Source organism: Kitasatospora sp. NPDC043950, from assembly GCF_056435345.1.
The window spans coordinates 1-56,263 of the sequence record NZ_JBWKER010000012.1; the positions used below are offsets into that span (position 1 = coordinate 1).

The 56,263-nt window shown below is 70.6% G+C and carries 60 protein-coding genes and 2 pseudogenes (1 of these 62 cut by a window edge); 37 read left to right on the top strand and 25 right to left on the bottom strand.

Features of this window, described 5'->3' with window-relative positions; translation table 11 throughout:
• From AC07BF_RS10505 to AC07BF_RS10595, 19 genes and pseudogenes are all read right to left on the bottom strand, one after another.
• Positions 1-204: pseudogene (locus AC07BF_RS10505) on the bottom strand (2-oxoacid:acceptor oxidoreductase subunit alpha); the annotation flags it as partial.
• Between the two features lie 280 nt (positions 205-484).
• Positions 485-1,147 (bottom strand): response regulator transcription factor, encoded by a 663-nt coding sequence (locus AC07BF_RS10510; RefSeq protein WP_363585065.1) that lies wholly within the window; start codon positions 1,145-1,147, stop codon positions 485-487.
• Between the two features lie 115 nt (positions 1,148-1,262).
• Positions 1,263-2,273, bottom strand: a complete 1,011-nt coding sequence (locus AC07BF_RS10515; protein WP_363585063.1) for a polyprenyl synthetase family protein — start codon at positions 2,271-2,273, stop codon at positions 1,263-1,265.
• A gap of 303 nt (positions 2,274-2,576) precedes the next feature.
• Complete coding sequence (gene nuoN / locus AC07BF_RS10520) at positions 2,577-4,199, bottom strand: NADH-quinone oxidoreductase subunit NuoN (RefSeq protein ID WP_400988844.1); 1,623 nt, start codon at positions 4,197-4,199, stop codon at positions 2,577-2,579.
• Positions 4,200-4,210: 11 nt separating this feature from the next.
• The gene (locus AC07BF_RS10525) at positions 4,211-5,830 is read right to left on the bottom strand and encodes an NADH-quinone oxidoreductase subunit M (RefSeq protein ID WP_363585062.1); all 1,620 of its coding nucleotides are present in this window, start codon (positions 5,828-5,830) and stop codon (positions 4,211-4,213) included.
• Between the two features lie 34 nt (positions 5,831-5,864).
• The gene (nuoL, locus tag AC07BF_RS10530) at positions 5,865-7,760 is read right to left on the bottom strand and encodes an NADH-quinone oxidoreductase subunit L (protein WP_363585060.1); all 1,896 of its coding nucleotides are present in this window, start codon (positions 7,758-7,760) and stop codon (positions 5,865-5,867) included.
• A 13-nt stretch (positions 7,761-7,773) separates the two neighbouring features.
• Positions 7,774-8,073, bottom strand: coding sequence for an NADH-quinone oxidoreductase subunit NuoK (gene nuoK, locus AC07BF_RS10535; protein WP_363585058.1), 300 nt, complete (start codon positions 8,071-8,073; stop codon positions 7,774-7,776).
• 247 nt (positions 8,074-8,320) lie between these two features.
• Positions 8,321-9,122, bottom strand: a pseudogene (locus tag AC07BF_RS10540) (NADH-quinone oxidoreductase subunit J); the annotation flags it as partial.
• Complete coding sequence (gene nuoI, locus AC07BF_RS10545) at positions 9,119-9,721, bottom strand: NADH-quinone oxidoreductase subunit NuoI (RefSeq protein WP_363585056.1); 603 nt, start codon at positions 9,719-9,721, stop codon at positions 9,119-9,121. The gene nuoI and the pseudogene AC07BF_RS10540, both read right to left, overlap by 4 nt.
• Before the next feature lie 6 nt (positions 9,722-9,727).
• The gene (nuoH, locus tag AC07BF_RS10550) at positions 9,728-11,056 is read right to left on the bottom strand and encodes an NADH-quinone oxidoreductase subunit NuoH (protein ID WP_363632139.1); all 1,329 of its coding nucleotides are present in this window, start codon (positions 11,054-11,056) and stop codon (positions 9,728-9,730) included.
• A complete protein-coding gene (locus AC07BF_RS10555; RefSeq protein ID WP_363585052.1) occupies positions 11,053-13,596 on the bottom strand; it encodes an NADH-quinone oxidoreductase subunit G in 2,544 nt (847 codons plus the stop codon). Before AC07BF_RS10555 ends, nuoH begins: the two co-directional genes overlap by 4 nt.
• A complete protein-coding gene (gene nuoF, locus AC07BF_RS10560; RefSeq protein WP_363585050.1) occupies positions 13,593-14,954 on the bottom strand; it encodes an NADH-quinone oxidoreductase subunit NuoF in 1,362 nt (453 codons plus the stop codon). The genes AC07BF_RS10555 and nuoF overlap by 4 nt, the downstream gene beginning before the upstream one ends.
• Positions 14,954-15,709: an NADH-quinone oxidoreductase subunit NuoE gene (nuoE, locus tag AC07BF_RS10565; RefSeq protein ID WP_363585048.1), complete on the bottom strand. Its 756-nt coding sequence runs from the start codon at positions 15,707-15,709 to the stop codon at positions 14,954-14,956. The genes nuoF and nuoE overlap by 1 nt, the downstream gene beginning before the upstream one ends.
• The gene (locus tag AC07BF_RS10570; protein WP_363585047.1) at positions 15,706-17,082 is read right to left on the bottom strand and encodes an NADH-quinone oxidoreductase subunit D; all 1,377 of its coding nucleotides are present in this window, start codon (positions 17,080-17,082) and stop codon (positions 15,706-15,708) included. Before AC07BF_RS10570 ends, nuoE begins: the two co-directional genes overlap by 4 nt.
• Positions 17,082-17,795 (bottom strand): NADH-quinone oxidoreductase subunit C, encoded by a 714-nt coding sequence (locus tag AC07BF_RS10575; protein ID WP_478333225.1) that lies wholly within the window; start codon positions 17,793-17,795, stop codon positions 17,082-17,084. Before AC07BF_RS10575 ends, AC07BF_RS10570 begins: the two co-directional genes overlap by 1 nt.
• Complete coding sequence (locus AC07BF_RS10580) at positions 17,792-18,346, bottom strand: NuoB/complex I 20 kDa subunit family protein (protein WP_063348147.1); 555 nt, start codon at positions 18,344-18,346, stop codon at positions 17,792-17,794. Before AC07BF_RS10580 ends, AC07BF_RS10575 begins: the two co-directional genes overlap by 4 nt.
• Before the next feature lie 100 nt (positions 18,347-18,446).
• Positions 18,447-18,806 (bottom strand): NADH-quinone oxidoreductase subunit A, encoded by a 360-nt coding sequence (locus AC07BF_RS10585; protein WP_030060100.1) that lies wholly within the window; start codon positions 18,804-18,806, stop codon positions 18,447-18,449.
• A 549-nt stretch (positions 18,807-19,355) separates the two neighbouring features.
• On the bottom strand, positions 19,356-20,411 hold the full coding sequence (locus tag AC07BF_RS10590; RefSeq protein WP_478333226.1) for a DMT family transporter: 1,056 nt from the start codon (positions 20,409-20,411) through the stop codon (positions 19,356-19,358).
• Positions 20,412-20,641: 230 nt separating this feature from the next.
• Positions 20,642-21,307, bottom strand: a complete 666-nt coding sequence (locus AC07BF_RS10595) for a CatB-related O-acetyltransferase (protein WP_363585041.1) — start codon at positions 21,305-21,307, stop codon at positions 20,642-20,644.
• Between the two features lie 94 nt (positions 21,308-21,401).
• On the opposite strand from AC07BF_RS10595, the gene AC07BF_RS10600 reads away from it, so the two are divergent.
• From AC07BF_RS10600 to AC07BF_RS10615, 4 genes are all read left to right on the top strand, one after another.
• Positions 21,402-22,085 (top strand): TetR/AcrR family transcriptional regulator, encoded by a 684-nt coding sequence (locus AC07BF_RS10600; protein WP_478333227.1) that lies wholly within the window; start codon positions 21,402-21,404, stop codon positions 22,083-22,085.
• An 85-nt stretch (positions 22,086-22,170) separates the two neighbouring features.
• Positions 22,171-22,869, top strand: coding sequence for a peptidylprolyl isomerase (locus AC07BF_RS10605; protein WP_363619149.1), 699 nt, complete (start codon positions 22,171-22,173; stop codon positions 22,867-22,869).
• A gap of 97 nt (positions 22,870-22,966) precedes the next feature.
• Positions 22,967-23,329 (top strand): MazG-like family protein, encoded by a 363-nt coding sequence (locus tag AC07BF_RS10610; protein ID WP_363585035.1) that lies wholly within the window; start codon positions 22,967-22,969, stop codon positions 23,327-23,329.
• A 123-nt stretch (positions 23,330-23,452) separates the two neighbouring features.
• Complete coding sequence (locus AC07BF_RS10615) at positions 23,453-25,168, top strand: recombinase family protein (protein WP_478333228.1); 1,716 nt, start codon at positions 23,453-23,455, stop codon at positions 25,166-25,168.
• 62 nt (positions 25,169-25,230) lie between these two features.
• Here the strand turns inward: AC07BF_RS10615 and AC07BF_RS10620 are convergent, their stop codons facing one another.
• Complete coding sequence (locus AC07BF_RS10620) at positions 25,231-25,413, bottom strand: hypothetical protein (protein WP_478333229.1); 183 nt, start codon at positions 25,411-25,413, stop codon at positions 25,231-25,233.
• A gap of 119 nt (positions 25,414-25,532) precedes the next feature.
• Positions 25,533-25,928 carry a hypothetical protein gene (locus AC07BF_RS10625; protein ID WP_478333230.1) on the bottom strand — a complete coding sequence of 132 codons (396 nt, stop codon included), beginning with the start codon at positions 25,926-25,928 and terminating at the stop codon, positions 25,533-25,535.
• A 390-nt stretch (positions 25,929-26,318) separates the two neighbouring features.
• Here AC07BF_RS10625 and AC07BF_RS10630 point away from each other — a divergent pair, with 390 nt between their 5' ends.
• From AC07BF_RS10630 to AC07BF_RS10665, 8 genes are all read left to right on the top strand, one after another.
• Entirely contained in the window at positions 26,319-26,621 is a 303-nt protein-coding gene (locus tag AC07BF_RS10630; protein WP_478333231.1) for a hypothetical protein, read from the top strand.
• Positions 26,618-26,797 (top strand): hypothetical protein, encoded by a 180-nt coding sequence (locus tag AC07BF_RS10635; protein WP_478333232.1) that lies wholly within the window; start codon positions 26,618-26,620, stop codon positions 26,795-26,797. Before AC07BF_RS10630 ends, AC07BF_RS10635 begins: the two co-directional genes overlap by 4 nt.
• A complete protein-coding gene (locus AC07BF_RS10640; protein ID WP_478333233.1) occupies positions 26,794-26,979 on the top strand; it encodes a hypothetical protein in 186 nt (61 codons plus the stop codon). The genes AC07BF_RS10635 and AC07BF_RS10640 overlap by 4 nt, the downstream gene beginning before the upstream one ends.
• 972 nt (positions 26,980-27,951) lie before the next feature.
• Positions 27,952-28,629, top strand: a complete 678-nt coding sequence (locus AC07BF_RS10645; protein WP_478333234.1) for a zinc finger domain-containing protein — start codon at positions 27,952-27,954, stop codon at positions 28,627-28,629.
• Entirely contained in the window at positions 28,626-29,051 is a 426-nt protein-coding gene (locus AC07BF_RS10650) for a hypothetical protein (RefSeq protein ID WP_478333235.1), read from the top strand. The genes AC07BF_RS10645 and AC07BF_RS10650 overlap by 4 nt, the downstream gene beginning before the upstream one ends.
• Before the next feature lie 77 nt (positions 29,052-29,128).
• Positions 29,129-29,347 (top strand): hypothetical protein, encoded by a 219-nt coding sequence (locus tag AC07BF_RS10655; RefSeq protein WP_478333236.1) that lies wholly within the window; start codon positions 29,129-29,131, stop codon positions 29,345-29,347.
• Positions 29,344-29,820, top strand: a complete 477-nt coding sequence (locus AC07BF_RS10660) for a hypothetical protein (RefSeq protein ID WP_478333237.1) — start codon at positions 29,344-29,346, stop codon at positions 29,818-29,820. The genes AC07BF_RS10655 and AC07BF_RS10660 overlap by 4 nt, the downstream gene beginning before the upstream one ends.
• Positions 29,821-29,906: 86 nt before the next feature.
• Positions 29,907-30,743, top strand: a complete 837-nt coding sequence (locus AC07BF_RS10665) for a hypothetical protein (protein ID WP_478333238.1) — start codon at positions 29,907-29,909, stop codon at positions 30,741-30,743.
• Positions 30,744-30,779: 36 nt separating this feature from the next.
• Here the strand turns inward: AC07BF_RS10665 and AC07BF_RS10670 are convergent, their stop codons facing one another.
• On the bottom strand, positions 30,780-31,580 hold the full coding sequence (locus AC07BF_RS10670; protein ID WP_478333239.1) for a hypothetical protein: 801 nt from the start codon (positions 31,578-31,580) through the stop codon (positions 30,780-30,782).
• Between the two features lie 266 nt (positions 31,581-31,846).
• On the opposite strand from AC07BF_RS10670, the gene AC07BF_RS10675 reads away from it, so the two are divergent.
• From AC07BF_RS10675 to AC07BF_RS10695, 5 genes are all read left to right on the top strand, one after another.
• Complete coding sequence (locus tag AC07BF_RS10675) at positions 31,847-32,266, top strand: hypothetical protein (protein WP_478333240.1); 420 nt, start codon at positions 31,847-31,849, stop codon at positions 32,264-32,266.
• 889 nt (positions 32,267-33,155) lie between these two features.
• The gene (locus tag AC07BF_RS10680; RefSeq protein ID WP_478333241.1) at positions 33,156-33,317 is read left to right on the top strand and encodes a hypothetical protein; all 162 of its coding nucleotides are present in this window, start codon (positions 33,156-33,158) and stop codon (positions 33,315-33,317) included.
• A 685-nt stretch (positions 33,318-34,002) separates the two neighbouring features.
• Positions 34,003-34,518, top strand: coding sequence for a helix-turn-helix domain-containing protein (locus AC07BF_RS10685; RefSeq protein WP_478333242.1), 516 nt, complete (start codon positions 34,003-34,005; stop codon positions 34,516-34,518).
• 3 nt (positions 34,519-34,521) lie between these two features.
• On the top strand, positions 34,522-35,787 hold the full coding sequence (locus tag AC07BF_RS10690) for a PBSX family phage terminase large subunit (RefSeq protein ID WP_478333243.1): 1,266 nt from the start codon (positions 34,522-34,524) through the stop codon (positions 35,785-35,787).
• A 49-nt stretch (positions 35,788-35,836) separates the two neighbouring features.
• Complete coding sequence (locus AC07BF_RS10695) at positions 35,837-37,237, top strand: phage capsid protein (protein WP_478333244.1); 1,401 nt, start codon at positions 35,837-35,839, stop codon at positions 37,235-37,237.
• Here the strand turns inward: AC07BF_RS10695 and AC07BF_RS10700 are convergent.
• Positions 37,230-38,234, bottom strand: a complete 1,005-nt coding sequence (locus tag AC07BF_RS10700) for an SRA domain-containing endonuclease (protein ID WP_478333245.1) — start codon at positions 38,232-38,234, stop codon at positions 37,230-37,232. The genes AC07BF_RS10695 and AC07BF_RS10700 overlap by 8 nt on opposite strands.
• Before the next feature lie 58 nt (positions 38,235-38,292).
• Between AC07BF_RS10700 and AC07BF_RS10705 the strand changes: the two genes are divergently transcribed.
• From AC07BF_RS10705 to AC07BF_RS10775, 15 genes are all read left to right on the top strand, one after another.
• Complete coding sequence (locus AC07BF_RS10705) at positions 38,293-40,524, top strand: phage minor capsid protein (RefSeq protein ID WP_478333246.1); 2,232 nt, start codon at positions 38,293-38,295, stop codon at positions 40,522-40,524.
• Positions 40,525-40,556: 32 nt separating this feature from the next.
• Positions 40,557-40,700, top strand: a complete 144-nt coding sequence (locus AC07BF_RS10710; protein WP_478333288.1) for an Rmf/CrpP fold protein — start codon at positions 40,557-40,559, stop codon at positions 40,698-40,700.
• Between the two features lie 146 nt (positions 40,701-40,846).
• The gene (locus tag AC07BF_RS10715; RefSeq protein ID WP_478333289.1) at positions 40,847-41,302 is read left to right on the top strand and encodes an endonuclease domain-containing protein; all 456 of its coding nucleotides are present in this window, start codon (positions 40,847-40,849) and stop codon (positions 41,300-41,302) included.
• Positions 41,303-41,382: 80 nt separating this feature from the next.
• Positions 41,383-42,093, top strand: coding sequence for a hypothetical protein (locus AC07BF_RS10720; RefSeq protein ID WP_478333247.1), 711 nt, complete (start codon positions 41,383-41,385; stop codon positions 42,091-42,093).
• Positions 42,094-42,108: 15 nt separating this feature from the next.
• On the top strand, positions 42,109-43,119 hold the full coding sequence (locus AC07BF_RS10725; protein WP_478333248.1) for a major capsid protein: 1,011 nt from the start codon (positions 42,109-42,111) through the stop codon (positions 43,117-43,119).
• Positions 43,119-43,331 carry a hypothetical protein gene (locus tag AC07BF_RS10730; protein ID WP_478333249.1) on the top strand — a complete coding sequence of 71 codons (213 nt, stop codon included), beginning with the start codon at positions 43,119-43,121 and terminating at the stop codon, positions 43,329-43,331. Before AC07BF_RS10725 ends, AC07BF_RS10730 begins: the two co-directional genes overlap by 1 nt.
• A 10-nt stretch (positions 43,332-43,341) precedes the next feature.
• On the top strand, positions 43,342-43,725 hold the full coding sequence (locus tag AC07BF_RS10735) for a hypothetical protein (RefSeq protein ID WP_478333250.1): 384 nt from the start codon (positions 43,342-43,344) through the stop codon (positions 43,723-43,725).
• A complete protein-coding gene (locus AC07BF_RS10740; RefSeq protein ID WP_478333251.1) occupies positions 43,719-44,042 on the top strand; it encodes a hypothetical protein in 324 nt (107 codons plus the stop codon). Before AC07BF_RS10735 ends, AC07BF_RS10740 begins: the two co-directional genes overlap by 7 nt.
• Entirely contained in the window at positions 44,039-44,395 is a 357-nt protein-coding gene (locus tag AC07BF_RS10745; protein WP_478333252.1) for a hypothetical protein, read from the top strand. Before AC07BF_RS10740 ends, AC07BF_RS10745 begins: the two co-directional genes overlap by 4 nt.
• Positions 44,388-44,807, top strand: coding sequence for a minor capsid protein (locus AC07BF_RS10750; RefSeq protein WP_478333253.1), 420 nt, complete (start codon positions 44,388-44,390; stop codon positions 44,805-44,807). The genes AC07BF_RS10745 and AC07BF_RS10750 overlap by 8 nt, the downstream gene beginning before the upstream one ends.
• A 9-nt stretch (positions 44,808-44,816) precedes the next feature.
• Positions 44,817-45,311 carry a phage tail tube protein gene (locus AC07BF_RS10755; RefSeq protein ID WP_478333254.1) on the top strand — a complete coding sequence of 165 codons (495 nt, stop codon included), beginning with the start codon at positions 44,817-44,819 and terminating at the stop codon, positions 45,309-45,311.
• Positions 45,308-45,775 carry a hypothetical protein gene (locus tag AC07BF_RS10760; RefSeq protein ID WP_478333255.1) on the top strand — a complete coding sequence of 156 codons (468 nt, stop codon included), beginning with the start codon at positions 45,308-45,310 and terminating at the stop codon, positions 45,773-45,775. Before AC07BF_RS10755 ends, AC07BF_RS10760 begins: the two co-directional genes overlap by 4 nt.
• A gap of 296 nt (positions 45,776-46,071) precedes the next feature.
• Positions 46,072-48,513: a phage tail tape measure protein gene (locus AC07BF_RS10765; protein ID WP_478333256.1), complete on the top strand. Its 2,442-nt coding sequence runs from the start codon at positions 46,072-46,074 to the stop codon at positions 48,511-48,513.
• A 4-nt stretch (positions 48,514-48,517) separates the two neighbouring features.
• Positions 48,518-49,471, top strand: a complete 954-nt coding sequence (locus AC07BF_RS10770; protein ID WP_478333257.1) for a phage tail family protein — start codon at positions 48,518-48,520, stop codon at positions 49,469-49,471.
• Positions 49,472-49,482: 11 nt separating this feature from the next.
• The gene (locus tag AC07BF_RS10775) at positions 49,483-50,634 is read left to right on the top strand and encodes a hypothetical protein (protein ID WP_478333258.1); all 1,152 of its coding nucleotides are present in this window, start codon (positions 49,483-49,485) and stop codon (positions 50,632-50,634) included.
• Between the two features lie 180 nt (positions 50,635-50,814).
• On the opposite strand, the gene AC07BF_RS10780 is transcribed toward AC07BF_RS10775, so the two are convergent.
• Positions 50,815-51,516, bottom strand: coding sequence for a hypothetical protein (locus AC07BF_RS10780; RefSeq protein WP_478333259.1), 702 nt, complete (start codon positions 51,514-51,516; stop codon positions 50,815-50,817).
• A gap of 274 nt (positions 51,517-51,790) precedes the next feature.
• Here AC07BF_RS10780 and AC07BF_RS10785 point away from each other — a divergent pair, with 274 nt between their 5' ends.
• The 5 genes from AC07BF_RS10785 (at position 51,791) to AC07BF_RS10805 (ending at position 55,391) form a co-directional block, all read left to right on the top strand.
• Positions 51,791-52,840, top strand: a complete 1,050-nt coding sequence (locus AC07BF_RS10785) for a hypothetical protein (protein ID WP_478333260.1) — start codon at positions 51,791-51,793, stop codon at positions 52,838-52,840.
• Positions 52,841-53,572 (top strand): hypothetical protein, encoded by a 732-nt coding sequence (locus AC07BF_RS10790; RefSeq protein ID WP_478333261.1) that lies wholly within the window; start codon positions 52,841-52,843, stop codon positions 53,570-53,572.
• 71 nt (positions 53,573-53,643) lie between these two features.
• Positions 53,644-54,777 (top strand): peptidoglycan-binding protein, encoded by a 1,134-nt coding sequence (locus AC07BF_RS10795; protein ID WP_478333262.1) that lies wholly within the window; start codon positions 53,644-53,646, stop codon positions 54,775-54,777.
• Positions 54,778-54,834: 57 nt separating this feature from the next.
• Complete coding sequence (locus tag AC07BF_RS10800) at positions 54,835-55,062, top strand: hypothetical protein (protein WP_478333263.1); 228 nt, start codon at positions 54,835-54,837, stop codon at positions 55,060-55,062.
• Positions 55,059-55,391 carry a hypothetical protein gene (locus AC07BF_RS10805; protein WP_478333264.1) on the top strand — a complete coding sequence of 111 codons (333 nt, stop codon included), beginning with the start codon at positions 55,059-55,061 and terminating at the stop codon, positions 55,389-55,391. Before AC07BF_RS10800 ends, AC07BF_RS10805 begins: the two co-directional genes overlap by 4 nt.
• Before the next feature lie 63 nt (positions 55,392-55,454).
• On the opposite strand, the gene AC07BF_RS10810 is transcribed toward AC07BF_RS10805, so the two are convergent.
• Positions 55,455-56,263 carry the 3' portion of a helix-turn-helix domain-containing protein gene (locus AC07BF_RS10810; RefSeq protein ID WP_478333265.1) on the bottom strand. 250 nt of this gene lie beyond the right edge of the window, so the window shows 809 of its 1,059 coding nt (coding positions 251-1,059); the start codon falls outside the window, past its right edge; its stop codon occupies positions 55,455-55,457.

Genomic DNA, 56,263 nt, shown 5'->3' on the forward strand with positions numbered 1-56,263 from the left:
CTCCGAGGTGAACCGGTCACCGGTGAGCTGCATGCCGTCACCCGAGTCACCGGCGAAACGGATGATCACCCGGTCCAGTCGGCGGATCGGCTTGCCGTGCCTCGGCGGCGAACCTCCCGGGGCCGTTGGATCGGCGGGCACGGCCGCACCGGGGCGTCCGTCACCGTTCCCGGAACGACCACCGTCGCCGTCCGAGCCGTCCACTGCCTCTGACTGATCGACCTGACTGGTCACTGCCGCGGACCTCCTCGAGGGCACACCACCGCGGGCGCGGCCCCGTGCCCCGTCCGCTTGGTGCACCTCCCGCATCCTATGCGCGGGCACTTGATCCCGGACGGAACTCCCACGTGCGGCGGGAAAACACCGGCCCGCGCCCGAACCGCAAACCGCACACGGGGTACAACGTCCGGCCGCCGGAGATCATTCCGCGTCCGACGGCCGCTCCCCCGCCCCCTACCCCCGAGCTGCCCGGCCGCCGGGACGGCTACGAGTTGAGGTAGGTGAGCACCGCCAGCACCCGGCGGTGGTCCTCCGGGCTCTGCGCCAGGCCCAGCTTCAGGAAGATGTTGCTGACGTGCTTCTCCACCGCGCCGTCCGAGACCACCAGCTGCTTGGCCACCGCGCTGTTGGTGCGGCCCTCCGCCATCAGCCCGAGCACCTCCCGCTCGCGCGGGGTGAGGTTGGCCAGCACGTCGCCCTTGCGGCTGCGGCTGAGGAGTTGCTGCACCACCTCCGGGTCCAGCGCGGTGCCGCCCTCGGCGACCCGGACCACCGCGTCCGCGAACTCGCGCACCTCCGCGACCCGGTCCTTCAGCAGGTAGCCGACGCCCCGGGTCGAACCGGCCAGCAGCTCGGAGGCGTACCGCTCCTCCACGAACTGCGACAGCACCAGCACGTTCAGCTCCGGGTAGCGCCCGCGCAGCTCGACGCAGGCGCGCAGGCCCTCGTCGGTGTGGCTCGGCGGCATCCGCACGTCGGAGACCACGACGTCCGGCAGTTGCCCGGCCGCGGCCAGGTCGTGGATGGTCTTCACCAGCGCGGCGCCGTCCCCGACACCCGCCACGACCTCCAGGCCCCGGTCGGTGAGCAGCCGGGTCAGGCCCTCCCGCAGCAGTACGGAGTCCTCGGCTATGACGACGCGGCGCATGGTGACCTTCCCGGCAGGGCAGAGCTGACAGGGGCCAGTCTCCCCCATCCGGGTGAACACCCGGCCCGCCGTCCGCGGATCCGCCGGTCAGGGGCTGCCGCCCGCCGCGCCCCGGTCACATGGTCCGGATCGCCACCGCGTCGCAGAGCCCCTCCAGGGCCGCCTTCGCCGCGCAGTCCGGCAGCGGGGCGAGCAGCGCCCGGGCGTCCTCGGCCTGGCGCAGCGTCTCCCGGCGGGCGCGCTCCAGCGCGGGGTGGCGGCGCAGCAGCCGCAGCGCCTCGGCGTGCAGCTCGTCGTCGGCGAGGTCCAGGGTGAGCAGTTCGCGCAGCCGGGTGTCGGCCGGGTCGGCGGGGTCAGCCGGCATCTGCTCCAGCAGCAGGGTCGGCAGGGTCGGCACGCCCTCGCGCAGGTCGGTGCCGGGGGTCTTGCCGGACTCCTGGCCGTCGCTGGCGATGTCCAGCACGTCGTCGGCCAGCTGGAAGGCGATGCCGATCCGCTCGCCGAACTCGCTGAGGGTGTCCACCATCCACGGCTCGGCGCCGGCCATCAGCGCTCCTATCCGGCAGGAGACCGCGATCAGCGAACCGGTCTTGCCGGCCAGCACGTCGAGGTAGTGCAGCAGCGGGTCGCCGTCCGGGCCGGGGCCGCGGGTCTCCAGGATCTGGCCGGTGACCAGCCGCTCGAAGGCGTCGGCCTGCATCCGCACCGCCTCGGGGCCGAGGTCGGCGAGCACCTGGGAGGCGCGGGAGAACAGGAAGTCGCCGGTGAGGATGGCCACCGAGTTGTCCCAGCGGGAGTTGGCGCTGGGGGCGCCGCGGCGCACCGGGGCCTCGTCCATGACGTCGTCGTGGTACAGGGTCGCCAGGTGGGTGAGTTCGACGACGACGGCCGCCGGCACCACACCGGGCGCCCCCGGGTCGCCGAACTGCGCCGCCAGCAGCAGCAGCAGCGGACGGAAGCGCTTGCCGCCGGCCTCGATGAGGTGACTGGCGGTGATGGTGATGAACGGGACGTCGCTCTTGACGGCCTCGGCGAGCGCCGTCTCCACCGCGTCCAGTCCGGCCTGAACGTCCCGGGTCAGGTCGCGGTCCTGCACGCTGAGCCCGAAGGGTCCCACGACGGTCACGAAGACCACTCCTCTGTCCCTGGTCGATCTAGCGGCCTGGTCCCTGAGTGCCGCCGCTGGCCATACAGGCAGGGTATCCGGTCACGAGTGGATCACTGCACGGGCGTGCGGATCCTGTCATGATCGGGCCGGATGCCCTGGTCAGGGCGGCTGTGGGGGCAGTACTGCGGTGGGGGCGAATTCAGCTGGAAAACACGGGCCGGAGCCCCTCCGCCGGCGGGCCGGCGGCAAACGCGCGTCCGGACCGCGCGCCGAGGGCGCGGCCCGGACGGGCCCGGGGCGGCGGCGCCGCCCCGGCGGCGGTCAGCGGACGAACAGCGCGGCCTTCGACGCCAGGTCCAGGAAGTACTGCGGCAGCAGGCCGAGACCCAGCGTGACCAGCACCCCCACCCCGATCGCGGTCGCCGTGAAGGCGCTCGGGATCGCCACCGTCGGGCCGCCCGGCTTCGGGTCGGAGAAGAACATCAGCACGATGACCCGGATGTAGAAGAACGCGGCCACCGCCGAACTCAGCACACCGACGATCACCAGCGGCGTCGCCCCGCCGGCCGCCGCCGCCTGGAACACCGCGAACTTCCCGGTGAACCCGGAGGTCAGCGGGATCCCGGCGAAGGCCAGCAGGAACAGTGCGAACACCGCCGCCACCAGCGGCGAGCGCCGGCCCAGCCCGGCCCAGCTGGACAGGTGGGTCGCCTCGCCCTTGGAGTCGCGCACCAGGGTGACCACGGCGAACGCGCCGAGCGTCACGAAGGAGTACGACAGCAGGTAGAACAGCACCGAGGACAGGCCCTGCTTGTTGGTGGCGATCACGCCCGTGAGGATGAACCCGGCGTGCGCGATCGAGGAGTACGCCAGCAGCCGCTTGACGTCCTGCTGGGTGACCGCCAGCACCGCGCCCACCACCATGGTGAGGATCGCCACCCCCCACAGCACCGGCCGCCAGTCCAGCCGCAGGCCCGGGAAGGCCACGTAGAACAGCCGCAGGAACGCCCCGAAGGCCGCGACCTTCGTCGCCGCCGCCATGAAGCCGGTCACCGGGGTCGGCGCGCCCTGGTACACGTCCGGGGTCCAGGAGTGGAACGGCACCGCGCCGACCTTGAACAGCAGGCCGACCGCGAGCATCGCCAGGCCGATCAGCAGCAGCGCGTCACTCTGGGTGCTGCTCAGCTGCGCCGGGGTGGTCATCGCCTTGCCGGAGATCACGTCCGAGATGTCGCCGAGCTTCACGCTGCCCGCGTAGCCGTACAGCAGCGCGGTGCCGAACAGGAAGAACGCCGAGGCGAAGGCGCCCAGCAGGAAGTACTTGACGGCCGCCTCCTGGGAGAGCAGCCGGCGGCGCCGGGCCAGCGCGCAGAGCAGGTACAGCGGGAGGGAGAAGACCTCCAGCGCCACGAACATCGTCAGCAGGTCGTTGGCCGCGGGGAACAGCAGCATCCCGCCGACCGCGAACATGGTGAGCGGGAAGACCTCGCTGGTGGCGAAGCCGGCCCGGACCGCGGCCCGCTCCTGCTCGCCGCCGGGGGTGGCGGCGGCCTGGGCCGCGAAGGCGTCGGCGGGCAGGCCGCCCGCCTTGGGCTCCAGCTTCCGTTCGGCGTAGGTGAGCACCGCGACGACGGCGGCCAGCAGGATCACGCCCTGCAGGAACAGCGCCGGGCCGTCCAGCGCGACGGACTCCATGGCCAGCAGGTCGACCCGGGTGGAGCCGAAGCCCTGGGAGGCCAGCACCACCACGGCGACGAAGGAGCCGATCAGCCCGGCCAGGGCGAGCGACACCTGCGTCCAGTGCCGGTGCCGGCGGGGCACGAAGGCCTCCACCAGGATGCCGGCCACGGCGGCGCCGAACACCACCAGCATCGGGGAGAGCTGGCCGTACTCCAGGTGCGGCGCCGGGATGCTGGCGGTGTTGCCGCCGGCGGCGGCGAGCATGCCGGTGGTGCTCACTTCTGCTCACCTCCTGAGGTGGCGGCGACCGGGTGGGCCGGCGCCGGGTCGGTCTCGTGGACCTGCGAGAGCGTCGCGTTCACCGAGGGGTTGACCAGGTCGGTGAGCGGCTTGGGGTAGACGCCGAGCAGGATGGTCAGCGCCACCAGCGGGGCGACCACGGCCAGTTCGCGGACCTTGAGGTCGGGCATCCCGCCGACGCCGGCCTTCACCGGGCCGGTCATGGTGCGCTGGTACAGCAGCAGGGCGTACAGCGCGGCCAGCACGATGCCGAAGGTCGCCACGATGCCGATCGCCGGGTAGCGGGTGAACGTGCCCACCAGCACCAGGAACTCGCTGACGAACGGGGCCAGCCCGGGCAGCGACAGGGTGGCCAGACCGCCGATCAGGAACGTCCCGGCGAGCACCGGGGCGACCTTCTGCACCCCGCCGTAGTCGGCGATCAGCCGCGAGCCGCGGCGGGAGATCAGGAAGCCCGCCACCAGCATCCACGCGGCGGTGGAGATGCCGTGGTTGACCATGTAGAGGGTGGCGCCGCTCTGGCCCTGGCTGGTCAGCGCGAAGATGCCCATGATGATGAAGCCGAAGTGCGAGATCGACGCGTAGGCGACCAGCCGCTTGATGTCCTTCTGGCCGACCGCCAGCAGCGCGCCGTAGATGATCCCGATCACCGACAGGACCAGGATCACCGGGGCGAAGGTCTTCGAGGCGTGCGGGAACAGCCCGAGGCAGAAGCGCAGCATCGCGAAGGTGCCGACCTTGTCCACCACGGCGGTGATCAGCACGGCGGTGCCGGCGGTGGCCTCGCCCATCGCGTTCGGCAGCCAGGTGTGCAGCGGCCACAGCGGGGCCTTCACCGCGAAGGCGAAGAAGAAGCCCAGGAACAGCGCCTTCTCGGCGGTGCCGGACAGCTGGAGCTTGCCGTCGGCGATCGCCGAGGTGAGGGTCCGGAGGTCGAAGGTGCCGAAGCCCTGGTCCTGCGCGATCACGTACAGGCCGATCACGGCGGCCAGCATCACCAGGCCGCCGAGCAGGTTGTAGAGCAGGAACTTCACGGCCGCGTACGAGCGCTGGCGCGCCGCGTCGGGGCCGCCGGCCCGGTCGCCGAAGCCGCCGATCAGGAAGTACATCGGGATCAGCATGGCTTCGAAGAACACGTAGAAGAGGAAGACGTCGGTGGCGTAGAAGGAGACGACCACCATCGCCTCCACCGCCAGGATCAGGGCGAAGAAGCCCTGGGTGCGGCGCCTGCCCTCAAAGGTGCCGTCGGGAGAGGCAGGCCCCGGGTCGGCGTCGTGCCAGGAGGCCAGCATCACCACCGGCACCAGGACGGCGGTGAGCAGGGCAAGGACGGCGCCGATGCCGTCCACGCCGAGCGAGAAGGTGATGCCGAAGGAGCGGATCCAGCTGTACGACTCGGTCAGCTGGTAGCGATCGCCGTGCGGGTCGAAGCGGGTCGCCACCACGGCGGCCAGCACCAGGGTGACGACCGAGACGCCCAGGGCGACGGCCTTGGTGGTCGAGCGGCGGCGCTCGGTCGACCCGGCGGGCAGGGCGGCGGTCAGCACCGCGCCGGCCGCCGGGACGGCACAGGTGGCGGTCAGCAACGCGCTCATGGCCGCACCCCCCACGTGGAATCTGCGCGAGTCATCAGACGGACCTCATCAGGAGAGTCGTGGCGACCAGCACCAGCGTGCCGCCGAACATGGAGAGCGCGTACGAGCGGACGAAGCCGTTCTGGACCCGCCGCAGCCGACTGGACACGCCGCCGATGGTGGCGGCCAGGCCGTTGACGAAGCCGTCCAGACCGCGGCTGTCGAAGTAGACCAGCGTCGCGGTGAGCGCCGAGCCCGGGCGGACCAGGACGGCGTGGTTGAAGTCGTCCTGGAGCAGGTCGCGGCGGGCGGCCCGGGTGAGCGGGGAGCCGACCGGCGGCACCACGGGGACGGCGGAGCGCCCGTACATCAGGTACGAGACGAGGACGCCGGCCAGCATGCAGGCCGTGGTGAGCACGGTGACCACCAGCGGGGCGAGCGGCGAGTTGCCCTCGGAGTGTCCGGTGACCGGCTCCAGCCAGGTCAGGAACGAGTCGTTGAAGGCGAACAGCCCGCCCGCGAAGACCGAGCCGAAGGCCAGCAGGACCATCGGGATGGTCATGGTCTTCGGCGACTCGTGCGGGTGCGGGGCGTTGCCCTCCGCGTCCGGCTGCCAGCGCTTCTCGCCGAAGAAGGTCAGCAGCATCACCCGGGTCATGTAGAACGCGGTGACGGCGGCACCGGTCAGCGCGCACAGGCCGAGGATCCAGCCCTCGGTGCCGCCCTTGGCGAAGGCCGCCTCGATGATCTTGTCCTTGGAGAAGAAGCCGGACAGGCCGGGGAAGCCGATGATCGCCAGGTAGCCGAGGCCGAAGGTGACGAAGGTGACCGGCATGTACTTGCGCAGGCCGCCGTAGTGACGCATGTTCACCTCGTCGTTCATGCCGTGCATGACCGACCCGGCGCCGAGGAACAGCCCGGCCTTGAAGAAGCCGTGCGTCACCAGGTGCATGATCGCGAAGGCGTAGCCGATCGGGCCGAGCCCGGCCGCCAGCACCATGTAGCCGATCTGCGACATCGTCGACCCGGCCAGCGCCTTCTTGATGTCGTCCTTCGCGCAACCGACGATCGCACCGAACAGCAGCGTGACCGCGCCGACCACCACCACGGCGGTCTGCGCGTCCGGCGCCAGGTCGAAGATCGCCGACGAGCGGGTGATCAGGTAGACGCCGGCGGTCACCATGGTGGCCGCGTGGATCAGCGCCGACACCGGGGTCGGGCCCTCCATCGCGTCGCCCAGCCAGGACTGCAGCGGCACCTGCGCCGACTTGCCGCAGGCCGCCAGCAGCAGCATCAGGCCGATCGCCGTCAGCTTGCCCTCGCTCGCCTGCGCCGCCCCACCGAAGACCGGTTCGAAGGCGAAGGAGCCGAACTCGGTGAACATCAGCATGATCGCGATCGACAGGCCCAGGTCACCGACCCGGTTGACGATGAACGCCTTCTTCGCCGCCGTCGCCGCGCTCGGCTTGTGCTGCCAGAAACCGATCAGCAGGTACGAGGCGAGGCCCACGCCCTCCCAACCGAAGTACAGCAGCAGGTAGTTGTCGGCGACCACCAGCAGCAGCATGGCGGCCAGGAACAGGTTCAGGTACGCGAAGAAGCGGCGCCGGCGCTCGTCGTGCGCCATGTAGCCCACCGAGTACAGGTGGATCAGCGTGCCGACGCCGGTGATCAGCAGGACGAAGGTCATCGACAACTGGTCGAGCCGGAACGACATGTCGGCCTGGAACCCGTTCACCGGGATCCAGCTGAACAGGTGCTCGGTGACGGCCCGGTGCTCGGCCTCGCGGCCCAGCATGTCCCAGAACAGCGCCAGGCCGAAGCCGAACGAGAGCGCCGCGAGGGCGGTGGCCAGCCAGTGGCCGAAGCGGTCCAGCGCGCGGCCGCCGAGCAGGAGCAGGGCGGCGCCGGCCAGCGGGGCCGCCACCAGCAGCGGAATGAGAGAGTTCACCGAGGCCCTCCGCCTACAGCTTCATCAGATTGCTGTCGTCGACCGAAGCGGAGTGCCTGGTCCGGAAGATGGAGACGATGATGGCGAGGCCGACCACGACCTCGGCCGCCGCGACCACCATCGTGAAGAACGCGATGATCTGGCCGTCCAGGGTGCCGTGCAGCCGGGAGAAGGTCACCAGGGCGAGGTTCGAGGCGTTCAGCATCAGCTCCACGCACATGAACAGCACGATCGCGTTGCGCCGGATCAGCACTCCGGCCGCGCCGATGGTGAACAACAGGGCCGCGAGGTACAGGTAGTTGGCCGGGTTCACTCCGCTCCCTCCTCGTCGGCGCGGCCGTTCAGGCCGTCCTTGCCGTTCAGGCCGTCCCTGCCGTTCAAGCCGTCCTTGCCGTTCGAACCGCCGTTGCCGTTCAGACCGCCGTTGCCGTTCAGACCGCCGTTGCCGTTCAGACCGTTCGGACCGCCGTTGCCGTCCTTGCCGTTCACCGACGCCGGCACCGACGCCGGCACCGGCTCCAGGGACTTGCGCGGTCCGGCGACCGCCGGCCGCTCGGACGACGGCCGGCCCAGCCAGTCCGCCGTGGTGTTCTCCAGCTCGGCCATCCGCCGCAGCATCTCCTGGCTGACGTCCCGGACCTGGCCGCGCTCGCGCAGCGTCGCCATCACCGAGTCCTCGGCGATCGTGCCGTCCGGCAGCAGCGCCGGAACGTCCACCGCGTTGTGCCGCGCGTACACGCCCGGCGCCGGCAGCGGCGGCAGCTGGAGGTTGTCCACGACCCGCTGGGCGGCCAGCTCGCGCTGCGTCTTCGGCGCCTTCACGTGCTCGCGGTGGGTCAGCACCATCGCACCGATCGCCGCGGTGATCAGCAGCGCGCCGGTGACCTCGAACGCCCACACGTACCGGGTGAAGATCAGCCGGGCCAGGCCCGGCACGTTGCCCTCGGCGTTCGCCTCGGACAGGCCGGTGAAGTGGTCCAGCCGCGCGTTGGCGATCCCGGCGATCAGCAGCACGCCGAAGCCCAGCCCGCACAGCACCGCGGCGAACCGCTGGCCCTTCAGCTGCTCCTTCAGGGAGTCCTCGCTGGTGACGCCGACCAGCATCACCACGAACAGGAACAGCATCATGATCGCGCCGGTGTAGACGACGATCTGCACCACGCCCAGGAACACCGCGCCCTGCGCCATGTAACAGACCGCCAGCGCCATCATCGTGGCCGCCAGGCACAGCGCGCTGTGCACGGCCTTGCGCATCAGCACCATGCCGAGCGCGCCGCCGACCGCGATCACCGCGAGCACCCAGAACTGGACGGCCTCCCCGACGGAGGTCGTCCCGGTCGCGGCCAGGTTGAGGGAGGTCACTGCTGGACCTCCCGCTCCCGGTCGGTGCGCTCCTGCTGGACCGTCCCGGGCGCCGCCGCGGTGATCTCGCCCCGGTAGTACGCGCCCTCGTCGGCGCCCGGGAAGATCGCGTGCGGGGCGTCCACCATGCCCTCGGACAGGCCGACCAGCAGCTGCTCCTTGGTGAAGATCAGGTCCCGGCGCGAGGAGTCGGCCAGCTCGTACTCGTTGGTCATGGTGAGCGCGCGGGTCGGGCAGGCCTCGATGCACAGCCCGCACAGGATGCAGCGGGCGTAGTTGATCTGGTAGACCGCGCCGTAGCGCTCGCCCGGCGAGTAGCGCTCCTCCTCCCGGTTGTCCGCGCCCTCCACGTAGATGGCGTCGGCCGGACAGGCCCACGCGCACAGCTCGCAGCCGACGCACTTCTCCAGGCCGTCCGGGTGCCGGTTCAGCTGGTGGCGGCCGTGGAAGCGCGGAGCGGTGGGCTTCTTCTGCTCCGGGTACTGCTCGGTGAGCCGCTTCTTGAACATGGCCTTGAAGGTCACGCCGAAGCCGGCGGCCGGGCCGAGGATCGACGGCTTGTCGGGCCGCTCGGCCCGCTCCGTCTGGTCGGACGACATCTCGGTTCAGCTCCCTTCGGTATGGTCGGCCCCGTTGAGGGCGTCCTGGAGTTGCTTCGGGGCCCGGCTGCGCCGGCGCGGCACCGGCGGGAGCTCCTGTCCGGGCAGCGGGGGCACCGGGTATCCGCCCGCCATCGGGTCGAACTCCCCCTTCGGCAGGGCGGGTTCGGGCTCGGGCTCCTTCTTCAGGAAGTCCCGCAGCAGGGCGAGCAGCAGGATCGCCCCGACCGGCGCGCCGACGTACAGCACCACCTCGCCGAAGCCATAGCCCTCGTTGCGCAGCGCCCGCACGCTCGCGATCAGCACCAGCCACACCAGCGAGACCGGGATCAGCACCTTCCAGCCCAGCTTCATGAACTGGTCGTAGCGGAACCGGGGCAGCGTGCCGCGCAGCCAGATGAAGAAGAACAGCAGCAGCTGGATCTTCAGCGTGATCCACAGCATCGGCCACCAGCCGTGGTTGGCGCCCTCCCAGAAGGTCGACACCGGCCACGGGGCCCGCCAGCCGCCCAGGAACAGGGTGGAGGCCACCGCCGAGACGGTCACCATGTTGACGTACTCGGCCAGCATGAACATCGCGAACTTCAGCGAGGAGTACTCGGTGTTGAAACCGCCGACCAGCTCGCCCTCGGCCTCCGGGAGGTCGAACGGCGCCCGGTTGGTCTCACCCACCATCGCGATGATGTACACGATGAACGACACCGGCAGCAGCGCCGCGAACCAGGTCGGCTGCTGGTGCGCCACGATCTCCGAGGTCGACATCGACCCCGAGTAGATGAACACCGCCGCGAAGGACAGGCCCATCGCGATCTCGTAGCTAACCATCTGCGCGGCCGAGCGCAGCCCGCCCAGCAGCGGGTACGTCGAACCGGACGACCAGCCGGCCAGCACGATGCCGTAGATGCCGATCGAGGCCGTCGCCAGGATGTACAGCAGCGCCACCGGGAAGTCGGTCAGCTGCATCGCCGTCCGGGTGCCGAAGATCGACACCTCGTTGCCGGCCGGCCCGAACGGGATCACCGCGAAGGCCATGAACGCCGGGACGGCGCAGACGATCGGGGCCAGGATGTAGACCACCTTGTCCGCGCCCTTGACCACCAGGTCTTCCTTGAGCGCGAGCTTCACGCCGTCCGCCAGGGACTGCAGCATCCCCCACGGCCCGTGCCGGTTCGGCCCGATGCGCAGCTGCATCCAGGCCACCACCTTGCGCTCCCAGACGATCGCGATCAGCACCGTCAGGACCAGGAAGCCGAAGCAGAACACCGCCTTCAGCAGCACCAGCCACCACGGGTCCTGCCCGAAGAAGTGGAGCGTCTCGTACGGCTGCGGAGTCATCGCTCCTCCCCTTCGCTGCCCGCGTCGCCCGCCGCGGCCTCGGCCCTCGCGGCCGGCTCGGGGGCGGCCACGGCGATCGTGACCAGATGGCCGACGGTGGTGCCGAGCGCGCGGTGGGCGCCGCCCGGCGTGGAGTTGAGCGGGATCCAGACCGTGCGGTCCGGGATCGAGTCGGTGACCTCCAGCGGCAGGGTCAGCGAGCCGGCCGGGCCGGTCAGCCGCAGCGCCCCGCCCGCCCCACCCGCCTCGGCGCCGGCCTCCGGCGCACCGACCTCCTTCGCGGTGGCCGGCGAGACCCGGGCCACCGCCCGGTGCCGGGTCCCCGCCAGGTGCGGATCACCCTGCTGCAACGTGCCGTTGTCCAGCAGCTGGCGCCAACCCGCCAGCACCGCCTGGCCGGTGGCCGGGCGGGGCAGCACGCCGGGGTGCGCGGCCGGGTCCGCGGACCGGTCACCCGTCCACGGGGTGAAGTGGTCCAGCTCCAGCCGGGCCGCCCGGACATCCGGCAGACCCAGCCGGTGGCCCAGCGCCTCCGCCAGCATGGTCAGCACCCGCAGGTCCGGGTACAGGTGGCGGCCCATCTGCTGATCGGGCTTGAGCGCCGCCTCGAACATCCGCAGCCGGCCCTCCCAGTCCAGGAAGGCGCCGGCCTTCTCCGCCACCGCCGCCACCGGCAGCACCACGTCCGCGCGCGCCGTCACCGCGGAGGGCCGCAGCTCCAGCGACACCACGAACGGCACCGCCGCCAGCGCCGCGTCGGCCAGCGCCGGATCCGGCAGGTCGTCCGGGTCGACGCCGCCGACCAGCAGCGCGTCCAGCTCGCCGTGCGCCGCGGCCGTCAGGATCTGCTCGGTGTCCCGGCCCGGCCGGGACGGCAGCTCCGCCACCCCCCACACCCCGGCGGCCTCCGCCCGGGCGGCCGGAGCCGCCACCGGACGGCCGCCGGGCAGCAGCCCCGGCAGCAGGCCCGCCTCGACCGCACCGCGCTCACCCGCCCGGCGCGGCACCCACGCCAGCCGGGCGCCGGTCGCGTGCGCCAGGCGCAGCACCGCCGTCAGCGCGCCCGGGGCGGCGGCCAGCCGCTCGCCCACCAGGATCACCGCGCCCGGGCCGCGCAGCAGCTCGGCGGCCCGCCCGGCCTCGTCGTTCAGCGGCTCGTCGGCGGCCAGCGCGGCGAACCACTCCGCCTCCGTGCCCGGGGCGGCCGGCAGCAGCGCGCCGCGCAGCTTGGCCAGACCCCGGGAGGCGAACGCCGCCACCGAGTACACCTTCAGGCCCCGGTCGCGGCTGGCCTTGCGCAGCCGCAGGAAGACGATCGGCGACTCCTCCTCCGGCTCGAAACCCGCCAGCAGCACCGCCGGCGCCTGCTCCAGCTGCTCGTAGGTCAGGCCCTCGCCGTCCACGTCCACCCCGCGCCCGGCGACGGCGGCGGCCAGGAAGTCCGCCTCCTCGCCGCTGTGCGGGCGGGCCCGGAAGTCCACGTCGTTGGTGCCGAGCACCACCCGCGCGAACTTCCCGTACGCGTAGGCGTCCTCGACGGTGACCCGGCCACCGGTCAGCACCCCGACGCGGGCGCCGCGCAGTCCCTCGGCGGCCCGGGCCAGCGCCTCCGGCCAGGAGGCGGGCACCAGCTCGCCGTCCACCCGCACCAGCGGGGTGGCGATCCGGTCCCGCTGCTGGGCGTAGCGGAACGCGAACCGGCCCTTGTCGCAGTTCCACTCCTCGTTGACCGCCGGGTCCTCGCCCGCCAGCCGGCGCAGCACCTTGCCGCGCCGGTGGTCGGTGCGCTGGGCGCAGCCCGAGGAGCAGTGCTCGCACACGCTCGGCGAGGAGACCAGGTCGAACGGGCGGGAGCGGAAGCGGTACGCCGCCGAGGTCAGGGCGCCCACCGGGCAGATCTGGATGGTGTTCCCGGAGAAGTACGAGTCGAGCGGCTCGTCGTCCCCGGTGCCGACCTGCTGGAGCGCGCCGCGTTCCAGCAGGTCGATGAACGGGTCCCCGGCGATCTGCTGCGAGAAGCGGGTGCAGCGCGCGCACAGCACGCAGCGCTCCCGGTCCAGCAGCACCTGGGTGCTGAGCGGGATCGGCTTCTCGTAGGTGCGCTTCATCCCCTCGAAGCGGGTGTCGGCGTCACCCGTGGACATCGCCTGGTTCTGCAGCGGGCACTCGCCGCCCTTGTCGCAGACCGGGCAGTCCAGCGGGTGGTTGATCAGCAGCAGCTCCATCACGCCGCGCTGCGCCTTCTCGGCCACCGGTGAACTCACCTGGGTGCGCACCACCATGCCCTCGGCGACCGGGATGGTGCAGGAGGCGACGGGCTTGCGCTGGCCCTCGATCTCGACGATGCACTGCCGGCAGGCGCCGGCCGGGTCGAGCAGCGGGTGGTCGCAGAAGCGCGGGATCTGGGTGCCGATCCGTTCGGCGGCCCGGATCACCAACGTCCCCTTGGGGACCTGCACTTCGACGCCGTCGATGGTGAGCGTGACCAGCTCGACCGCGGCCTTGTCGCCCGTGGAGGTGGATGGCTCTGTGATCGTCACGCGTGCACCTCCCTTTCGGTGGCGGACTGGTGGCCGGGGCGGGGGCCGTCGGCCCAGACGGTGGAGGCGGCCGGGTCGAACGGGCAGCGGCGCTCGGCCAGGTGCTGCTCGTACTCGGCCCGGAAGTGCTGGAGGGAGGAGACGATCGGGCTCGCGGCGCCGTCGCCCAGTGCGCAGAAGGACTTGCCGTTGATGTTGTCGGCGATGTCGAGGAGCTTCTCCAGGTCCCCGTCGACGCCCGCGCCCGCCTCGATCCGCTTGAGCAACTGGACCAGCCAGTAGGTGCCCTCGCGGCAGGGGGTGCACTTGCCGCAGGACTCGTGGGCGTAGAACTCGGTCCAGCGGGTGACCGCCCGCACCACGCAGGTGGTCTCGTCGAAGACCTGCAGCGCCTTGGTGCCGAGCATCGAGCCGGCCGCGCCGACACCCTCGTAGTCCAGCGGGACGTCCAGGTGCTCGTCGGTGAACATCGGGGTGGACGAGCCGCCCGGGGTCCAGAACTTGAGCCGGTGCCCGGGGCGGACGCCGCCGCTCATGTCCAGCAGCTGGCGCAGCGTGATGCCCAGCGGCGCCTCGTACTGGCCGGGGTTGGTGACGTGGCCGGAGAGCGAGTACAGCGTGAAGCCGGGGGACTTTTCGGTGCCCAGGCCCTTGAACCACTCCTTGCCGCGGGCCAGGATCGGCGGCACCGAGGCGATCGACTCGACGTTGTTGACCACCGTCGGGCAGGCGTACAGGCCGGCGATCGCCGGGAACGGCGGCCGCAGCCGGGGCTGGCCGCGGCGGCCCTCCAGCGAGTCCAGCAGTGCCGTCTCCTCGCCGCAGATGTAGGCGCCGGCTCCGGCGTGCACGGTGATGTCGAGGTCGACGCCCGAGCCGAGGATGTCCCGGCCGAGCAGCCCGGCCTGGTACGCCTCGGCGACGGCCGCGTGCAGGCGGCGCAGCACCGGGACGACCTCGCCGCGCAGGTAGATGAACGCGTGGTCGCAGCGGATCGCGTAGGAGGCGATGATCATGCCCTCGATCAGCGCGTGCGGGTTGGCGAACAGCAGCGGGATGTCCTTGCAGGTGCCCGGCTCGGACTCGTCCGCGTTGACCACCAGGTAGTGCGGCTTGCCGTCGTTCTGCGGGATGAACTGCCACTTCATCCCGGTGGGGAAGCCGGCACCGCCGCGACCGCGCAGCCCGGAGTCCTTCACCAGGGCGATCACGTCGTCCGGCGGCATCGCCAGGGCCGCCTTGAGGCCGTCGTAGCCGTGGTGGCGGCGGTAGGTGGCCAGCGTCCAGGGCCGTTCGTCGTCCCAGGAGGCGGACAGGACGGGGGTGAGCAGCTTCTCGGCCGGCTCGGCGGCGGTCATCACGCTTCCGTCCCTTCGTGGCCGGTGCCCTCGTGGCGGGGCGCGACGACCTTGGTGCCGCCGGTGCCGGGCAGCGCCTCGCCCTTGGCCAGGCGCAGGCCGGCCAGCGAGGGCGCGCCGCCCGCGCCGGACTCGTCGTTGGCACCCGGGCGCTCGTCGGGGAAGCCCGCCAGGATCCGGGCGGACTCCTTGAAGGTGCACAGCCGGGCGCCGCGGGTCGGCCGGACCTCCCGGCCCGCGCGCAGGTCGTCGACCAGCCGCTTGGCGCTCTCCGGGGTCTGGTCGTCGAAGAACTCCCAGTTGACCATCACCACGGGCGCGTAGTCGCAGGCCGCGTTGCACTCGATGTGCTCGATCGAGATCTCGCCGTCCCCGGTGGTCTCGTTGTTGCGCACGCCGAGGTGCTGCTGGAGCTCGTCGAAGATCTGGTCGCCGCCGAGCACCGCGCACAGGGTGTTGGTGCAGACCCCGACGTGGTACTTCCCGGCCGGGCGCCGCCGGTACATGGTGTAGAAGGTGGCGACGGCGGTGACCTCGGCGGTGGTGAGGTCCAGCTGCTCGGCGCAGAACCGGATGCCGGTCGGGCTGACGAAGCCCTCCTCGGCCTGCACCAGGTGCAGCAGCGGCAGCAGCGCCGACCGGGCCTGCGGGTAGCGGCCGATCAGCTCCGCGGCGTCGGCGGCAAGCCGGGCGTGCACCTCCTCGGGGTACGGTGTGGCCGGCAGCGCCGGCATCCCCAACTGGACGTCTGTCACCGGTCCACGCCTCCCATCACCGGGTCGATCCCGGCCACCGCGACGATCACGTCGGCGACCTGGCCGCCCTCGCACATCGCCGCCATCGTCTGCAGATTGGTGAACGACGGATCCCGGAAATGGACCCGGTACGGGCGCGTCCCGCCGTCGCTGACCACGTGCACGCCCAGCTCGCCCTTGGGCGACTCGACCGCCGCGTACGCCTGGCCGACCGGGACCCTGAAGCCCTCGGTGACCAGCTTGAAGTGGTGGATCAGGGCCTCCATCGAGGTGCCCATGATCTTGCGGATGTGGTCGAGCGAGTTGCCCATCCCGTCCGGGCCGACGGCGAGTTGGGCGGGCCAGGCGATCTTCTTGTCGGCCACCATCACCGGGCCCGGCCGCAGCCGGTCCAGGCACTGCTCGACGATCCCCAGCGACTGCCGCATCTCCTCCAGGCGGATCAGGAAGCGGCCGTAGGAGTCGGCGCTGTCCGCGATCGCGACCTCGAAGTCGTAGTCCTGGTAGCCGCAGTACGGGTCGGTCTTGCGCAGGTCGTGCGGCAGGCCGGTGGCGCGCAGGATCGGGCCGGTGGCGCCGAGGGCCAGGCAGCCGGGCAGGTCGAGGAAGCCGACGTCGACCAGGCGCGCCTTGAACACCGGGTTCCCGGTGGCGAGTTTGTCGTACTCGTGCATCCGGGAGCGCAGGGTCTTCACGCATTCGCGGATCTGGTCGACGGCGCCGGGCGGGAGGTCCTGGGCGAGGCCGCCGGGGCGCACGTACGCGTGGTTCATGCGCAGGCCGGTGACCAGCTCGAAGACGTCCAGGATCAGCTCGCGGTCGCGGAAGCCGTAGATCATCAGGGTGGTGGAGCCGATCTCCATGCCACCGGTGGCCAGGCAGACCAGGTGCGAGGCGATCCGGTTGAGCTCCATCATCAGCACCCGGATCACGCTGACCCGGTCCGGGATGTCGTCGGTGATGCCGAGCAGCTTCTCGACGGCCAGGCAGTACGCGGTCTCGTTGAACAGCGGGGTCAGGTAGTCCATCCGGGTCACGAAGGTGGTGCCCTGGACCCAGTTGCGGAACTCCATGTTCTTCTCGATGCCGGTGTGGAGGTAGCCGATGCCGCAGCGGGCCTCCTTCACCGTCTCGCCGTCGATCTCCAGGATCAGCCGCAGCACGCCGTGGGTGGACGGGTGCTGGGGGCCCATGTTGACGATGATGCGCTCGTCGTCGGCCCGGCCGACCGCCTCGACCACCTCGCCCCAGTCGCCGCCGGTGACCGTGAAGACCCGGCCCTCGGTGGTCTCCCGGGCCTCTGCCTGCTCGGTCTCCTCGTGGGGTCGAGTCTCTTCGTCGTGCCGAGCATCTTCGTGGTGCCGAGTACTCATCAGCTGTACGACCTCCGCTGGTCGGGAGCCGGGATCTGGGCGCCCTTGTACTCGACGGGGATGCCGCCGAGCGGGTAGTCCTTGCGCTGCGGGTGGCCCAGCCAGTCGTCCGGCATCATGATCCGGGTGAGCGCCGGGTGGCCTTCGAAGACCAGGCCGAAGAAGTCGTAGGCCTCGCGCTCGTGCCAGTCGTTGGTCGGGTAGACGCTCACCACGGAGGGGATGCGCGGGTCGGCGTCCGGCGCGGTGACCTCCACCCGGATCAGCCGTCCGTGGGTGATCGACCGCAGGTGGTAGACCGCGTGCAGCTCGCGGCCCTTGTCGTCGGGGTAGTGCACGCCGCTCACGCCCAGGCACAGTTCGAAGCGCAGCGCCGGGTCGTCGCGCAGGGTGCGGGCGGTCCGGAGCAGGTGGGCGCGGTCGATGTGGAAGGTGAGCTCGCCGCGGTCGACGACGGTCTTCTCGATCACCTCGACCGGGTCCAGGCCCTGCTCCTCCAGGGCGCCCTCCAGCTCGTCGGCGACCTCGTCGAACCAGCCGCCGTACGGCCGTTCGCTCGGGCCGGGCAGCACGATCGGCGCGGCCAGGCCGCCGAAGCCGGAGGTGTCGCCGCTGTCCTGGGCACCGAACATGCCCTGCCGGCGGCCGACCACCTCGACCGGGATCTCGTGGACCGGGTGCTCGCGACGGGTCTCGGGTACCTGCTCGTTCATCGCAGCAGCCCCCGCATCTCGCTGACCGGGGTGGCCTTGAGGGCGAGCGCCTCGCCCAGTTCCTCGGCCCGGATCCGGTTCGCGCCCAGCGGCTCGTGCTGGATCTTGTCGTGCAGCTTCAGGATGGCGTCCATCAGCATCTCCGGGCGGGGCGGGCAACCGGGCAGGTAGATGTCCACCGGGACGATGTGGTCGACGCCCTGCACGATCGCGTAGTTGTTGAACATCCCGCCCGAGGAGGCGCAGACGCCCATCGAGATGACCCACTTCGGGTTGGCCATCTGGTCGTACACCTGGCGCAGCACCGGGGCCATCTTCTGGCTCACCCGACCCGCCACGATCATCAGATCGGCCTGCCGGGGGGAACCCCGGAACACCTCCATGCCGAACCGGGCCAGGTCGTAGCGGCCTGCGCCGGTGGTCATCATCTCGATCGCGCAGCAGGCCAGACCGAAGGTGGCCGGGAAGAGTGACGCCTTGCGCACCCAACCGGCGGCCGTCTCCACGGTCGTGAGCAGAAAGCCGCTCGGCAGCTTCTCCTCGATTCCCATCAGATCCCTCTCAATGCCCTCAAGAAGCCCTCAAGTCCTGTGGTACGTCGGCCCGTTCGGGCTTGTCCGCTCGTTCACAAAGGCGGCGGCCACCCCGCGCTCAGTCCCACTCCAGGCCGCCGCGGCGCCACACGTAGGCGTAGGCGACGAAGACCGTGGCGATGAACAGGAGCATCTCGACCAACCCGAAGATCCCCAGGGCGTCGAAGGTCACCGCCCAGGGATAGAGAAAGACGATCTCGATGTCGAAGACGATGAAGAGCATCGCCGTCAGGTAGTACTTGATCGGGAACCGACCGCCGCCCACGGGCTGCGGGGTCGGCTCGATGCCGCACTCGTACGCCTCCAACTTGGCCCGGTTGTAGCGCTTGGGGCCGGTGAGTGAGGCCATCACGACGGAGCCGACCGCGAACGCCGCCGCGATGGCACCGAGTACGAGGATCGGCGCGTAGGCATTCATAGCCCCCGCTCCCTCCGTCCAGTCGTCCTTGACTGCAGATCGGAACCGGCAGGTCACGCTGAGGTGAACCCGCGTTCCGGTTCCCGGGATCCGCCTCATGTGAGGCAGTTCACAAAGCCTGGAACGAGCGCATCCTATGCCCGTCGGCTTGTGATCTGCGACACGCAGTTCAACGTCATCTTTGTGATCTACGCCACGATGGGAATCGTGACGAATATGAACATGCCCAGAGTTGTCAACACAAAGAAGTCAAATGGTCACAACCAGTCGCATTTACTTGTGAAGCGGCTGGTCAGAGCCGCGCTCCTATATCAACTATGCGTCGACGGGAGCAAATTTCGAGGCGTCATGTTGACGTGTTATAGCGGCTCACCCTGAGGGGTGGCGGGGGACCGAACGCTCGCTTGACCCTTCGTTCACAAGCGTGCGAAACGGTCCTCGGGGCCCTCCCCCTCCCGCCGCCCGCCGCCCGGTACGCCGAGCACCAGCCGGGCTGGGGCACGGTCTACGCCCGTCGGACGCTGAGTCGCCGGTGACCACCACAGCGGATCACACCGGGGCCGGCTCCGGGCCCCGCTCCCCGACCCCGGTCGCGGACTCGGCGACAACAGATCCAGCGGCCTCGGACTCGACGGCCTCGGACTCGACGGCTTCGGACTCAACGGCTTCGGTCTCCCCGCGCCGGACGGGAGCGGGAGCGGGGACGGAGGCGGGAGCGGTGCGGCGGCCCCACTCGGTGGCGACCATGACCAGGGCTCCGCCGACCAGGGCGAGCGGACCCATCCGGTTCCCGGCGATGGTGATGCCAAAGACGGCGGCCCACAGCGGTTCGGTGCCGAGCAACAGACTCACCCGGGACGGCGAGGTGGCGCGGACAGCCCACATCTGAACGAAGAAGGCGAACAGCGTGCACAACAGGGACAGGTGCAGCAACCAGGCCCACTGGCCGGGCCCGTACGAGCGGGCGACGGCCCACGGCGACGGCCCTACGGCTGGCGCGACGGCCGCGAACACGGCTGTCGCGACGGCGAGTTGGACCCAGGTCAGGGCCAGCATGTCGGTTCCGCGGACGGCGCGGGCGCGGGCCGTCGCCAGGACGAAGGCCGAGCGAACCAGGGCGGCGCCCAGCACCAGCAGGTCGCCGGGCGAAGGCGGGCGCAGCCCGCCGTCCCCGGTGAGCAGCGCGACGCCGAGCACGGCCAGCGCGGCGGCCGCGAGGAAGGCGCGCGGCGGCGCCGTCCGGCTGAGGACGCTCTCGCCGAGCGGGGTGAGCACCATCGCGAGGCTGATGATCAGCCCGGCATTGGTGGCGGAGGTGTGCACGGCACCGTACGTCTCCAGCAGGAAGATCCCGCTGAGCACCAGCCCCAGTGCGCCGCCGCCCAGCCACTCGGCGCGGCTCAGCCTCCGTAGCGCCGGCCAGGCGACCATCCCGAGCAGCGGCAGCACCAGCCCGAACCGCAGGACCAGCATCGCCACGGCCGTCCCGGGCTCCGCCACCCGCTGGACGGCGAGGAAGCTCGACCCCCACACCACCGCCACCAGGAGAACCGGCAGGTCGCGAAGGGCCGATGAGGACGAAGACACGGACAGGGAGGCGCGCATGAGTCAGATCCCTCCGAGCGAACGGAACCGGCGGGGCGCGAGTACCGTACGGCGTCGGACGGACCCTGGAGCTGGGCGAAGGGCGCAGCTATCGACGGGGCGGAGCATGGAGCAGGGGGACGCCATCCTCCCGCACCGGCCCACCCGTGATCAACGCCCTGCCGCAGCTCACTGGATCTCCGGAGGGCTCCAGCGCCCCCGGGGCCGACGTCCTTCCCAGGCCCGGCAGGTCAGCGGGCGAGCAGGCCGTTCGCCGCGGCGATCTCCTCGATGTCGGCCGGGGTCCCGGACATGATGGCGCGGACGTGCTCGGTGACGAGCTCGACCGGCCAGTTCCACCAGGCCGCACGGAGCAGTCGCTCGACGTCGGCGCCCTCGAAGCGGCGCCGGATCGGGCGGGCGGGGTTGCCGCCGACGATGGTGTAGGGCTCGACGTCGGCGGTGACCATCGCACCGGCCGCGATGATCGCGCCGTCGCCGATCCGGACGCCGGGCAGGACAGTGGCGCCGAAGCCGAACCAGACGTCGTTGCCGATCACGGTGTCGCCCCGGCTGGGCAGGCCGGTGACGAGGTCGAGGGTCCGCTCGGTCCACTCGCCGCCGAACATCGTGAACGGGAAGGTGGACACGCCGATGGTCGGGTGGGCGGCGCCGGCCATCAGGAAGCGGGCCCCGGTGGCGATCGCGCAGTACTTTCCGATCACCAGCCGCTCGGGTCCGTAGGCGTAGAGGACGTTGCGCTCCTCGAAGCGGGTGGCCCCTTCGGGGTCGTCGAAGTAGGTGTACTCGCCGACCTCGATCCGCGGGTCGGTGACGAGCGGGCGCAGCAGGACGACCCGGTCGTGGCCGGCGAGCGGGTGCAGGGCAGTGGGGTCGGGAATGGCGGTGGCGGTCACGCAGACTCCTCTCGTAACGCGACCAAGGTCGCATTACGATGAGCATGGCACGGCCGCCACACCACAGCAAGCCTTAACGCGACTGGAGTCGACTTTGAACGAGAGCGCCCCGGAGCCGACCCACCCCGCGACGACCCACCCCGAGCCCCGCACCCCGACCCCGCGCCCCGGCGGCCGCAGCGCCCGGGTCCGGGAGGGGGTGGTCGCCGCCACGCTCGCCGAGGTCGCCGAGAAGGGGTACGACGGCCTCACCGTCGAGGCGGTCGCGAGCCGCTCCGGCGTCCACAAGGCGACGCTGTACCGGCGGTGGGGCGGAGTGGACGGCCTGGTCGCGGACGCCCTGACCGCCTCGGCCGACCGGCCCTGGCCGCTGCCCGACACCGGCGACCTCCGCGAGGACCTGCGGCTGATCACCCGGGAGGTGTTCACCGTCTTCACCGATCCCGACCTGGGGGCCACCCCCACCGCGCTGATCTTCGCCGCTCAGCGCTCCGACACCGGCGCGACCGCCCTGCGCGCCTTCTTCGCCTCCCGCCACCGCCAGGCCGCCGAGGTCGCCGAACGAGCCGTCGCCCGGGGCGAGTTGCCCACCGGAACGGACGGCGCCGAGGTGGTCCGGGCCGCCACCGCCCCGCTCTACTACCGGCTGTTCGTCACCGGCGAGCCGCTCGACGCCCACACCGCCGAGCGGGCCGCCGACGCCGCCGCGCTGGCCGCCCGCGCCGGGCTGTTCACCTCCGCACCCCGGGCCAACCCCGTTCCCCCGGAGCCCTCCTGACCCTCCACCCGCCCGACGGGGCCTGAAACCCAACGGCCCCTACCGACCTCTACCGGATCGCCGCCCCGGCGTGGATGATGGCGCCATGCCAACCCCGCCGTCCACCACCCTCCGGAAGGCCCGTCACGTGAAGCGCGCACCCTGGGCCCTGCTCGCCGTCGCCACCGTCCTCCCGCTCACGGCGAGCACCGGCACCGCCGTCGCGGACACCCCGCCGCCCGCGCCCGCCTGCGCCTACACGCCCGCGGTGCCGGCCGACAACTTCAAGGGCATCCCCGTCTTCGACGCCGAGAAGGCCGCCCAGCCCTACCGCGCCACCCTGCGCACCAGCCAGGGCGCGATCACCTTCCAGGCGCTGACCGACAAGGCGCCCTGCACCACCTTCTCGTTCCGCTTCCTCGCCGAGCACGACTACTTCGACCGCAGCCACTGCCACCGCCTCACCACCCAGCGGCTCTACGTCCTGCAGTGCGGCGACCCGACCGGAACGGGCAGCGGCGGGCCCGGCTACTCCTTCCCGGACGAGAACCTGACCGGCGCCACCTACCCGGCCGGCACCGTGGCGATGGCCAACGCCGGTCCGAACACCAACGGCAGCCAGTTCTTCTTCGTCTGGAAGGACACCAAGCTCTCCCCCGCCTACACCCCGTTCGGCCGGATCACGGCGGGCCTGGACGTCCTGCAGAAGATCGCCGCGGGCGGCGAGGACGACCAGAACAACCCCGGCGACGGCTTCCCCACCCTCCCCGTGAACATCCGCCACGTGAAGATCAGCACCCGCTGACCGGGAGCCCGCCCCTCACCCCCCACGCCGTTCCCGTGCGTCCGCAGCGCCTCCCGTACGGTGGCAGCACCAACGACACCGCACGGGAGCAGCGCGCATGGACAGCCGGATCTGGGAGAGCGTGGACCACCTCGTCGCGTGGCTCGACGAGCAGGGCACGCAGTCGCCCCGGGAGGAGCGCCTGCTGCGGATCCTCAAGCTCTCCGAGGAGGTCGGCGAGGTCGGCGCCGCGGTGATCGGCGCCACCGGCCAGAACCCGCGCAAGGGCGTCACCCACAGCTGGGAGGACGTCCAGCACGAGCTCTGCGACGTCGTCTTCACCGCCCTCGTCGCCCTCCGGACGCTCACCCCCGACGCGGCCCGGGTCTTCGCCGACCGCCTCGCCTACGTCGAACAGCGCTCCGCCGCCTCCCGCCGCCCGGCGGACGGGGAGCGGAAGACGGCAGAGGAGACGCCCTGAGGTCCTGGAAGGGACCGGGGGGACCGAGGGGGCCGGGAGAAGGCCCCGGGCCCGCTACGCGTTGGGCGCGACCTTGGTTCCTCCGAGTTATACATACTCTGAGGTGATCAAGGAGGGGGAGCCATGGGCATAGCCACTTTTGCCAGCCCGGGCACCGGGAGGAGCCCATACGCCGGCCTGCGGGGAGGCTCCTACGCCCGGAAGAGCAGTTACCACGGGCGGAAGGGGCGCAAGGGCGAGTCGGTCCGCGAGCAACTCGACGCGAACCAGCGAGATGCCGACCGGCTGTCTGCGTCGATCGTCGAGGAGTTCATCGACGATGGCCGCTCGGCCTCCCGCCATGGTCCTGGCGCCGAGCGCGAAGACTTCGAGCGGATGATCGAGTGGATCGAGGCCGGGAAGCTCGACATCGCGTTCTGCTGGGCCGCCACGCGCCTTCAACGGGACTTGGCTGTCTACGTTCGGCTCCGGGACGCCTGCGCCGAGCACGGGGTGCTCTGGTGCTACGGCGGGAAGATTTACGACTTGTCCAACAAGGATGACCGGTTCCGAACCGGTCTGGATGCCTTGATCGGCGAGCGCGAAGTCGACGAGATGCGCGACAACGTACTGCGTTCCCTTCGCGCCAACGCAGTCAACGGCCGTCCGCACGGACAGCGCGCCTACGGTTACCAGCGGGTCTACGACCCGCGCACCGGGGACCTGCTCCGAGTGGAGGAAGACCCTGCCGAGGCCAAGATCGTCAGGGAGATCTGCACCCGAGTCGCCGACGGCCAGACGTATCGAAGCATCGCTGTCGACCTGAACCGCCGCGGGGTCGCGCCTCCCGCCCGACAGTGGCGACCTACGACCGTGGCGCACCTGGTGCGTTGGTCTCCAGACCTCCCCGAGAATGCCTATCTCCATCCGAACACACTGCAGATGATCACTGATCACCTGCATCTACAAGAGGAGGCAAGGCGCCGGCTTACCTCCGGCGAGAAGCCGATCGACGTTTCGCGCGACTTCAACGCACGGGATGAGCCGCTCATCATGTCTCGATGGCACTCCGCGACCGTCGTCGACTACGCGGCCGACCCTCGGTACATAGGCCGCCGGACCCACCACGGCGAAGTGACGGCGGAGGAGGCGTGGCCAATGATCATCAGTCTCGCCGTCCACGCAGCCTGCCTCTCCATCATCAACACCCGTAAGCGACGCAAGTACAACTCTCGTCCGGGGAAGGCGGTTCACTGGCTCTCGGGGATCATGCTGTGTGATGAGTGCAGCACCCCAACCGGGGCACAGCGGAACCAGTACGGCCCCCGGTACTCGTGTGTCCAGCCTGGCAGGGGCGGCTCGACTAAGGGGTTCCACGCGAGCGCGAAGATGGAACCGGTCGACGTGTTCGTGAGGTCTGAACTGTTCGGCTGGCTGACGTCACCCCGCTTTGCCGAGTCGTACGCCGTTGGCGATGACGACTACCTGCGAAAGGTTGAGGAGGCCCAGGCTGAGGTCAAGCTGCTCCGCGCTCGCCTGGACGAGTTCTACGCGGAAGCCGCTCAGGGCAAGCTCACCGCGCGGGCGCTCACCGTTGTGGAAGCCGAACAGTTGCCCAAGATCGAGGCGGCCGAGAAGCGCGCCAACGCTCTGCAGGCGCCGGCGATCGTGAGCGGCTTCATCGGGGTCACTCGCGATGAGGTTGCCGCTGCCTGGGATGAGCTTGAGCTCTCGCAGCAGCGGCTCATCGTCGATACCCTTCTCGAAGTTCGGTTGAAGCCGGTCGGCCGTGGCAACGCCGGTCGCCCCGTGAGCGAGTACGTGTCTGTGACCCCAAAACAGCTTCAACGGGCTGCCTAGCAATAAGGAAGGGCCGCACAGCGTTTGCTGTGCGGCCCGTTTGTCGTGCTGGGGGTGCTTGATCAGCAGTCATCCGCGGGGCTGTCGCTCGGGGGCTCCGCCAAGCCATTGAGCGCGGTCTCGATCGCCGCGGCGCCGGTCGGAGTGATGTGCCGGTCGTCGACTGCGAGTTCGAGCATGTCGCAGGTGGCGCGGACGACGGCCGGGGCGCCTGGATCGAGTCGGGTGCGGGTGACCTTGATCATTTGGATTGTCTTCCCCCCTTGTGGGCATGTGACATGCACAATTCGCACCAATGTACGAATCGGGCGTGCACACAGTACCCCTCTGGCCGTCGCTGGTCGAGCACGTTCCGTGACGGCCCCTACTCCGCAGTACGCCCAGGGGTCGACGCCCAGTTTCGCAGCAGCGCCTCGACCTGCGGCATGTCCGCCGGCCTTAGACCGGGGACATGGGCGACCACTACAGCAGCATCTTCGCTGCTCGCGCCGAACGGGTCGTCTGCCATCAGTCCTATGTACTGCTCGGCGGCGGCGGCCTGGACTTCGCGCACAGGCCTGCCGACTGCAGCCGCTACGGCCCTAACCAGCCATGGAGCCACCTTGACCGCGTCACCCTGAGCAATCTTCCAGAGGGTGTTATGGGTGAGCGACTGGCCGGTTTGGGGGTCGATCGCCCGCTCTGCGAGCTTCCGCCATGTCATGCCGGCTGGCGCAGTGGCCTCGCGCACCATGTCGGCGAACGGTGTCGATTCCCACATCACATCTCATCTCCGTTCGTGTCTCGTTACGCGAACGCACCTATTGAAGCGCACACGTCGACGGTTTACCCAACATAGAACCTCGTTGACGTGCTGAATCAGCCGCCCTACGGTCGTATCTGTCTCGAAACAAAGACAGGCATTTTTGGCGCATCCGCTGCGTGTGGACGGCCATCTGTCTTCGTTCCGCAACAGCGTAGAGGGGGAGCCGATGTCTGACCGTGACCACACCGCCCCGCCACCCCGGGTGCAGGGGTGGCCAGATCCGACCAACGACCAGATTTCGCTGATCGCGCGCGTCCTCGCACCCCACATTCACCGGCTGCGCGCCGAGCGGCGCGCAGCCGAGCAGGCCGCGCCCCGGGGTGCCGCCGTTGGTCGGGTGGCCGCATGACGACCGCCGCCGCGCTTGTTGAGTTCCTCGGGCCCCCTCCGCCGGCCGAGACGAAGCACGGCAAGATTGCCGCCGCGCTGCAGGCGCGGCCGGGCGAGTGGGCTGTCGTGCAGCGCGCCGCGACGATCACCCGGGCCGCGTCGGCGGCGCAGGCGATCCGATCGGCAAAGCTGCCGGCGTACGGGCCCGCCGGCGCCTTTCAGGCCGTGTCACGGACAGTGGACAGCGAGCATCGCGTCTACGCCCGATACGTCGACGAGCACCACCGCCCGCCCGTGGCCGGTGGTGGTCACGAGTGACCAGCCTGTCTGATCAGTGGTGGCTCGCCGCGGCCGGCGGTGCGCCGGATGCCGAGCAGGTACGGGGGATCTGGCGGGCGGCGCGGGCCTCGGGTGAGCCGCGGTGGTACCTCGACTTGATCGCGGGCATCGGCCGGCGGAAGGCCGGCGCCGCGCTGTCGAAGGTCGGTTCGTGAGCGACCGGCGGCCGGTCGTCGAGGACCGGGTCGAGCGGCCGGTGCAGCTCGCTCTCGACGGCACGGTGCACCCCTACCCGACCACCCCACCGCCGCCGGTGCGCCACCGGCGCCCGCCGAGGCCGCCCGTCGAGGACGTCGTCGACCCGGTGCCCGGGCAGCTCGACGCGCTCGGCTCGTGAGCCCATTCTGCGGCGCCGGCCCGGGCCCGTGTGGCAGGCCGGGCCGCCCCTACCCGTGCGGCCCGCGGTGCGCCGCCCACTCCCCTGCCGCCGTCACCGGCCATCCCGAACCGCCTTCCACGCCCAACACACAAGAGGAGCAGGAGAGTTGAGTCACAAAGCCCGTGAATGGGTGTGGGAGAAGTCCGCGGCCCGCGGCACGGCCCGCCTGGTCCTGCTCGCTCTGGCCGAGCGCGCCGGCGAAGCCTGCGTCGCGTGGGGGTCGACCAGGGCTCTGGCTCTGCGCGTCCACGCGTCGGAGCGGGCCGTGAGCGACGCGATCAAGGCCGCCATGCGGCTGGGCGAGCTTGAGCTCGTCGAGGGCCGGCGCGGGCCCTACGGCGCCCGTGTCTACCGCCTGCCGAAGGCCGTCGGGTGGACGCCCGGCGCGGCCGTCGAGGGGGAGGAAGATTCTTCCGCCCCCGCCGATAGGGGGTGCGAGAACTGCACCCCCGGGGGTGCGGATTCTTCCGGGGAGGGGTGCAGTTCCTGCGGGGCGGGGGGTGCAGAATCTGCCCCCCAGAACCAGAGGGAACGAGAAGTAACGGGAGGGAACCAGAGGAGTGCGCGCCCGCGCGTGGGCTCTGCGTCCTCGGGTGGTGCTGCTGCGATCCCTCTGCCTGCCGACTGGCTGCCCGACGACGAGCTGCTCGGGTGGGCCGCGGTCGCAGGCCATCTGCAGCGCCTCGGGCCCGACGGCCTCGACCGCGCCACCCTGAAATGGGCTCAGCACAGGGCGACTGCGCCGGCCCGCACCCCGGGCCAGTGGCGCGCGGACTGGCAGCAGTGGATCAGCCGGGAACGGCCAGCCACGGGCCGGCCACCGTTGCGGGCCGTACCCGGGGGTGCCTCCCGTGCCTCACAACCAGCTGACCGGAACGCCGAGCTGTTGCAGGCCGCGCTCGCCAGTCTGCAGGCCCGCGGGGGTGCCCGATGACCCCCGCCGAGGTGGCCGCGCTGCTCGCCTACGCCGGCGAGCTCGACCCCCGCAACGCCAACACCGACGCCGAGGAAGCCGGGGCGCAGCTTCGTCGGTGGTGCGAGCTGCTGCAGGACGTGCCGGCCGTCGCGGTCGACGGGTGGGACGCCGCGGCCGCGGTGCGGCGGTACGTCGCGTCGTCGCCGTGGCCGATCATCGCCGCGGACGTGGCCCGTCCGTGGGCCGCGCACCGCCGGGCCCTGCTCGCCCGTCACACCGACCCCCGTCCCCTGGTCGACCCGGACGACGACCAGGCGTACCGGGCCTCACTTCGGGCGCAGCGCCAGGCCGTCGCCGCCGGGAGGGTCGAGCCGCGTAGCTCGCGGGAGCTTTCCGGCGGCCCGGCTGCTTCGGTGGCCGCCCGGATCGGCCGGGCGTTGCCCGTGGCCGCCGCCGAGCAGCTCGCCGCATACCGGCCGGTGCGGGCGGCGCGGGAGGCCGCCGCCGCGGCCGGCAGGCCGGATGCGCTCGCAGTGTCGTGCGACTGGTGCCACGCGCCGGCCGGTGAGCCGTGCCGGCGGCGCACCCTCGCGCCCGGCGCGCAGGCCGGCACCTGGGCCCGGCGCCGAACCGTCCACCCGACCCGCACCGACAAGGCCGCCGCCGTCCGCCGACAGGAGAGTGCCGCGTGAAGTCCCGCCACCGCCGCAACGCCCCGCGCAACGTGGTCAACCAGACCGGCTACCGGCTCACCGCCACGTGGCCGGGCCGGGGCCGTCCGGCTCTGTTCGACACCCCGGACCGCAAGCGGTTCAACCGGGTTGCCCGCGAGTTGGCCGCGGCCGGCGCGGTGGTTGTGTGCGAGGAGCACCTCGGGCACGGTCTGTGGCGCCCGCTCGTGCGCCTCGACGGCCCGGCCCTACTGCGGGAGCACCTGGCCGTCGAGCTCGCCGCCCGCCGGGCCGCGGTCGATCAGCGCGCCCAGCAGCGCCGAGACGAGCGGCGGGCCGTCGAACTTGCCCACGTCGAGGCCGTGATGGTGCAGCCGCCGATCCCGCGCGACGGCGGCCGCCCGCGGGCCCGAACTGTCGCTCACGGTAGGGGGATTCGTTGATTCGCCCGCCGCGACCGGTCGATGTGCCCCCCATGCGCGCGGGTGTCCGCGCCGCCCCTTCCGAAAGGTCACAGCTCGTGTCTCCCCTGCCCTCCCGCTACCTCGTGCACGAGACCCGCACCGTACGCGCCGTGCCCGTCCCCGTGTCATTGCCCGTCGTCGCCGGGCTGCTCGACACCGTACGCGCCGAGTTGCGTGCCGCCGGCCGGCCCGCGGTCGACGCCGAACTCACCCTCGACGCCGTCGAGCAGCAGTTCGTCGTCGCCTACCTCGTCGACCCGCGGGACATCCCGTGAGCGCGGCCGCGGCCGACCGGCGGCCGGACGACGTCGAGTTGCTGCTGCACCTGGTCGAGCGCGCCGAACGCGGCGCCCTGCTGCCCGGTGAGGCCGAACTGCTGCGCGAGGGGATCGTCGAGCTCGCCCGCTACCGGCAGTGGTGCGGGCAGTGGAGCAACCGTTACCTGCGGCTGCGGCGCATCGCACACCAGCGGTTGCGGGCCCTGCAGCGGGCGCTGCCCCGGGCGCAGCGCGGCCGGTTCGTCGAGGTCGAGCTCGCCCGCCTGCAAGCCCGCCTAGATGCCGGCGCGCAGCAGGGCGTCGTCGAGGGGGAGGCGTACGAGCGGTTGCTCGCGGCCGAGTTGCTCGACGGGTGGGCGCTGGCCCGCGGCCGGGTTCGGGTTGAGCTCGCCGCCGCCGGCCTACAGGTGGACGCCGTCGCGGACACCACCAACTCCCCCGCCCCGCCGGCCAACCGGCCGGCCCCCTAAACCGGTCCGGGTGCCCCCGTTCCACCGCAGAGGGGCGCCCGGACCAGCCAACTCACCACCTGTACAGCCTGATTGGGAGAGCACCTGTGTACCCGTCCACCCGCGTCCGTCGAGCGGTCGAGCAGTTGCGCACCGTGCGCGCACAGTGGGGTGCGCTGCTCGTCGCCATCGAGACCCCGCCGGCCCCCGCGTGGCCACCGGCGCAGCTCTCCACTCACCTTGCCCGGCAGGCCGCCGACGACGCCGAGTTGCTCGTCGACGAGCGCGTGCCGCTCACCCTTCGCGAGCACCCCGCCCCCGCCAACCTGTCCGCCCTCGACGCCGCGGTGCGCGTCGAGCGGCTCCTCTTCGCAGCCGCCGACATCCTCGCGGCTGCGGTACAACGGCCGGTCGAGCGCCGGCCGATCTCCCGCCCGGGCCGGCCGACCGTGTGGGCCGTCGACCAGGCGGACGCCGCCGACCCCCGCCGCTGGCTGTACGCGAGCCCGACCGACCCCGGCAGCCGCCGGCACGGCCTGCACTGGGCCTCGCTGTACGTCGAGGGCCGCTTGCTCAACGAGGACACCGAGGCAGAACAGCGCGCCGATGTACTCACCCGCGGCCCGGCCCTGTTCGCGCTGCTGCCCGAACACCTCGTGCACGAGGCGGTGCGCGTCGCCGGGCAGGCCGAGCGGCTCGTGCTCGGCGCGCTCGGCCTCGACCGCCGCGAGATCGTGATCGAGGGTCGGCCCTGCCCGTGGTGCTCCGGCGTCCTCACCCTGCACACCGACCCGCAGACCGCCCCGAGCGTCACCTGCTCCACCGGACCGACCTGCACCGCCCCCGCCGCGCCGGACCGCCGCGGCCGGCGTACCTGGGTCGGCGCCGAGCTCGTCGAGCTACTCATCGCCCTCGACCGGCCAGCCTCGTCCTACGCAGGATAGACCGGGGCCCGGACCGTGAAGCGGTCCGGGCCTTGATCAGTTCTCAGGGTTGGAGTCGGCGCGGATGTGAACCCCGTGGCTGGCCGCGAACAGCTTCAGCGCCCAGACCGCGTTGTCGCATGCAGCGAGGTAGTCGGACGCATCAACAATGCTTGGAGAGCCGCCATGAGCGACCAGGCCTCTTAGCTTCGCCAGTTCATGGATCGACTCTGCCGAGCTGACGCCGAGGCCGATCCTCCTTAGCTCGTCGACCTTGTGTCGAACCGAAAGAACACGACGCGCATCGCGACTGAGCGGCACCGCTTCACCGTGCCTTTTGACGTTGTCGAACGCTCGGTTGATCGCCATCTCGACATCCCGCCACCCGCTCAGGATGGCCGCTTCCGGGTGTTCGCGCACCAGAGACCCCAGTTTGCGACTGATCCTCTGCGGCGCCGTCGGACTCGCCCGCAGCAGCATGTCAAATAGAGCCCCCTCGCTCGTATTCGGTTCGGCCGATCGACCGGCCTCTACATAGTCCAGATACTGGCGATACGCATCCGCGGCGCCGCGCTCCGAGTTAGCGGGACGGGGGACGGGTCGCGGCGGCGATTCTCCCAGCGAACCGTCCGTTGCTTCCGCGAGGGCAGCGGCCTCCTCCTCGACAGCATCTCGGCTCACCGCCTCCGCATGCTCGAACTCGTCCCCGAACTCGGCTTCCAAGCCGGCGCCCTTGGCGGATCTCAGCCTGTGCAGGAGACCCTTGAACTCGCTCCGGAAAAAGATCATCAAGATCAGCACGAACAGGGGCCATACCAACGCCTGCACATACTCAAGGACCAGCTTGGCAACTTCCATGTAGCGATCATGACGTAGTCCGGCTGGGCGCCGCGGTGCTTCGGAAGAGCCAACGAGGGATCGAAGCTCGTCGAACTGCTCGCCGCCCTCGACCGGACGAGCAGCAACCAGGCTGCATGACCTTAGGGCGCACCACCGCCGCCGAGCCCGGGCTGTCACCCTGGCACGCTACGCCTGGATCGAGCAGTCAGTGCGCCACCTACGACGGCGGGAGCGATCGGTCAAACTGCCAGCGCCGCGCCGCCGCGCTGCGTCACACTCGGCGGATGACCACAACCCCTATGGCTGACAGCGCGTTTCGCGACAGCATCACCGAGCTGATCGACACCGGTAAGCACGCTGCGGGATCCTCGGTGTTCGGCGACACTCCGGGCCTGTGCCTTGTACGCATGTCCACCCTCGTTCGCCTGGCTGGCCACCAGAGGGCCATGCGTCGAGTGGTGCTCAACGTAGCCCAACGCTTGGAAGCGATTCCTCATGTTCGCCACTTCCCGGAACAGCTCCCCAACGACGGGGGCCAGCTGGTCTGCTTGTACCGCATCAACTCGATGGCCGGCGGCCTAATCGAGGCCGTGCTCGCAGCTCCCAAGGGCCTGGACGGTGGCGTCGTAGCCGCCCTCGGCTACCTCGGCGCCTTAACCCGCGGGTGGGAGCCAGGAGTTATCCCGAACAGTCACGCGTCATGACCTAGGGTCTAGACCAAATCCGGCATGGCCGGACGTGGTTCCGAGACCTGCGGCCCGCCATCCTCCCCCGGTGGCGGGCCGCAGTCGTTCCTACCCTCGCCGGCCGCGACCGCGCGCGCCCAGCACCGAGAAGCCGGTACCAAGCAATGCACCCGACGCCGCATCCAACGGCTGAGCCAGCACGATGACCACCATCACGGCCGCCACCGCGACCGTGGGCGTCAACTCGACAACCCACCGCGGCACACTTTCACCGCCGGACCCGTCGTCCGCCGGGCCGTTCACCACACTTCCCACAGAGCACCCCTCTCATGAGCCATTGAGGCCTGATGCGGGGCGGCGCCGCTCCGTGACCCATCCTTCCAGCCCCGAAGCCCACCTCTCGCAGGGATATTTCGGTCATGCCAACCTTTCACAGGCGGAACCCCCATCCAGCCCGCGATGCGTCCGAGGCGTACCTTTTTGAGATCTTCCAATCGAAGGAAAATTGCCCAAAAGACCAGGCGCAAGGCTTCCCCTAATGTCTCCTAAGACTTGCGTTTGTGCCGATCGTTCCAGCAAGGCCTTCGATTTGGCGACTCTCAGGATAATCTGATGATTTCTCCGTATGGTCCAACACTTCCTGACGTGTTCTGGCGACTTTCCGCGCAGAGCCGGCGAGGCGATCACGCGCGCCCCATTCACCGAGCAGGTGCGCCATCTGCACGCCGACGGCCTATCCCGGAACTCAATCGCGGCCCGAACCGGGCACAGCAACTCGACCGGCAGCTGGCACGGATCGTGGTCGAGGCCAAGGGCGGTGGCCGGTCGGTGGCCAAGATCGCGCGCGATCTCCGCCACCCAGAGGGACAGCTCGGACTACCACGAGATCGAGCTCGTCGATGACGGCGTGCGCCGAACCGCCGAGCAGTTCGCGCAGACCACCCTCGACGAGGTGCTCGCCGACCACGCCAGCGACGACGAGGTGCTCGCCGCGCGAGTCCTGGTCTGGATCGAGCGCCCCGGGCCCGACGAGGCCGCCGTCGCGGTTGTGGAGCGCGGCCAGGCCTAACCCCTTGCGTCGTTACCTGTTCGTGACCTAGAGTCGGAGGCGCTTCCGGCGTGCCCGGAAGCGCCGGACTCGCGGCCCGCCATCCTCCCCCGATGGCGGGCCGCAGCCGTTCCTAGCTCTGTCGACCGCGGCCCCGCGCTCCCAGCGCCGAGAAGCCAGTGCCCAGCAACGCGCCCGACGCCGCATCCAACGGCTGAGTCAGCACAATGACCACCATCACGGCAGCCACCGCGACCGTCGGCGCCAACTCCACCACCCAACGGGGAACACCCTCACCCCCGGGTTCGCCACCCACCGAACCAGGTACGACAGTCCTCACAGAACACCCCTTTTGGCGATCCATTACGGTCATGACGTTGGGGCGGCGCCGCTCCGTAAACCAGCATGGCACCCCCGAAACCCGCCCAACGCCTTCTCGTGCGGCCTGACTTAAGGATCAAAGGCGCCCGAAAGGGACGTCGACCACAGCATTCGATTGGTCAAGCGATCATTCCTTTCATTCAACGCCACAGGCCGACTAAATTCTTTGAAACTCAGACGTCTCAAGTACTTGTGTACAAGGTTCACAGACTTCCTCCCGCGCTCGCCTTTGAAATGGCCATTTTGCTAAATGGCCATTTCAAGGGCGGTCCTCCCCGCGCACGCGGGGACGTGCCGGGCAGCAGAGCCGGGAAGGGGGTGGCAAGTGAGGGAACCGATCGGCGACGAGGACCGCGAGCAGGTTCGCCGCCTGCACGCCGACGGCCTGTCCCGCAATGCGATTGCTCGCTCCATCGGGCGCAGCAGTTCGACCGTGTCGAAGATCGCGGCCGAGGAAGGGCTGGCGTTCACCGGCGGAGCCCGGACGATCGCGGCAACCGCCGCCCGGCAAGAGGATCTCTCGGCGCTGCGGCGGGATCTGACGGCCCGGTTGTACCGGCGGGCTGCGGCGAACCTTGACCGAGTCGAGGCCGAGGCGTACGTGCGGGTCGAGCTGCTGCCAACGGGCGACACGGTCGAGGTGGTGTCCGAGCACCCGCCGGCGCAGGACGAGCGCCACCACTCGCAGGCCATCGGCGGATACCTGACGTCTGCGGCACGGCTGGCCGAGATCGACGCCGGCACGTCTGGGCATGAAGTGCGCTCCATGTTGACCGACTTGGCGAAGGGCCTGCGGGCCGCTTTCGCCGACGAGGACGAGGGGGCCGCCGACGGGGGGTGAGCCTTGCTCGCTTCTCTCCCGCTGTCCCGCAAGCAGTTGCGCAGCGTCGCGCAGGCCACGGCCCGCATCAACGTGTGGCACGGCGCGGTGCGCTCCGGCAAGACCGTGGCCAGCCTGCTTGCCTTCCTGCTGGCCGTTGCCGAGGCGCCGCCCTCCGGGCTGATCTTGATCTGCGGGCGCAGTCTGCTGACCATCGAGCGCAACGTGCTCGAACCGCTCTGCGATCCGGCGCTGTTCGGGCCGGTTGCCTCCGGGCAGGTGCGGCACACCCGCGGCGCCACCACGGCAGTCATCTTGGGCCGCATGGTCCATCTGATCGGCGCGGCGGACGCTCGGGCCGAGGGTCGACTGCGCGGCCTCACGGCGTACTTGGCGTACGTCGACGAGGCGACGCTGCTGCCCGAGGCATTTTGGGTGCAGTTGCTCGCGCGCCTGTCCGTCGACGGGGCGCGGGTGTTGGCCACCACCAACCCGGACTCGCCGCGGCACTGGCTCAAGGCCGGATACCTCGACCGCAGCGCCCAACTAGACCTCCGGGAATGGCACTTCGCCCTCCGGGACAATCCGTCGCTCTCGCCGGCCTACGTCCGGTCGCTGCATGCCGAGTACACCGGCCTGTGGCGCCGACGGATGATCGACGGCGCATGGGTGGTCGCCGAGGGGTCGATCTACGACTGCTGGGACGAGCAGCAGCACGTCATCGACGAGCTGCCGACCATCACCCGGTACTGGCTGGGGATCGACTACGGGACCACGAACCCGTTCGCCGCCATCCTGCTCGGCTTGGGCGTCAACGGCCGGCTGTACGCCTGCGCAGAGTGGCGCTACGACTCCCGGGCCCGGCGCCGGCAGATGACCGATGCCCAGTACAGCGCGGCTCTGCGTGGCTGGCTGGCGGGGCTCGGCGTCGACCCTGAGTGGACGTTCGTCGACCCCTCCGCCGCGAGCTTCCTTGCGCAGCTGTGGGAGGACGGGCACCCCGGCGTCGCCCGTGCCCGGAACGAAGTCGTCGACGGCATCCGAACCGTGTCGACCGCGCTCGGCCCCGGCCTGCTGCGAGTGCACCGTTCGTGCGAGGGCCTGCTCGCCGAGCTGCCCGGGTACGCCTGGGACCCGGCCGCGAGCGCCGCCGGTGAAGACCGCCCGATCAAGCGCGACGACCACTCGTGCGACGCGCTGCGGTACGTCGTGCACTCCACTCTCGCCGAGTGGCGCCACCTGATCCCCGACCTACTGCCGGAGGAGGTGAGCACCCATGCCACTGCCTGACACTAACTCCCCTTGGCCGCCCAAGACTTGGGCGCCGCAGCTCGCCGAGATGGCTGTCGATGATGCGTGGTACTCCGGCGACCCGCGCCGGCTCGCCGCCGTCTACCAGGGGCAGACCCACCGACAGGACGGGCGGCGCCGGCTGTGGGGCCGCGACCGCACCCCGGCCCCGGACCGGCGCGAGAACCGGCTGCACATCCCGATGCCGGCCGACGTCGCCCGGCGCTCCGCCGGCCTGCTGTTCGGCGAACCGCCGCGGCTCACCGTGGGCGACACCGCGCTGCAGGGCCGCCTCGACGAGCTGCTCGGCGAGCACGCCGAGCGGGTGCTGCTCGAAGCCGCGGAAGTCTCTGCCGCGCTCGGCGGGGTGTACCTGGTTGCCGCGTGGGATGCCGAGCTCGGCCCCCGCCCGCTGCTCACCACCGTGCACGCCGACGCCGCCCTGCCCGAGTTCAGGTACGGCTACATGAGCGCCGTTACATTCTGGAAGGAACTCGCCCGCAACGGGGCAACGGTGCTGCGCCACCTGGAGCGGCACGCCCGCGGCCGGATCGAGCACGCCCTCTACGAGGGCACCCCCGACAACATCGGCCGGCCGGTGCCGCTCACCGAGCACCCGACGACCGCCGCGATGGTCGACTCGCTCGGACCCTCCGGCGTAGTCGAGACCGGTATCCCTCAGCTGACCGCGGCCTACTGGCCCAACATTGGCCCCAACCGGCAGTTCCGCGGGTCACCCCTCGGCCGCTCGGACCTGCAGGGCCCGGCACGGGACATGTGCGACGCACTCGACGAGACGTGGTCGAGCTGGATGCGCGACATCCGCCTCGCCCGCGCCCGGCTGATCGTCCCCACGGCCTACCTGCGCGACCGCGGCCCCGGCCACGGCGCCACCTTCGACCAGGACCGCGAGGTCTGGCAGGGCCTCGACATCCCCCCGACCGACGGGGCCGGCATCACGCTGGCGCAGTTCGCGATCAGGGTCGAAGAACACAAGGCGACGTCCGACGCCCTCGTACGGCAGATCGTCGAGGCCGCCGGCTACAGCCCGAGCACATTCGGGCTCGACGGCGGACCGGCCGCCACCGCGACGGAAGTCGAGGCCCGCGCCCATGACTCCATGGTGACCCGCAAAGCCAAGACCCGGTACGCGGCCCCGGCCGTGGCGGACGTGGTCGAGGCGATGCTGCAGCTCGACCGCGTGCTCGGCTTCTCCCGGCTCACGCCGGAGCGGCCGGCCATCGCGTTCGGGCCGGCGGTCGCGGTGGACCCGCAGTCGACCGCGCAGACCCTCGCTCTGCTCGCCCAGGCGCAGGCCGTCAGCACCGACACCAAGGTGCGCGCCGTGCATCCGGAGTGGGACGCCGAGGCGGTCGCTGCTGAGGTGGCCCGCATCCACGCCGAGACCGGGCAGGGCGTGCCCGACCCGGTGCCCGACTTCGTCAGCTAATCGAGGGCGGCACCCCGAGGAAGTCGTCACCCGAGGGACGCACGACGACGATCTCATGCTCGGCGAGCAGGTCCTGCAGGTCCTCGTCGGGGAGCCCCGGCAGGACGGCGGCGCGCCGCGGCGGTTCCGGGTGCTCATCGGTGCGGGTGTACCGGCTGTAGTCGAGGAGCTGTCCCAGCGCCATCCGGACCGCCTCCCGCTTGTGGGAGCCCTTGACCTCGTACAACACGTGATCGGTCACGTCGTACAGGTCGGACAGCAGCGTTCCGGTCTTGCCCTTGATCTTGATCTGGAACCGCTGGACCACGTGGCCAAGGGCGGTGAGGTGGGCCTCGAAATCGTCGCTGAGCTCACCCTCGCGCCGCTTGGCCGTCGTCTCCGGTACGGCGGCACGCTTGGTTTCCTTCTTGGTGTTCTTCTCCGGGTCGACGAGCTTGCTCTCGGTCGTGTTGGCGGGGACCAACTTGGCAACCGTGGTGGGCGCCGGCGGGATCTCGTCCTCGGTCTTGTGCTGCACCGTGCCGACCGGGCGCAGCCGGAAGACGACGGCCCGCCGGGGCTTCCGGTCTTCGTCGAGGGACTGACGGACGACATAGGGCTGCTGCTCGTCGAGCTTGAACTCGCCGACGTAGCGGTGCAGCTTCGTATCGGTGCCCGGCACCGTTCCGACCGCCATGAACAGGCGGAGCGCACGGCCCTTCTTGGCGTGGTGGAGAACGGCGGAGTTGCCCTTGCCGTCCTTGCCGCCGAAGGTCATGTCGCCCTTCTTGCCGGCACCGGTGTACTCGAAGATCGGGCCGATCTCGTCCTCTTCACCGAGCCAACCGTCGTGGTAGCCGAACAGCTTGCCGACCTCATGGTCGGAGAACAGCGTCACGTTCTTGGGCTCGCGGGACGGGACGATCCCGCCGCTGTACGGGCTCCCCCCGAAGACGGCACAGATGTCGTCGCGGGTGCCGATCTGTCCGAGCTTGAACTCAGCGGGCGCATTCGTCATGCCTCGACGGTACCGGGCCGAGCTGACAACTCCGCTCGGCTGGTTGGGAGGTGGTGCTGTGCCCGTCTCCCCGTGGATGGCCGAGGATCTCGCCGACCGTGTGCGGGCCCTGTACGAGGACGCCGAGCAGCGTCTGCTCGGCATCGTCGCCCGGCAGCTCGCCGACGGCCTCGAAGCCCCAGGCTGGGCCGTCGCCAAGCTCGCCGACGTGCAGCCCCTGCGGCGCGCGGCGCAGGGCGTCGTCGATGCGCTCGGCACCGCTATGTCGACCGAAGTGCACGACGTCGTCGCCGAGGCGTTCGACCGCGGCACGCGAACGGGGTTGGCCGAGCTCGGCGCCCTGGGCGACGTCGACGCCGCGCGCATCGCTGAGTCGACCCCGGCCGGCCGCGCCGTCGACCGACTCGCCATGGAGACGATCGAGCTCGTCACCGCCACGCACCGCGGCATTCTGCGTGGCGTCGAGGACGGATACCGACAGGTCGTCTCCGAGGTGGCCGTAACCCCGGTGCTCGGCATCGACACCCGCCGCCAGGCAACGGCCCGGGCCATGGAGCGGTTCGCCGACCGCGGCCTACGGTCCTTCGTGGACCGCTCCGGCCGGGCCTGGCAGATGACCAGCTATGCCGAGATGGCTGTGCGGACCGCGGTCGGCCGGGCCGCCGTCGAGGGGCAGGCCGACCGGCTGCGCGCCGCCGGCGTCGACCTCGTGATCGTGTCCACCGCACCGCGCGAGTGCCCGCTCTGCCGCAAGTGGGAGGGGCGGATCTTGTCGCTCGACGGCCCGGACGGGGCGCGCGAGGTCGAGGTCGAGCACGCCGTCGACGACGGCCAGCCCGTGCGCGTTCGGGTGGCCGGCAGCGTCGAGCAGGCCCGCCGCGCAGGCCTGCAGCACCCCAACTGTCGGCACTCCTTGAGCGCCTTCACTCCGGGTGTCACCGCCGCGGAGCCGCCCGAGCCGTCCGACGGCACCGGGTACGAGGCCGGCCAGCGGCAGCGTGCGATTGAGCGGCAGATCCGCAAGTACAAGAACCGTTCCGCGGCGGCCGCGACGCCCGAGGCCCGGCAGGTGGCCGAGAAGCGGGTGCGTGACTGGCAGGGCCGGATGCGCGACCACCTCAGCGCCAACCCGGAGTTGAAGCGGCTCAGGTACCGCGAGCAGCCCGGGGCGGGGAACCTGCCCGGCCCGCGGCGGTCGGCTCCGCCAGATGCGGTCGAGGCCGCCAAGGTGCGGGCCGGTGACCACCGGACGCCGGCCGAGATGAGCGACGAGCAGCTCGGCGCCGCCATGCGGCACGGCTCGCTCGACAAGCGCGGCCGCGCCCGCATCGAGGCCGAAGCGGGCCGGCGGGATGAGCAGGCACTGCTCGACCGCGTGCGGCCCGGCGGCCGGATGGCCGAGCACCTGGTCGAGTTCAGCGACGACGAGCTCGCCCGCGTACTCCCGTTGCTCGACAACCGCGGGGTGTTGCGGGTGGCGGCCGAGCTGGACCGGCGCGACATCGACGCCGTCCTGCCCGGTGCCCGCCGCGACCTGATCGGCATGTCCGAGCGGCAGCTCGCCGAACGGACCCGCCACGCCACCGGCGACGAACTCGCCGCGCTCGCCGCCGAGGCGGACCGCCGGCAGCTGCTCGCCGAGCTGCTGCCCGGCGGCCGGCTGCTGGCGGACCTGTCGAACGTCGCCGACGACCGCCTCGGGTGGGCGCTGCGCTACACCGACCCCGCCGGGGCCGAGCGCATCGCCGCCGAGCTTGACCGCCGCTACCCCGCCACCCCGCCGCCGGCCGCCGCCGGCCGCGGAGTCGAGGCACAGCTCGCCGACCGGGCCGCCGTCGACGACGCGCTGCGGCCGGGCTCCCGGATGGACGACTGGTCGTGGGTCGACGCCGCCCCGGACGAACACCCGTGGGACCGCCTCCCGGCCGCCGAGCGGTGGCTCGCCGAACGGGAGTGGGCCGAGGCGAGCAACCGGGGCGCGTTCAGCGCCAAGCAAGTCCGGCAGATGTACGACGAGTACGTGTACGCGCAGTGGCTCGAAGCCGAAGAGTGGTGCCGCGGGGTGCTGCTCACCAAGCGCGCCGAGCTCGACGGAGTCGATCCGCAGTCGCTGTTCAGCGGGCCTTCCCACGTCGCGTACGCCCGGGCGTCTGAGGAACTCAAACGGTACTGGGTCGAAGTCTCGCCCCGGACGACGCTCGCCGAGTACACCGAGCAACTCACCGGCGTACGGTCCGCCGCCGCCGACACCGCCCGCAAGACCGGCGCGGACGTCCGCAACCGGTTCTAGGAGGTGGTGAGTTGGGGTTCCGCACCGACATTGTGCGCGCTGTCGAGGCCGGCCGCGTTGCGGCCCGGGCCGGACAGCCGATCACCGCCTGCCCCCACCCTCGCGAGTCGCTGCTGCGCTCGGCGTGGATCCGCGGCTATGCCACTGCCCACCCCGGAGACAGAGCAGGCGCGTAGCGCGGGCCTCTCTAGCCTCATTGTCAGACCCATCCCCTACGGTCAGTCAGATGCCAACACCGGTAGTCGCACGCGCGTACCCTGCGTGCTGGGAATGGGAGAAGGACGCCTACACCGCAGGGCGGCTAGCTCAATGGCGGCGTCCCATGGGTTGGACTTCGGATCTGGCCCGGTACGAACAACTGTGGTGGAACGTCCTTGCATGGCAGCGGGGTCGCTGCGCGATCTGCGGGCGGAACGAGAAGGAAACAGGCTCCAAGCTTCAAGGCGACCACGATCACGCAACTGGACTCTTCCGAGGCTGGTTGTGTGGTCCATGCAACCGGGCGGAGGGCAATCCCCGTACAAAGGCTTCCCGCTTCTCCCTGTACCGGATGAAGAATCCGGCCACATTGTGGAATCTAGAGGTGCCTTGGGTCTCGCCTTGGAGGCGGAAGCCCAAGACTGAGCGCATAGAGCAAGCGCTGATCCAGTACCGAGCTGCTGAACGCGACCTTGTCGAGCTCGACCGTGTGGGAGCCGACATCGCAACCATCGCGGTTACTCGCCTTCGGCGAGCCGCCGCCGAGATGGCCCGAGTTCTCGACTCCATCGAGAACTAGCAAACATCCCTCGGACTCAGGCCCACCCCCATGGGGTGGGCCTTTCTTATGTCCGGTCAAACGAGAAGGAACCCAGAGGCTTGGCTACACAAGACCTTCCCATACACGTTCGCACCGGACTGCAGGCCGTCGGGCTGCGCCGCGACGGCCGCCCGATCTGGCCAATCCTCGGAGGCTCCGGCGACCCGGACCCCGGCACCGGTACGGGCGCACCGACCGGTGACCCGACCACCCCGGGCCCCACCGACCCGCCCGCCGCACCGACCCCGGCCGCGCCGCCGGCCCCGGCCGGCCCGACCGCCGAGCAGCTCGCCGACGCGCAGCGCCAGGCCACCGAAGCGGCCGGCCAGCGCGACCAGTTGCAGGCCGCCCTCGACGCGATCAACAAGGCGATCAACCCCGACTCCGGCGGCGCGGACTCCGATCCGGCGCAGCTCGCCGCGCAGATCGCCGACCGCGACCGGCAGCTCGCCGACCTTGGCGCGCAGCTCCGGACCGCGCGGGTCGAGCTCGCCGCCCACCAGGCCGCCGAGGCGGCCGGCGCCCGCCCCGACCGCCTGCTCAACTCCCGCTCGTTCGCAACCGCGGTCGCAGCCCTCGACCCGGCCGGGCCGCAGTTCGCCGAGCAGCTCAAGACCGCCATCACGGCCACAGTCGAGGCCGACCCCGACCTCTACCGCGCCGCCAGCGCCCCGCCCGCCCGCTCCGGTGGCGAGTTCCGCGGCGCCCCCACCACCCGTACCGAACCCGCGTCGCTGCTCGAAGCGATCAGCGCGCGACTCGCGCAGTAAGGAGGGCCCTGCCCCATGGCTATCACTCTGGCCGACGCCAAACTCAACACGCAGGATGCGCTAGATCTGCAGGTCATTGACGAGTTCCGCAAGTCGTCGTGGCTGCTCGACAACCTGACCTTTGACACCGCCGTCAACCCCTCGGGGGGCGGCGCGACCCTCACCTACGGCTACACCCGTCTCGTCTCCGAGCGCGGCGCAGCGTTCCGCCCGCTGAACACCGAGTACGCCAAGGCGCAGGCCAAGCGCCAGCGGTACAGCGTCGACCTCTCGCCGCTGGGCGGTGCGTTCGAGATCGACCGGACGATCGCCGAGCTCGGCCCGGCCGCATCTACTGAGGTCAACTTCCAGATGTTGCAGACGATCAAGGCGGCGAACGCGTTCTTCTCGGACCAGGTGATCAACGGGAAGCGGGTCACCACCCCGGGCACCGAGGCAGGGTTCGACGGCCTCGACCGGGCGCTCGCCGGCAGCGCCACCGAGATGGGCGTCGGCGCCTCCCTGGACTGGACCGGCACCACTCTGGGCGCCGACACGGCCAAGATACACAGTGCCCTTGACGTCCTCGACGAGTTCCTCGCCCTGCTCGACGGCACCCCGTCGGGGCTGCTCGGCAACAAGAAGACCATCGCCCGCGTACGCTCGCTCGCCCGCCGCGCCGGCTACTACAGCCGCACCGAGAACTCGTTCGGACAGACCGTCGAGGCGTACAACGGCGTGCCGTTCGCCGACCTGGGCGCCATCGCCGGCAGCAACAACCCTGTCATCCCGATCGAGTCCCGCGACGTGGACGGTGCCGGCCCCGGCGGGCAGATCACCGGTCTGACCGACCTGTACGGGGTCAGGATCGGCCTCGACGGCTTCCATGGCGTGTCGACCACGTCCGGTCGACTGGTCCGGCAGTGGCTTCCCGACTTCACGACCGCTGGCGCCGTCAAGACCGGCGAGGTCGAACTCGGCCCGGTGGCCGTCGTCCTCAAGGCGACCAAGGCGGCCGCCGTCCTGCGCAACATCAAGGTGCAGTGATGCCGTACGTGATCACCGCGCCAACCGCGGACGACGAGACGATCGCCGGTGCCGCCTTCACCGGCGGCCGGGCCAGCGTCGACGATCTTTCCCCCGGGGCGTTGCTGTACTTCCGGCGCCACGGCTACAAGGTCGAGCAGCTCAACGACGCCCCGGACGAGGACGAGCCGGCCGCGCCCACCACCAAGGGGCGCACGGCCCGCGCCAAGTAAGGGGGTGGCCGTGCCTGCCTACGCCACCCCCGAGCAGCTCGCCGCATGGCTTGGCCGGCCCGCGCCGGCGGATGTCGAGCGGCTGCTCGCCCGGGCGTCCGACGACGTCGACGCCGCGCTGCTCACCGCCTGCTACCCCGTCGACTCCACCGGCGCCCCCACCGACCCCGCGCACGCGGCCGCGCTCGCCGATGCCGCGTGCGCTCAGGTCGAGTACCAGCTCGCCGCGGGAGAGGACGGCACCGGGGCCGCGGCCCGCTGGTCGTCCGTGAGCGCCGGCTCGATCAGCCTCTCGGCGAGCTCGGCGCCGGCCGGCGCGCTCGACATGGCACCCCGGGCCCGCCTCGCCCTGCAGCGCGCAGGACTGACCGGGCACGGGGCACACCCATGGTGACCCGCATCCCCGGGTGGCTACTGCGCCACCGGATCACCGTCGAGCCGTACCTCGGGGATTCGGCGTACGGGCCCGTCTACGGGGCTCCGGTCGTCGACGTGCCGGCCCTGGTCTCCGAGTCCGTACGGCTCGTCCGGGCGCCGGACGGCCGCCAGGTCGTCAGCTCGGCGCAGGTCCTGCTCGACCTCGACACGACCGTGCCGGCCGGCTCCCGGATTACCCTGCCCACCGGCCGCGCCACGGTCCCTATCACGGTCTCGACCATCGACGCCCCGGGCCTGCCCGTGCCCGCCCACCGGGAGGTGATGTGCGAGTGAGTCGACCCCGTACCCGCGTTGAGTGGACCGGCGCCGCTGTCCTGCGTGCCGAGCGGGCCGCGGCGGCGCGTGGCCTGCTCGCGGCCGCGGAGCACGTGCTGCAGGCCTCCCGCGAGGTGGTGCCGATCGAAGAGGGCACGCTCGCCCGCTCCGGCGTCGCCTCCGTGGACGAGCAGCAGCTCGTCGCCGGTGTCTCCTACGACACCCCTTACGCGACCAGAGTGCACGAGGATCTCAACGCCCGGCACGACGCCGGCCGCACCGCCAAGTATCTGGAGCGCCCCGCCGCCGAGCAGGCCGGGGCGGTCGAGCAGATCATCGCGGCGGCGGTTCGGCGGGCGCTCGGTGGCTGATGTCCTCGACTCCCTCGCCCGCTACCTGCACGGCGCCGGCCTGCTCACCTACGACCCCACCGGCACCCGGGGCGACACCTACATCGAGACCATGCCACCGTCACCTGATCGCACGGTGCAGCTCTCCCTCTACGGTGCCGGTATCCCCGACCCACTCAATCCCTGGGACGAGCGGTCGCTGCAGGTGCGCGTACGCGGCACCGCCGACCCGCGCGTCTCCCGCGCCCGTGCAGAGGCGATCTACGGCGCCTTGCACGGGCTCGCCGGTGTCGACCTCCCCGGTGGGCTCTGGCTCGTGCTGTGCGTCGCGCAGCAGACCCCCTACCCGCTCGGCGTCGACGCCGGCGGCCGACACGAGCACATCGTGAACTTCCGCCTCGACGTCGAGGCCACCACCAACCGCCCTACCTAGGAGGTGACCATGCCGACCCCCACCACCCCCGTACGCCCGATCGACGCCCGCGGCTGGATCTTCGAGGTCCAGGATGTGAGCGCCAGCACCGAAACATGGCTGCGCATCGGCCTGTTGACCTCGTTCAGCCACAACCCCGGTGAGAACGAGGAAACGGAGGACACCACCTCGTTCGACTCTGACGGCTACTTCGAGCAGGACGTCATGCAGCGCGGCGCGTCTCTCTCGATCGAGTCCAAGTACGCCGCAGACAAGGCCGGCGGGCGCGACCCCGGGCAGGCCTACATCGACGACGTGTGGACCTACCGGCTCGGCGTCGACTCCCGCAACCCGGTGCGCTGGCGCCACCGCAGCCAGACGTCGTGGGTGGTATGGGACGCCACGGTGACCCCCGGCGAGCAGGGCGGCGGAACCACGGAGAAGACGAGCTGGAGCGCGACGATCACCCGCTGCGGCAAGCCGACCAGCGCGCCCGTGACGCCACCGGCCGGGGGTGGCTCGTGATCGACGACGAGCAGCTCGACCTTGACCACCAGGACGACGCCCCCGACGGATTCGCAGACTTCGATGCGTTCTTCGCCGAGCAGTCCCGCGGCCGGCGCGCAGAAACGTTCCTCCTCTATGGCCGGACCTACACCCTGCCCGAGTCCCTGCCGCTCGTCTTCTCGTTGCAGCTCGAACGCCTGCAGCACTCGGACAACCCGGACGACGTCCGGACCATGCTTCGGGCCCTGGTCGGCGTCGATGCCCTCGACCACTGGGCAGAGCAGGGCATGACCGACCGCCAGCTCGGCATCCTGCTGATCTACGCCGCGGCCAACGTCCGCAGCCCCGGATCGGTCAGCATGGCGCGGGCGGCCGAGCTGCACGACGAGCAGGCCGGGGGAAAAGCCCCGGGGGCGCCGGCCCCGAACCGGGCGCAGCGCCGGGCGAAGGCGCGGCGGGCGGGCTCTGGTCGGCGGTCCTGACGCACTGGGGCGCGGTCGAGGCTGATCTCGCCCGCACCTACGGTCTTAGCGCCGACCAGATCGCGGCCCTGTCTGAGCGGCGGTTCGTGGTCCTGCTCGGAGGCCTCGACGAGCACTCGCGGTTCCGTTCGCTCTGGACCCGCACGCCGCGCACCATCTCGTCGCCTGCAGAAATCGCTGCGATCACTGGACTTCCCCCCGAGGTGTAGGTCGCCGGCTGCATCAGGCCGAAGACCACGAACTTCTACCAGCGGATCATCCGGTGATGGTTTCGCTCGGTAAGGGGGTGAGCCGAGTTGGCGCTCACCGTCGGCGAGCTGCTCGCCACCATCACCGTCGACGACAGCGGCGCCGAGCAGGGCCTGCGCCGCACCGAGCAGGGCATCCGGCGTACCGCGCAGGTCGTCGAGGACGAGGCCGGCCGCGCCGGCCAAGCTGCCGGGAAGGAACTGGGCGACGGACTCGCCGACCAGTCCGAGCGCGGCGCCGAGCGCGCCAGCTCCGGCATCACGAAGTCGCTTAGCGCCATCAAGGGTGTCTTGATCGGCGGCGCGATCGGCGCCGCCGTCATGGCCGGCCTGCACGAGGCCGTCGACCAGCAGAAAGGCACGAGCCTTCTTACGGCCCAGTTGGGCGCCAGCCCGGAGCAGGCCGCCCAACTGGGCAAGGCCGCAGGCAAGTTGTACTCCGGCGGGTACACCGACAGCGTCGAGACCGCGAACGAGGCACTGAAGCACCTGTGGCAGCAGGGTCTCGTACCGGCGGACTCGACCGCCGAGCACCTGCAGCAGGTCGGCGGCCGCGCGCAGCAGGTAGCCGACATCCTCGGTGAGGAAGTCGGCCCGGTGGCCAAAGCCGCCGGGCAGATGCTCAAAACGGGAATGGCGAAAAGTGCCGACGAGGCATTTGATGTTCTCGTGCGCGGCGCGCAGCTCGGCGCCAATAAGAGCGAGGATTTGCTCGACACTTTCAACGAGTATCCGACGCAATTTCGCGATTTGGGTGTCGACGCAAAGCAGGCCATGGGCCTTATCCATCAAGGTCTTGAAGCCGGTGCGCGTGATGCCGATGTGGTGGCGGATGCTTTCAAAGAACTGAATATCAGGGTCAAGGACGGCACTGCGGCCGACGGGCTGAAAAGCCTTGGTTTGAACGCGGATAAAATGGCCACTGCCTTCGCTAAGGGTGGGCCGCAGGCGAATGCCGCGCTCGATCAGCTTATGGACCGGCTACGGCTGGTGAAAGACCCTGCGGAGCGTTCACGCCTTTCTGTCGCACTTCTGGGAACGCAGGCCGAAGACCTTTCTAAAGCGCTTTTCTCGCTCGATCCGTCGGCCGCGGTTGCTGGGCTCGGCGCGGTCGACGGCGCCGCCAAGAAGGCTGGCGACACGATGCGCGACAACGCGTCCACCCGGTGGACGCAGTTCACGCGGGGCCTGCAGCAGGGGGCTGTCGAAGTCCTCGGGTCCAGGGTGGTGCCGGCCCTGATGAGCGCGGCCGACTGGGTCGGCACATTGGGCAGCAAGTTCGACGCGGGCAAGGCGTTCGTGCGCGAGCACAGCCTCTCGCTGTCGATCGCGGCCGGCGTGATCACCGCGATCCTGCTGCCCACCCTCATTGCCTTGGGGGTGCAGGGCACGGTCACCACCGCAACTGTGGTGGCCGGGTGGGTGGCGCAGGGCGCGGCCGCGGCCGCCACTGGGGCGACCTACTTGGTCACCAACGCGCAGATGGTCGCGGGGTGGGCGGCGCAGGGCGGTGCGGCGGTTTCGGCCGGTGCGCGGGTGGTCGGCACGTGGGTCCTGATGGGCACGCAGAGCTCGCTGCAGGCCGCCCGGGTGGCCGCTGCCTGGCTGATCGCGATCGGCCCCGTCGCACTGGTGATCGCTGCCGTTGTTGGGCTGGTCGCGCTGATCGTGTCCAACTGGGACACCATCAGGTCCGCGACGGCGGCGGCCTGGGATTGGATTGTTGGCGTAGTTCGCGGCGCCGCACAATTCATGGTCGACGCCTTCATGACGTTCTCACTCGTCGGACTTCTGATCCGCCATTGGGACTCGATCAAGAACGGTGCGGTCACTGGGTGGAATGCAACCACGGATTTCATCCGGGGAGTTCCCGGCAGGATCGTCGATTTTTTTCTCAACTGGACTCTTGTCGGGTTGATCATCCGCCATTGGGATTCGATCCGGTCCGGTGTGGCCGATCGCGCCGGCGCCCTGGTCGACTACGTCCGAGGCCTGCCCGGGCGCATCGCGGATTCCCTCGGGAATATGGGCCTGCTACTGATCGACAAGGGCAAGGATGTAGTCCGCGGACTGTGGTCCGGAATTCAGTCCATGGGCGGCTGGTTGCGCGACACCCTGACCGGCTGGGCGATAAATTTGATCCCCGGACCGATCGCTAAGGCGCTCGGCATCCACTCGCCAAGTCGCGTGATGGCGAGCGCAGTTGGCCGCTGGATTCCTGCCGGCATCGTGTCCGGCATCGAGGCGGCGCAGCCGCAACTCGCCGCGACCATGCGGGATTTGGTCGAGGTGCCGGACACGCCGGCGCTCACCGCGGCCGTACGGGGTCCTGTGCCCACCACCGGGCCGGTGCCGGTTGCGACCTACGCCAGCGCCCCGGCCGGACCGTCCGGGCCGCTGCTGCACATCGAGCAGTTCAACGCCGGCGGCGGGCAGAGCCCCGACCAGATCGCGGCCGCGCTCGGCTGGCAGCTCAAGGGCAGGGGGTGATCCGATGGCCGCGGGCGACCGCGTGCTCGCCCCCGGGCACATCCAGTTCGGCGAGCTGCTGCTCGGCCCCGGCACCCCCTACCGGTGGCGCAAGCTCACCGGATGGTCCGACTCCCCCGGCTGGGACTCCGGCACCACCACCCGGCCGGCCGGACACGGCGCCTACCCCGGTGACCTCTGGGCGCAGCCGCGCACGATCACGGTGGATGAGATCACGATCCGGGCGCCGGCCGCCCGGATCGGCGCGACCGTCGCAGCCTTCGAGGCGGGGGCGGTGTCGCTGGTCGACGAGGTGCCGCTCGTGGTGCAGGTCGACGAGCGCGGGCCGCTGATGGTGTGGGCGAGGTGTCTGCGGTGGTCGGTTCCGACTGGCCGCGGCTACCGGGTCGGCACCATCACCGGCTGTGCGTTGCAGTTCGAGGCCACCGACCCGCGCCGCTACTCGGTGGCGGAGCAGCAGGCCGTCGCTGGTCTGCCGGTCGACGAGGCCGGTCTCGACTGGCAGCTCGCCGGTGCGGTCGAGCAGGGCCTCGACTGGCACCTCACCGCCCCGCCCCCGCCCGCCAGTGGCCCGGCCGTCGAGGCAGGGCTCACCTTCGGGGCCGGCGGCGCGTCCGGCATCCTCACGGCCACCAACTCCGGCACCGCTGACGCGCCGGCCGTGCTGACCTTCAGTGGGCCCGTAACGAGCCCTTCCCTTCGTTGCGTCCGAACTGGGCGGCGGTGGGAGTACGACATCACGCTCGGTCCGGGCGAGCAGCTCGTCGTCGACGGAGCGGCCGCCACGGTCACCCTGGGCGGCGCCTCCCGGATCTACACCGTGACCGATCTCTCGGCGCCCGAGCAGCTGCTCGTCGTCCCGCCCGGCACGCACGACTTCGCGTTCCGCGGTGCCCCCGACGTCCCCCCGCACCCGGATGCCCGCGCGCTGCTGCGCTGGCGCCACGCCTACTGGTAGGAGGCACCCGCATGACCGTGCGCGCCGCGTGGCTCCCGCCCACCGGGCAGAGCCGTACCGACACCCGTCTGTCCCCCATCGGCACCATGACCCCCACCGGGCCGACCACCACCGCCCCCGGGGTCATCCCCGGCGGCACCCCTCTCCTGCTGACCAGTACCGCGCCGATGCAGGCGCAGCTCGGCGTCGGGCGCGCGGTCGTGCAGGGAAGTGCCCTTCAGGGCGGCTACCCGGTCACGGTGACCGCGCCCGAGGTGCTGACGATCGCGCCCGGGCCCACGCAGTACGACCGGATCGACCTGATCGTCATCAGGGTGTACGACGGGTTGTTCGACGCCAGCGGCAAGGCTCTGGTGTCGGTCGAGATCGTGCAGGGCACGCCGGCCTCCAAGCCTGCGGCGCCGGCGGCGCCGGCCTGCTCGCTTCCGCTGTGGTCGGTGCGGGTACCGGTCGGTGCGTCTGCGGGCACCGGCGGAATCCCCTGGCCAACAGCCGTGACCGACCTGCGCACCTACACCGTGGCGGCCGGCGGTGTCCGACCGGACGCCTCCACCGAACCGGGCGCCTACGTCGGACAGTTGCGTGACACCGGCACACGCGTGGAACGCTGGTCCGGGGCCGCGTGGGTGGCCTACCCGCAGGCCATCGGCGGCATCATGCCCAACTCCGGTCTAGCGTTCGGCATTTACACCGGCCAGTGGCGCGACAGCGCCAACGGCTTGGAGCGCTGGAGCGGTACCGGGTGGGTGCCGATGGGCGGCTGGACGTCGTACACGCCCACGTGGAGCGGCCTGGAGTCGCTCGGGTCCTCGATACCGTCCGGCCGCTACTGCCGCATCGGGCGCCGTGTTGAGGTTGTCGCCTCGCTCGCCTGGGGCCCCGACAGCTCGCTCGGCCGTGGAAACATCACCGTGAGCCTGCCGTTCCCCGCTGTCGACGGCGCGGCCCCGCTCGGCTGGCAGGGCACCGGCCGCTACGTCGACGGCGACGGCAACGCCTGGAAGCTGCTCACCCCGTGCATCGAGCGCGGCGCGAGCGTCGCCTACGTCTTCGCCTACCGGGTGAGCGATCTTGGCTTGGTCACCCCCGGCAGCGCCGGCCTGTACTGGGGCAACATCCTGTCGACCATGCGTGTGCAGGTCACCTACGAGACCACCGCCTAGAAGCATTTTCGAAAATGCTGGGCGCAGTCACTCACCTACCCGCGGCTGCGACCAGCACCATGCCATGCACGAAACTGAATGCCATTGATCAACTGCTGCGTGGTGTGCGCTGGAGGCTGGCCGGGATGAAAGTGGATAGGGCCCGCCAGTAAACCGACGGGCCCTAATTCAAGATCGAGGCTAGAAGGGAGCCAGGCTCTTCCACCCCGTCACCACGGGGCTCGGCCCATTGCGGACCTTGGTCTTTCCCGGGTCGTCATCGATGATGATGCGCACCCACTGGTCCCCTCGGACCACCCAGAACTGGTTTGGCTCCTGATCCGGCACGGGGATTACGGCATCGATTTTGCTGAATCGGGCCTTGGAGTGCAGCTCCCCCCATCCCGACATATTTCCGGTCGAACCGATTTTCTTGCTGTCCTGCGGATAGCGAGTGGGGAACGCAATGCGCGCCCATTGCCAGCCGGAGAACACCCAGTATTCGTATTGCTGCCCCGGGACCGGAATGACGGCGTCGACCTGGTTGAAGTAGGCATCCTTCAAGCCCGTAAAGAGCGAGAGAGCCCAGGAAGGATCGTTTTCTTCAGATGAGGCGGCGGACTGCGCGGGATCGCCAGCCCAGTACCTGGTGCAGCGGTCCCTAGAGAATACGAAGTGCTCGTTCGACGAGTCGGGAACCGGCATCACGGCATCGACACGGGTGTAGTTGTCGGTAGGACGGGACAGCGCTTCGATGTCCGACAGGGGCTTGGGGAAGCCGGACAGCAGCGTGTCGACGTGCGGTTCCCCGTTCGCGATTTCGACATCCCCCCAGTTGTATCCCACGAATACGCGGAACCGATTGGTGTCGAGACGCAGTACTGCATCGAGATAGTTGGCCATGCCCTCTTTCCCTTCACTGGTTGGTCCATGAGGCACTGCGGCACTGGTTCACGAGGTGCACGGCAAGCCTCAACCCACTGATTGCAGTTAGCAATCGTAAGTATACTTACCGTCACCATCGGGTGGTGGTCCGACACGCATGGGCGCCTCGATGCAGCGGCCTGAAGTCGAATCAGCCCCATGGCCACCGGCCCCGGGCACACCGGGGGGGGTGGTCGCGCTGCCGCCCCCCACCCCGTACCGCGTCCTGGTCTGCGATCTTCGATCCGATCAGTTGCTCGACGTCCTACCGCTGTGGGGCGTCTCGTTCGACGAGTACCTCGGGAAGTCCGGCTCACTGCGGGCGACGGTGCACCTCGCGACCGCCGAGCTCGCCGCCCGCGCCCGCGCCGCCCTGGTCCCCGGTCGCACCGGGCTGTGGGTCGAGCGCGACGGCGCGATCTGGTGGGGCGGCATCCTGTGGACGACCAGCCTGCAGAGCGACGACCGCGGGCGCCTGCAGCTCGACTTGCAGGCCGCCACCTGGGACAGCTACCTGTCTCACCGCATGCTCTACGACTCCCAAGTCGTGTACGGGGCAGACCAGTTCGACATCGTTCGGAACTTGATCAGCTACACCGCCGAGCAGCCCGGGGGCGACATTGGCATCGAGGCCGATACCGATGTCTCCGGCGTCCCGCGGGATCGGTTCTACAGCCGGTACGACCTGCCGTTCGTCCGGGACCTGATTGAGCAACTCTCACGTGTCGAGAACGGCTTCGAGTGGCGGATCGCGTCCCTTCGTGACCCCGACACCGGCCGGCGCATCAAGCGGCTGCAGCTCGGCCACCCGGTCATCCGGGCCGGCCGCGGCGACATCGTGCTCACCCGCCCCGGGCCGGTCATCTCGTACACGTGGCCGGTCGACGCCACGCGCAAGGCCAACGCCTGGCAGTCCCGCGGCGCGTCCGTGAACCGCAACCAGACTGCCGAGAGCACGCCGTTGCTCTCCTCGCTGATCACCAACACGGCGGATATCGAGACCGGTTGGCCGCGCCTCGACGGCAGCTCGGACTACAGCACGGTTGAGCAGCAGCTCACTCTCGACGCGCACGCCCGGGCCGACGCCGGCGCCCACCTCGACCCGCACACCGTGCCCGAGCTCACCGTGCGACTCGACGGCCAGATCACCCCCGCCCTGCTCGGCGCCACGGTCCGCGTGCGGATCGTCGACCTGTGGTGGCCCGAAGGGATGAGCGCCCGGTTCCGGATCATCGGCATCGCGATCACGCCCCCGGATCGAGGGCGCCCCGAGACCGCCAAACTCGTACTGGAGGAAACCTAGTTGGCCGCGATCCCGCAAGACCTGCTCGACCGCATCCGGACCCTGGAGCGCCAGGTGCGTGAGCTGTCCGGCCGCGCGCAGACCCGCCCCGCCCTCGACCAGATCGAGCACCGTCCCGTCGTCATCGCCGAAGGCGGCACCCTCCAGGTGAAGGCCAAGACCGGACAAGAAATGGTGTACATCGGGGGAATCAGTCCGGACCACCCGGACGGCAGCGAACAGTACGGAGTCCTGATCAGCCGCGAGGACGGCTCACTTGCCCTCGCCATGTGGTCATTGGGCAACATGCCGCAGGGCATCGACATTTACGACAGCCGCGGATCAACAATTTTCACCGAAGACCGGATCAACGGCGGTCTCGGTGTGCCGTACATCCACACGCCGATGTACGCCGACGGGAACCTCGACCAGTACCCCAAGACGCAGTCAGGCAGTCCAGAGACGTTGTGGACGGCGGCGCACGTCCGCTACCACCCCATGCTCACCGTGGCCGCCTACGGCGCCGCCGACTACGGCACCACCGGCGCCCTGCAGGTCTACGTCGACGGCCAGCCCTGGGGAGAACAGCACACCATCGGCTCCGGTGACTGGCTGTACTTCACCAACGGCCCGAAGCTCTGCCCGGGCGAGTACGCCGCCCTGACCAAGATCGAAATCAAGGCATGGCGCACCGGCGGCAACGGCAACGTCTACACCTGCGCGGCCGGATGTCTGGGCACACAGACCCGCTGACCCCACCTCCCTTTCCTCGTCCGCCCCGTGGCCATCAGCCTCGGGGCATTTTCATGTCTGGAGACACCCCTATGTCCTGGTACCCCGGCGCCGAACGCATGGAGCTGCAGCCCGAGAGCGACGCCCAGCCGGCCATCCGCCCCACACAGTTCATCCTGCACAGCATCGCGGCCGAGTGGACGCCGCGCCGCATCTACGAGTACTGGCGCGACAGCACGAACTTGGAATCGCACTTCGGCCTCGGCTACGACGGCGCCCTCGCGCAGTTCATCGGCACGCAGACCCGTGCCGACGCGTCCGCCGCGGCCAACCGCCGGCCGGACGGCACCGGCGCCGTGTCGATCGAGACCGAGTCCAACAACGAGCACACGGACCCGTGGACCGACCAGCAGATCGAGCAGCTCGTCGCGCTCGGCGTCTGGCTCCACCGCGAGCACGGCATCCCCCTCCGCATCTGCCGCAGCGCCGATGACCCCGGGTACGGGTACCACCGGCTGTTCCGGTCGTGGTCGACGTCCGGCACGGCCTGCCCCGGCGACGCCCGGGTGCAGCAGTTCCACGACATCCTGTTCCCCTCGATCGTCGCCCGCGCCAACGGCGCCCCGGAACCCACCACCCCCACGCCGCCCCCGCCGCCGGAACCGGCCGGCCCCGCCCGCTACCGGGTCACCATCGGCGGACAGGAGTACGGTTACGGCGCCCACGGCCCACAGGTGCGACAGGTGGGCGACGCCCTCGTCGCCACCGGCCACGGCCAGCACTACACCGTCGGCCCCGACGAGGACTGGACGGACGCCGACACCGAGAACTACGCGGAGTGGCAGCAGAGCCTCGGCTACAACGGCGGCGACGCCGACGGAGTCCCCGGTGAGCAGTCGCTGCGGCGCCTGCTCGGCGGCGCCCTTCCCGGCGAGCAGCCCGTCGTCGACCTCGGCCAGGTGATCGCCGCCGCCCGCCGCGACCCCGACCTCGACCAGGGCGCCACCACCTACCCCGACGCCGTGCGCCCCGTCGAGGCCGCGCTCGCCGCCGAAGGCCTGCTCGACGGCCAGTGGGCCGGCGACGGCTCGTTCGGCACCCGCACCGTGGCCGCCTACGCCGCGTGGCAGCGCTCCCTCGGGTACCGCGGCACCGCCGCCGACGGCATTCCCGGCCGCGCCTCGCTCGCCGAGCTCGCCGCGCGGCACGGCTTCACCGTCCGCTAACCCATCCGCCCGCCCGGGGCCGGCCGGCCCCGGGCCCCACCAACAGGAGGTACCACCTTGACCGACGCCACCCGGCGCACCATCCGCACCGGCCTGCAGACCGTGCTCGGCCTGCTCGCCGCCCTCCCCCTGCTCGTCTCCACCGCCGGCATCCCCGACACCCTGCCCGGCATCGCCGTGGCCCTCACCGTGGCCGGAGCGATCACGCGCGTGATGGCGCTCGACGTCGTCGAGCAGGTCCTGCCCGCCTGGCTCCGGGCCACGGAGGAGGACCCCGCCGAGTGAGCGACCCCACCGGCGCCGGCCGCCTCGACGACGTCCTGCTGTGGGCCGGCGCGGTGGTCACCATCTCCGCCGCACTCGGCCTGCTGTGGCGCACCACCCGCGGCGCCCGCCACCTCGCGCAGCGCGTCGAGGACTTCGTCGACGACTGGACCGGCACCGACGACCGCCCCGGCGTCCCCGGCCGCCCCGGCGTCATGACCCGACTCGGCACCATCGAGCGGCAGCTCGCCGCCGTGCAACACGAACTCCACCCCAACAGCGGCAGTTCACTCCGCGACGCCATCGACCGCGTAGACCAGCGGACCGCCCTCCACCTCGACCCCCCATAGAAAGCAAAGCGCCCCCTGTACCGGCTACGGCCGGACAGGGGGCGTTCTTGTCGTTGAGAGGAACTAAACGGCGCCGAACTCGCCGCCCCGGACGGCCGACACGAAGTCCTGCCAGCCAGCGGGGGAGAAGCCAAGTTCCGGGCCCTGCCGGTCCTTCGAGTCCCGTACGGGAACGATGCCTTCGACCGGGACGGCGCTGACTGCAACTTCAACGCACTCTCCCCCGTTGCCCTGGCTGACTGACGAGGTCTTCCAGTCGCGCGGGCGGCGCCAGTCAACAGGGATGTAAGGCGGGCGGGGGGTGGTCACGTTCAGCAGCTCCCTCATGGCGCGGTGGATCCGGCGTGCGGAGTCCGTCCAGTTCAGCGCTTCCGCACGGAGCCGATCATAGGCCCGGCTGTGCACTGCTGAGATTTCCTGATCAGTGATGAAGCGTCCGTGGCCCAGAACCTCGGTGTAGGTCCATGTGGAGCCCTCCGGAAGGGTCAGCAAGTGAAAGCCTCCCTGACCGGTCCTCTCGCCCAACTCTCGCTGAGCAACGTGCAAGTGGACGTTTGGGTATTGCTCGGAGACGGTCAACAGGTGCGCGAGCTGGTCATACATGACCATGCGTCCGCCGACATGCTGCCAGATGACCCCTTCGTCCACTATGGCGACGAGCTCAGGGCCGTCGACATCGAGGAACCGGCCCTGTCGGTGCAAGCGGGCCTGAACCGTCTGCTCGATGTCGTCCGGGTCGGCGGTCGGGTTGAGATGCCGTACCAGCGCGCGGGCGTAGTTGGCCGTTTGAAGTAGGCCCGGTACGCGCTCAGTGTGCAGTCCCCGAATCCGGGTGGCCTTAGCTTCGGTGTCGGCGTACATCTGGAACCAAT

Coding starts and splice junctions, on each gene's coding strand:
- AC07BF_RS10510 (WP_363585065.1), bottom strand. CDS start 1,147: ATGCGCCGCGTCGTCATAGCCGAGGACTCCGTACTGCTGCGGGAGGGC.
- nuoN (WP_400988844.1), bottom strand. CDS start 4,199: ATGCTCGCCGCCGCCGGCGGCAACACCGCCAGCATCCCGGCGCCGCAC.
- AC07BF_RS10525 (WP_363585062.1), bottom strand. CDS start 5,830: ATGAGCGCGTTGCTGACCGCCACCTGTGCCGTCCCGGCGGCCGGCGCG.
- nuoI (WP_363585056.1), bottom strand. CDS start 9,721: ATGTCGTCCGACCAGACGGAGCGGGCCGAGCGGCCCGACAAGCCGTCG.
- nuoH (WP_363632139.1), bottom strand. CDS start 11,056: ATGACTCCGCAGCCGTACGAGACGCTCCACTTCTTCGGGCAGGACCCG.
- nuoF (WP_363585050.1), bottom strand. CDS start 14,954: ATGACCGCCGCCGAGCCGGCCGAGAAGCTGCTCACCCCCGTCCTGTCC.
- AC07BF_RS10570 (WP_363585047.1), bottom strand. CDS start 17,082: ATGAGTACTCGGCACCACGAAGATGCTCGGCACGACGAAGAGACTCGA.
- AC07BF_RS10575 (WP_478333225.1), bottom strand. CDS start 17,795: ATGAACGAGCAGGTACCCGAGACCCGTCGCGAGCACCCGGTCCACGAG.
- AC07BF_RS10580 (WP_063348147.1), bottom strand. CDS start 18,346: ATGGGAATCGAGGAGAAGCTGCCGAGCGGCTTTCTGCTCACGACCGTG.
- AC07BF_RS10585 (WP_030060100.1), bottom strand. CDS start 18,806: ATGAATGCCTACGCGCCGATCCTCGTACTCGGTGCCATCGCGGCGGCG.
- AC07BF_RS10590 (WP_478333226.1), bottom strand. CDS start 20,411: ATGCGCGCCTCCCTGTCCGTGTCTTCGTCCTCATCGGCCCTTCGCGAC.
- AC07BF_RS10605 (WP_363619149.1), top strand. CDS start 22,171: ATGCCAACCCCGCCGTCCACCACCCTCCGGAAGGCCCGTCACGTGAAG.
- AC07BF_RS10610 (WP_363585035.1), top strand. CDS start 22,967: ATGGACAGCCGGATCTGGGAGAGCGTGGACCACCTCGTCGCGTGGCTC.
- AC07BF_RS10615 (WP_478333228.1), top strand. CDS start 23,453: ATGGGCATAGCCACTTTTGCCAGCCCGGGCACCGGGAGGAGCCCATAC.
- AC07BF_RS10620 (WP_478333229.1), bottom strand. CDS start 25,413: ATGATCAAGGTCACCCGCACCCGACTCGATCCAGGCGCCCCGGCCGTC.
- AC07BF_RS10625 (WP_478333230.1), bottom strand. CDS start 25,928: ATGTGGGAATCGACACCGTTCGCCGACATGGTGCGCGAGGCCACTGCG.
- AC07BF_RS10630 (WP_478333231.1), top strand. CDS start 26,319: ATGACGACCGCCGCCGCGCTTGTTGAGTTCCTCGGGCCCCCTCCGCCG.
- AC07BF_RS10645 (WP_478333234.1), top strand. CDS start 27,952: ATGACCCCCGCCGAGGTGGCCGCGCTGCTCGCCTACGCCGGCGAGCTC.
- AC07BF_RS10670 (WP_478333239.1), bottom strand. CDS start 31,580: ATGGAAGTTGCCAAGCTGGTCCTTGAGTATGTGCAGGCGTTGGTATGG.
- AC07BF_RS10675 (WP_478333240.1), top strand. CDS start 31,847: ATGACCACAACCCCTATGGCTGACAGCGCGTTTCGCGACAGCATCACC.
- AC07BF_RS10695 (WP_478333244.1), top strand. CDS start 35,837: ATGGCTGTCGATGATGCGTGGTACTCCGGCGACCCGCGCCGGCTCGCC.
- AC07BF_RS10700 (WP_478333245.1), bottom strand. CDS start 38,234: ATGACGAATGCGCCCGCTGAGTTCAAGCTCGGACAGATCGGCACCCGC.
- AC07BF_RS10715 (WP_478333289.1), top strand. CDS start 40,847: ATGGGTTGGACTTCGGATCTGGCCCGGTACGAACAACTGTGGTGGAAC.
- AC07BF_RS10725 (WP_478333248.1), top strand. CDS start 42,109: ATGGCTATCACTCTGGCCGACGCCAAACTCAACACGCAGGATGCGCTA.
- AC07BF_RS10730 (WP_478333249.1), top strand. CDS start 43,119: ATGCCGTACGTGATCACCGCGCCAACCGCGGACGACGAGACGATCGCC.
- AC07BF_RS10740 (WP_478333251.1), top strand. CDS start 43,719: ATGGTGACCCGCATCCCCGGGTGGCTACTGCGCCACCGGATCACCGTC.
- AC07BF_RS10755 (WP_478333254.1), top strand. CDS start 44,817: ATGCCGACCCCCACCACCCCCGTACGCCCGATCGACGCCCGCGGCTGG.
- AC07BF_RS10770 (WP_478333257.1), top strand. CDS start 48,518: ATGGCCGCGGGCGACCGCGTGCTCGCCCCCGGGCACATCCAGTTCGGC.
- AC07BF_RS10775 (WP_478333258.1), top strand. CDS start 49,483: ATGACCGTGCGCGCCGCGTGGCTCCCGCCCACCGGGCAGAGCCGTACC.
- AC07BF_RS10780 (WP_478333259.1), bottom strand. CDS start 51,516: ATGGCCAACTATCTCGATGCAGTACTGCGTCTCGACACCAATCGGTTC.
- AC07BF_RS10795 (WP_478333262.1), top strand. CDS start 53,644: ATGTCCTGGTACCCCGGCGCCGAACGCATGGAGCTGCAGCCCGAGAGC.